This window comes from Flavobacterium sp. (genome assembly GCF_039932285.1).
Lineage (GTDB): Bacteria > Bacteroidota > Bacteroidia > Flavobacteriales > Flavobacteriaceae > Flavobacterium.
In genome coordinates this window covers 1-50,463 of sequence record NZ_JBDTQE010000011.1, presented here as the reverse complement: position 1 = coordinate 50,463, position 50,463 = coordinate 1, and the positions used below count along the sequence as shown (strand labels likewise).

At 29.4% G+C, this 50,463-nt stretch carries 52 protein-coding genes, 1 tRNA gene and 1 other RNA gene; 17 read left to right on the top strand and 37 right to left on the bottom strand.

Going from position 1 to position 50,463, the window contains the following annotated elements:
• The first annotated feature begins 86 nt into the window (after nt 1-86).
• Nucleotides 87-160 (top strand) — tRNA-Arg (locus tag ABI549_RS04065).
• A 70-nt stretch (nt 161-230) separates the two neighbouring features.
• Here ABI549_RS04065 and ABI549_RS04060 read toward each other — a convergent pair.
• The 5 genes from ABI549_RS04060 to ABI549_RS04040 form a co-directional block, all read right to left on the bottom strand.
• Nucleotides 231-797 (bottom strand): exonuclease domain-containing protein, encoded by a 567-nt coding sequence (locus ABI549_RS04060; RefSeq protein ID WP_348075175.1) that lies wholly within the window; start codon nt 795-797, stop codon nt 231-233.
• A 1-nt stretch (nt 798) separates the two neighbouring features.
• Nucleotides 799-2,709, bottom strand: a complete 1,911-nt coding sequence (locus ABI549_RS04055; protein WP_348075174.1) for a DUF294 nucleotidyltransferase-like domain-containing protein — start codon at nt 2,707-2,709, stop codon at nt 799-801.
• A gap of 135 nt (nt 2,710-2,844) precedes the next feature.
• On the bottom strand, nt 2,845-4,179 hold the full coding sequence (locus ABI549_RS04050) for a DEAD/DEAH box helicase (RefSeq protein WP_348075173.1): 1,335 nt from the start codon (nt 4,177-4,179) through the stop codon (nt 2,845-2,847).
• A 126-nt stretch (nt 4,180-4,305) separates the two neighbouring features.
• Complete coding sequence (locus tag ABI549_RS04045; RefSeq protein WP_348075172.1) at nt 4,306-5,844, bottom strand: DEAD/DEAH box helicase family protein; 1,539 nt, start codon at nt 5,842-5,844, stop codon at nt 4,306-4,308.
• Between the two features lie 77 nt (nt 5,845-5,921).
• Entirely contained in the window at nt 5,922-6,437 is a 516-nt protein-coding gene (locus tag ABI549_RS04040; RefSeq protein ID WP_348075171.1) for a DUF6155 family protein, read from the bottom strand.
• Nucleotides 6,438-6,541: 104 nt separating this feature from the next.
• On the opposite strand from ABI549_RS04040, the gene ABI549_RS04035 reads away from it, so the two are divergent.
• Nucleotides 6,542-6,820 (top strand): DUF3817 domain-containing protein, encoded by a 279-nt coding sequence (locus ABI549_RS04035; protein ID WP_348075170.1) that lies wholly within the window; start codon nt 6,542-6,544, stop codon nt 6,818-6,820.
• Complete coding sequence (locus tag ABI549_RS04030; protein ID WP_348075169.1) at nt 6,813-8,075, top strand: mechanosensitive ion channel domain-containing protein; 1,263 nt, start codon at nt 6,813-6,815, stop codon at nt 8,073-8,075. The genes ABI549_RS04035 and ABI549_RS04030 overlap by 8 nt, the downstream gene beginning before the upstream one ends.
• A gap of 47 nt (nt 8,076-8,122) precedes the next feature.
• On the opposite strand, the gene ABI549_RS04025 is transcribed toward ABI549_RS04030, so the two are convergent.
• Nucleotides 8,123-8,983: a helix-turn-helix transcriptional regulator gene (locus tag ABI549_RS04025; RefSeq protein WP_348075168.1), complete on the bottom strand. Its 861-nt coding sequence runs from the start codon at nt 8,981-8,983 to the stop codon at nt 8,123-8,125.
• 94 nt (nt 8,984-9,077) lie between these two features.
• On the opposite strand from ABI549_RS04025, the gene ABI549_RS04020 reads away from it, so the two are divergent.
• A complete protein-coding gene (locus ABI549_RS04020) occupies nt 9,078-9,440 on the top strand; it encodes a DUF983 domain-containing protein (RefSeq protein ID WP_348075167.1) in 363 nt (120 codons plus the stop codon).
• Between the two features lie 71 nt (nt 9,441-9,511).
• Here the strand turns inward: ABI549_RS04020 and ABI549_RS04015 are convergent, their stop codons facing one another.
• On the bottom strand, nt 9,512-9,898 hold the full coding sequence (locus ABI549_RS04015; RefSeq protein WP_348075166.1) for a hotdog domain-containing protein: 387 nt from the start codon (nt 9,896-9,898) through the stop codon (nt 9,512-9,514).
• The gene (locus ABI549_RS04010) at nt 9,895-10,311 is read right to left on the bottom strand and encodes an NUDIX hydrolase (RefSeq protein WP_348075165.1); all 417 of its coding nucleotides are present in this window, start codon (nt 10,309-10,311) and stop codon (nt 9,895-9,897) included. The genes ABI549_RS04015 and ABI549_RS04010 overlap by 4 nt, the downstream gene beginning before the upstream one ends.
• An 89-nt stretch (nt 10,312-10,400) precedes the next feature.
• Here ABI549_RS04010 and ABI549_RS04005 point away from each other — a divergent pair, with 89 nt between their 5' ends.
• The 3 genes from ABI549_RS04005 (at nt 10,401) to ABI549_RS03995 (ending at nt 12,214) form a co-directional block, all read left to right on the top strand.
• Nucleotides 10,401-10,793: a glyoxalase gene (locus ABI549_RS04005; protein WP_348075164.1), complete on the top strand. Its 393-nt coding sequence runs from the start codon at nt 10,401-10,403 to the stop codon at nt 10,791-10,793.
• A 58-nt stretch (nt 10,794-10,851) separates the two neighbouring features.
• Nucleotides 10,852-11,580 carry a hypothetical protein gene (locus ABI549_RS04000; protein WP_348075163.1) on the top strand — a complete coding sequence of 243 codons (729 nt, stop codon included), beginning with the start codon at nt 10,852-10,854 and terminating at the stop codon, nt 11,578-11,580.
• Between the two features lie 109 nt (nt 11,581-11,689).
• Nucleotides 11,690-12,214: a GNAT family N-acetyltransferase gene (locus ABI549_RS03995; protein ID WP_348075162.1), complete on the top strand. Its 525-nt coding sequence runs from the start codon at nt 11,690-11,692 to the stop codon at nt 12,212-12,214.
• A gap of 121 nt (nt 12,215-12,335) precedes the next feature.
• On the opposite strand, the gene hisIE is transcribed toward ABI549_RS03995, so the two are convergent.
• The 18 genes from hisIE to ABI549_RS03905 form a co-directional block, all read right to left on the bottom strand.
• Nucleotides 12,336-12,935, bottom strand: a complete 600-nt coding sequence (gene hisIE, locus ABI549_RS03990) for a bifunctional phosphoribosyl-AMP cyclohydrolase/phosphoribosyl-ATP diphosphatase HisIE (protein ID WP_348075161.1) — start codon at nt 12,933-12,935, stop codon at nt 12,336-12,338.
• A 36-nt stretch (nt 12,936-12,971) separates the two neighbouring features.
• Complete coding sequence (gene hisF, locus ABI549_RS03985; RefSeq protein WP_348075160.1) at nt 12,972-13,727, bottom strand: imidazole glycerol phosphate synthase subunit HisF; 756 nt, start codon at nt 13,725-13,727, stop codon at nt 12,972-12,974.
• Nucleotides 13,728-13,738: 11 nt separating this feature from the next.
• Nucleotides 13,739-14,476 carry a 1-(5-phosphoribosyl)-5-[(5-phosphoribosylamino)methylideneamino]imidazole-4-carboxamide isomerase gene (gene hisA, locus ABI549_RS03980; protein WP_348075159.1) on the bottom strand — a complete coding sequence of 246 codons (738 nt, stop codon included), beginning with the start codon at nt 14,474-14,476 and terminating at the stop codon, nt 13,739-13,741.
• A gap of 13 nt (nt 14,477-14,489) precedes the next feature.
• Nucleotides 14,490-15,083, bottom strand: coding sequence for an imidazole glycerol phosphate synthase subunit HisH (gene hisH / locus ABI549_RS03975; protein ID WP_348075158.1), 594 nt, complete (start codon nt 15,081-15,083; stop codon nt 14,490-14,492).
• A 70-nt stretch (nt 15,084-15,153) separates the two neighbouring features.
• Nucleotides 15,154-16,290, bottom strand: a complete 1,137-nt coding sequence (gene hisB, locus ABI549_RS03970; protein ID WP_348075157.1) for a bifunctional histidinol-phosphatase/imidazoleglycerol-phosphate dehydratase HisB — start codon at nt 16,288-16,290, stop codon at nt 15,154-15,156.
• Nucleotides 16,290-17,321 carry a histidinol-phosphate transaminase gene (hisC, locus tag ABI549_RS03965; RefSeq protein WP_348075156.1) on the bottom strand — a complete coding sequence of 344 codons (1,032 nt, stop codon included), beginning with the start codon at nt 17,319-17,321 and terminating at the stop codon, nt 16,290-16,292. Before hisC ends, hisB begins: the two co-directional genes overlap by 1 nt.
• A 73-nt stretch (nt 17,322-17,394) precedes the next feature.
• Entirely contained in the window at nt 17,395-18,675 is a 1,281-nt protein-coding gene (gene hisD / locus ABI549_RS03960; protein ID WP_348075155.1) for a histidinol dehydrogenase, read from the bottom strand.
• Nucleotides 18,676-18,686: 11 nt separating this feature from the next.
• Nucleotides 18,687-19,544 (bottom strand): ATP phosphoribosyltransferase, encoded by an 858-nt coding sequence (gene hisG / locus ABI549_RS03955; RefSeq protein ID WP_348075154.1) that lies wholly within the window; start codon nt 19,542-19,544, stop codon nt 18,687-18,689.
• A gap of 257 nt (nt 19,545-19,801) precedes the next feature.
• Nucleotides 19,802-20,293 (bottom strand): hypothetical protein, encoded by a 492-nt coding sequence (locus ABI549_RS03950; protein ID WP_348075153.1) that lies wholly within the window; start codon nt 20,291-20,293, stop codon nt 19,802-19,804.
• 99 nt (nt 20,294-20,392) lie between these two features.
• Nucleotides 20,393-21,511, bottom strand: coding sequence for a VIT1/CCC1 transporter family protein (locus ABI549_RS03945; protein WP_348075152.1), 1,119 nt, complete (start codon nt 21,509-21,511; stop codon nt 20,393-20,395).
• 12 nt (nt 21,512-21,523) lie between these two features.
• Nucleotides 21,524-22,639 (bottom strand): efflux RND transporter periplasmic adaptor subunit, encoded by a 1,116-nt coding sequence (locus ABI549_RS03940; protein WP_348075151.1) that lies wholly within the window; start codon nt 22,637-22,639, stop codon nt 21,524-21,526.
• 10 nt (nt 22,640-22,649) lie between these two features.
• Entirely contained in the window at nt 22,650-26,984 is a 4,335-nt protein-coding gene (locus tag ABI549_RS03935) for a CusA/CzcA family heavy metal efflux RND transporter (RefSeq protein WP_348075150.1), read from the bottom strand.
• A gap of 73 nt (nt 26,985-27,057) precedes the next feature.
• The gene (locus ABI549_RS03930) at nt 27,058-28,437 is read right to left on the bottom strand and encodes a HAMP domain-containing sensor histidine kinase (RefSeq protein WP_348075149.1); all 1,380 of its coding nucleotides are present in this window, start codon (nt 28,435-28,437) and stop codon (nt 27,058-27,060) included.
• Nucleotides 28,438-28,444: 7 nt separating this feature from the next.
• Nucleotides 28,445-29,107 (bottom strand): response regulator transcription factor, encoded by a 663-nt coding sequence (locus ABI549_RS03925; RefSeq protein ID WP_348075148.1) that lies wholly within the window; start codon nt 29,105-29,107, stop codon nt 28,445-28,447.
• A 3-nt stretch (nt 29,108-29,110) separates the two neighbouring features.
• Nucleotides 29,111-30,526: a DUF3570 domain-containing protein gene (locus ABI549_RS03920; RefSeq protein WP_348075147.1), complete on the bottom strand. Its 1,416-nt coding sequence runs from the start codon at nt 30,524-30,526 to the stop codon at nt 29,111-29,113.
• A 9-nt stretch (nt 30,527-30,535) separates the two neighbouring features.
• Complete coding sequence (locus tag ABI549_RS03915) at nt 30,536-30,745, bottom strand: DUF4266 domain-containing protein (protein ID WP_348075146.1); 210 nt, start codon at nt 30,743-30,745, stop codon at nt 30,536-30,538.
• Nucleotides 30,746-30,749: 4 nt separating this feature from the next.
• Nucleotides 30,750-31,727 carry an FAD:protein FMN transferase gene (locus tag ABI549_RS03910; RefSeq protein WP_348075145.1) on the bottom strand — a complete coding sequence of 326 codons (978 nt, stop codon included), beginning with the start codon at nt 31,725-31,727 and terminating at the stop codon, nt 30,750-30,752.
• Nucleotides 31,727-32,155, bottom strand: a complete 429-nt coding sequence (locus tag ABI549_RS03905) for a thioredoxin family protein (RefSeq protein WP_348075144.1) — start codon at nt 32,153-32,155, stop codon at nt 31,727-31,729. The genes ABI549_RS03910 and ABI549_RS03905 overlap by 1 nt, the downstream gene beginning before the upstream one ends.
• 165 nt (nt 32,156-32,320) lie before the next feature.
• Between ABI549_RS03905 and ABI549_RS03900 the strand changes: the two genes are divergently transcribed.
• Nucleotides 32,321-34,414 (top strand): sulfatase-like hydrolase/transferase, encoded by a 2,094-nt coding sequence (locus tag ABI549_RS03900; protein ID WP_348075143.1) that lies wholly within the window; start codon nt 32,321-32,323, stop codon nt 34,412-34,414.
• A 6-nt stretch (nt 34,415-34,420) separates the two neighbouring features.
• Nucleotides 34,421-35,152: a YoaK family protein gene (locus tag ABI549_RS03895; RefSeq protein ID WP_348075142.1), complete on the top strand. Its 732-nt coding sequence runs from the start codon at nt 34,421-34,423 to the stop codon at nt 35,150-35,152.
• 3 nt (nt 35,153-35,155) lie between these two features.
• Here ABI549_RS03895 and ABI549_RS03890 read toward each other — a convergent pair whose 3' ends face one another.
• The 3 genes from ABI549_RS03890 to ABI549_RS03880 all read right to left on the bottom strand — a co-directional run bounded on the left by ABI549_RS03890 (nt 35,156) and on the right by ABI549_RS03880 (nt 37,424).
• Nucleotides 35,156-35,671 (bottom strand): DinB family protein, encoded by a 516-nt coding sequence (locus ABI549_RS03890; RefSeq protein WP_348075141.1) that lies wholly within the window; start codon nt 35,669-35,671, stop codon nt 35,156-35,158.
• A 42-nt stretch (nt 35,672-35,713) separates the two neighbouring features.
• Entirely contained in the window at nt 35,714-36,193 is a 480-nt protein-coding gene (locus ABI549_RS03885) for a winged helix-turn-helix transcriptional regulator (RefSeq protein ID WP_091477442.1), read from the bottom strand.
• A 76-nt stretch (nt 36,194-36,269) separates the two neighbouring features.
• A complete protein-coding gene (locus tag ABI549_RS03880; protein WP_348075140.1) occupies nt 36,270-37,424 on the bottom strand; it encodes a M14 metallopeptidase family protein in 1,155 nt (384 codons plus the stop codon).
• 303 nt (nt 37,425-37,727) lie between these two features.
• Between ABI549_RS03880 and ABI549_RS03875 the strand changes: the two genes are divergently transcribed.
• Nucleotides 37,728-38,207, top strand: coding sequence for a helix-turn-helix transcriptional regulator (locus tag ABI549_RS03875; protein ID WP_348075139.1), 480 nt, complete (start codon nt 37,728-37,730; stop codon nt 38,205-38,207).
• A 1-nt stretch (nt 38,208) separates the two neighbouring features.
• Here the strand turns inward: ABI549_RS03875 and ABI549_RS03870 are convergent, their stop codons facing one another.
• A complete protein-coding gene (locus ABI549_RS03870) occupies nt 38,209-38,766 on the bottom strand; it encodes a 1-acyl-sn-glycerol-3-phosphate acyltransferase (protein WP_348075138.1) in 558 nt (185 codons plus the stop codon).
• 53 nt (nt 38,767-38,819) lie between these two features.
• Between ABI549_RS03870 and ABI549_RS03865 the strand changes: the two genes are divergently transcribed.
• Both ABI549_RS03865 and ABI549_RS03860 read left to right on the top strand, forming a co-directional pair.
• Entirely contained in the window at nt 38,820-39,479 is a 660-nt protein-coding gene (locus tag ABI549_RS03865; RefSeq protein ID WP_348075137.1) for a methyltransferase domain-containing protein, read from the top strand.
• 19 nt (nt 39,480-39,498) lie between these two features.
• The gene (locus ABI549_RS03860) at nt 39,499-40,209 is read left to right on the top strand and encodes an ion channel (RefSeq protein WP_348075136.1); all 711 of its coding nucleotides are present in this window, start codon (nt 39,499-39,501) and stop codon (nt 40,207-40,209) included.
• A gap of 1 nt (nt 40,210) precedes the next feature.
• Here the strand turns inward: ABI549_RS03860 and kdsB are convergent, their stop codons facing one another.
• Together kdsB and ABI549_RS03850 are read right to left on the bottom strand one after the other, a co-directional pair.
• A complete protein-coding gene (kdsB, locus tag ABI549_RS03855) occupies nt 40,211-40,936 on the bottom strand; it encodes a 3-deoxy-manno-octulosonate cytidylyltransferase (RefSeq protein WP_348075135.1) in 726 nt (241 codons plus the stop codon).
• Between the two features lie 194 nt (nt 40,937-41,130).
• On the bottom strand, nt 41,131-42,555 hold the full coding sequence (locus tag ABI549_RS03850; protein ID WP_348075134.1) for an ATP-binding domain-containing protein: 1,425 nt from the start codon (nt 42,553-42,555) through the stop codon (nt 41,131-41,133).
• Nucleotides 42,556-42,663: 108 nt separating this feature from the next.
• Here ABI549_RS03850 and ABI549_RS03845 point away from each other — a divergent pair, with 108 nt between their 5' ends.
• Together ABI549_RS03845 and rsmD are read left to right on the top strand one after the other, a co-directional pair.
• Nucleotides 42,664-43,488 (top strand): DUF3822 family protein, encoded by an 825-nt coding sequence (locus tag ABI549_RS03845; protein ID WP_348075133.1) that lies wholly within the window; start codon nt 42,664-42,666, stop codon nt 43,486-43,488.
• The gene (gene rsmD / locus ABI549_RS03840; protein ID WP_348075132.1) at nt 43,479-44,063 is read left to right on the top strand and encodes a 16S rRNA (guanine(966)-N(2))-methyltransferase RsmD; all 585 of its coding nucleotides are present in this window, start codon (nt 43,479-43,481) and stop codon (nt 44,061-44,063) included. The genes ABI549_RS03845 and rsmD overlap by 10 nt, the downstream gene beginning before the upstream one ends.
• 17 nt (nt 44,064-44,080) lie before the next feature.
• Here the strand turns inward: rsmD and ABI549_RS03835 are convergent, their stop codons facing one another.
• The 3 genes from ABI549_RS03835 to ABI549_RS03825 all read right to left on the bottom strand — a co-directional run bounded on the left by ABI549_RS03835 (nt 44,081) and on the right by ABI549_RS03825 (nt 46,326).
• Nucleotides 44,081-44,278 (bottom strand): hypothetical protein, encoded by a 198-nt coding sequence (locus tag ABI549_RS03835; protein WP_348075131.1) that lies wholly within the window; start codon nt 44,276-44,278, stop codon nt 44,081-44,083.
• 111 nt (nt 44,279-44,389) lie between these two features.
• Nucleotides 44,390-45,247, bottom strand: a complete 858-nt coding sequence (locus ABI549_RS03830) for a hypothetical protein (RefSeq protein WP_348075130.1) — start codon at nt 45,245-45,247, stop codon at nt 44,390-44,392.
• 101 nt (nt 45,248-45,348) lie between these two features.
• Nucleotides 45,349-46,326, bottom strand: coding sequence for a dienelactone hydrolase family protein (locus tag ABI549_RS03825; protein WP_348075129.1), 978 nt, complete (start codon nt 46,324-46,326; stop codon nt 45,349-45,351).
• 289 nt (nt 46,327-46,615) lie between these two features.
• On the opposite strand from ABI549_RS03825, the gene ABI549_RS03820 reads away from it, so the two are divergent.
• Nucleotides 46,616-47,974, top strand: coding sequence for a HAMP domain-containing sensor histidine kinase (locus ABI549_RS03820; RefSeq protein WP_348075128.1), 1,359 nt, complete (start codon nt 46,616-46,618; stop codon nt 47,972-47,974).
• Nucleotides 47,975-48,224: 250 nt separating this feature from the next.
• Nucleotides 48,225-48,914, top strand: a complete 690-nt coding sequence (locus ABI549_RS03815; RefSeq protein ID WP_348075127.1) for a response regulator transcription factor — start codon at nt 48,225-48,227, stop codon at nt 48,912-48,914.
• Here the strand turns inward: ABI549_RS03815 and rnpB are convergent.
• Nucleotides 48,913-49,230: RNase P RNA component class A (rnpB, locus tag ABI549_RS03810), an RNA gene on the bottom strand. The two genes, ABI549_RS03815 and rnpB, sit on opposite strands and share 2 nt — an antisense overlap.
• 195 nt (nt 49,231-49,425) lie before the next feature.
• Here rnpB and ABI549_RS03805 point away from each other — a divergent pair.
• Complete coding sequence (locus ABI549_RS03805) at nt 49,426-50,190, top strand: Eco47II family restriction endonuclease (protein ID WP_348075126.1); 765 nt, start codon at nt 49,426-49,428, stop codon at nt 50,188-50,190.
• Here the strand turns inward: ABI549_RS03805 and ABI549_RS03800 are convergent.
• The coding region (locus ABI549_RS03800; protein ID WP_348075125.1) for a DNA cytosine methyltransferase at nt 50,166-50,463 on the bottom strand (298 nt) is incomplete at its 5' end. The genes ABI549_RS03805 and ABI549_RS03800 overlap by 25 nt on opposite strands.

The following is a 50,463-nucleotide window of genomic DNA, read 5'->3' as shown; positions in this document are numbered from 1 at the left end:
TCGCGCCTGCTTTGGGAGCAGGAGGCCGCAGGTTCGAATCCTGCCACCCCGACAACTTTTAGTTGTCAACTGAATAATAATTTTAAGGTTGCGTAGCTCAGCTGGATAGAGCAACTCACTTCTAATGAGTAGGTCCCAGGTTCGAATCCTGGCGCGATCACAAAAAAGCCTCGACACACATCGAGGCTTTTTTTAGTATTATGTAGTTAAAATAAAATATAAAATAAATATTAATAACTCATTTTAAGTCTACTTTTTAACTTTAAAAATAATAAAGCAATTGAAAATGAAATATTTGCAGATGTTATAATTTGTGGGTAATCTATTTTATATATTGATAATAATTCTACTAATGAAAATTGCTTCGAGTTTTGATCGATAATTTTAGTATGCATTACTTCTACATCAAATAAATCATTTTTTAGACGACCACTTTGAATTTTAGATAAATATTCATTAATAATTTCAATATCATAATTTATGCGATGCCCTACAAGCGTTGCATTTCCTATAAAATTTATTAATGATTCTATAGCCTGAATATTTTCATAACCTAAATTTTTACTTTGTACTACTTCAGATTTATTTAATTCTATTTCTAGAGAATTTTCTAAACGAATTTGATTATTTTCTATAGCAATTGCCCCGATTGATATAATTTTGTCTTTGGCAGGATTTATACCTGTTGTCTCTAGATATAAAACTACTTTTCTTTCAGTTGGTGTTTCAAACTGAATGATGTAGTTCTTCCAGAATTCTGGATAATCTTTCCCTATGTTTTTAAACCAATCAAGCATATTATGAAAATTGTGTTAATTGAAAAGTATCTTTTACAATCTCTTCTAAATCTTTTAAAACGTGTAAAGATTCTTTTAGTTTTTCTTTGTCTGATTTAGATACTATTTCTAAATCGATATATTCTCCTGAATTATCATTTTTAATTCCTTCTAGGGTTCGATATCGTGATAAAAGTAAGAAAGTATCGGCAGCATTCAAGTAAATTTCAGCATTAGAAGTATCCTTAATTGCTAATTCCTTATATCTTGAAAAAGTATTATTAATTCCTTTTAATCCGTGGTGAATTGCCAATAAACGAGCAATATCTACCAACTGATTTATTCCTTTCGCTTTAATATTAAATTTATCCTTATGCAAACCATCTTCTTCTTCATTAAATTTTTTAAAAAAATTAAGTGGCGCTGGATTTTTTAAAGCATCATTACCTAAATAATCAAAAAATAAGGACTTATTTTTTACTTTAAATATGGTTTCTGTAATAATATTTTCTAAATTTTGATCTCCAAAAACAAATTCATAATCAAAAAATATAGAGCAATGTTCATTTGTAAATTCACCTGGAGTATTTATCCAGCTTTCATATTGTTTAGACCAATCTGTCAATGATTTAGACCAAATTTGATTGTTAGCATGGTGACCAAAATTACAATGTTTATATCCAATTTTTTCTAAAATTTCGTTTACTTTTTTAGTTAATTGATTAAAATAATCCTTCACATCACGAAGTTGTTGAATATCAACATCATTAAATATTAAAAAATTATCATGATCTGTTAATAATAATTGCTCTTTTCTTCCTTGACTTCCTATACTTAAGAAGGCAAATGGGACAGGAGGGGAGCCCAATTCTAAAATACTCATTTCGATGGCTCTTCGAATAATTGCCAATGTAATTTCCCCAGAAACATTGAAAATATGTTGCAAAGGAATATTTTTTGTAACTGCTTGATGTATAATATTTGCAAGAGAATTTCTTATCGCTTTTAATTCCGAAGAATCCGTAGAACGTTTTATCTCTTTTATTAGGACACCTGGAGAATTAGCTTGGGCCTGAACTAAGTCATTTTGAGTTATAACGCCTTTTACATCAGTATATATAGTACCATCAATAGTGACACACAAATGATGTACTTTATGTGAAAGCATAACCAATTGTGCTTCTGCTAATGAAATGTTTTCTGATACAGTAATAACAGCGTGTGTCATTATTTTGTCTATATGAGACTGAATGGCTTGTTTTCCTGTAGCCACTTTTTCTCTAAAATCTGCGTCGGTAACAATTCCTACTAATTTATTATTATTGTTCACAAAGGCTGAATCCAATAAATTATCTGCCATTAGTATTGCAACTTCTCGAATTGTTTGATCATAAGTTACAACTAGGGGCTTCTTATTATAATTTAATGTTTGAAAATAAGAAAAATCATTTTGAAATTCAGACAATTGTACAGAATCTGAAATTAATTTATTACTGTTTTTATCAGCTAGATTATTAGAATTTTGAGCAAAACTTTCTAATAAGAAGTTTAAAACATCAGTATTTTTAACTATAAATGGTTTAAAACTTTCAATAGGAATAGCGTATAAAATAGCTTCTTCATTTGTTTTTGCAGTCATTTGGTAATTATTTTTTGCAAAAAATGGACGTAAACCAAAAACATCGCCAGAATAGCATTTATTAAGTAAATTTTGTTCCGCATCCGAAGTAACGGATAAATGTATTACACCAGAATTCATGACATAAAATACATCATGTAAATTTTCATTGACTTGAAATAATATTTGATTTTTTTCTAAATGTATGACACGAATTGTTTCAGAAATACTTTTTAAATCTTCAAAACTTAAAAAACTAAATGGTTTAAAATTTTTTAGAAAATTGGCAACACTTTCTGCAATTGAATTCTTCATGACTAAGATAGATTACTATTTTGTAAATTTATAACATTTTTTAAGAGAAAGAAGTATTATTTGAAAAATTCTATTTTACATAATATAAATTATAGTTCAAATATATTATGTGCTTAAAATGACTGATTTTAGGTTTTATTTCATCTTTTGTCTTTTTACAACTGGTGTCGTATCAGGTTTATTTTGCAAAAAATAATTAGCCATAAGTTTTTCAATCAATTCATCTTTAGTTAGATGATGAAAAACAGTTTTTATTTTATCTTTCAAATCATTTGATAACTCATGATTTGGTTTGGTTTTGAAAATTTGCTTTGCCCATAGATATGCATTATTTTCTTCAATACTTTCTGCATTGGGTTTTTGAAACTTTTTGAATTTAATTCCTAAAGCTTTTTCAAAATCTGCAATTTCTGCGATTTCTTCTTGTTGCAAAATAGTTAATGAAAATCCTTCGGCTCCAGCTCTTGCTGTACGTCCGCTACGATGCACATAAGTTTCATGAACATCCGGTAAATGATAATTTACAACATACGAAATTTCCTTCACATCGATTCCACGAGCTGCTAAATCTGTGGCAACTAATATATTAATATGTCCTGCACGAAACTGATCCATGATTCTGTCACGAATTGGTTGCGTTAAACTTCCGTGGATTGCTCCAGATGAAAAACGATTGATCGCTAAATTCTTAGCTAATTTGTTAACTGCAGCTTTAGTTTTACAGAAAATAATACCTCTTTGTCCTTCTTTTGAAGTTAGAAAATGCATTAAAACTTCTAATTTTTCAATTGGATCTACTACAATATATTCGTGATTGATGCTAGAATTACCAACAATTTCCATACTAGCACTTACTTGTGTCACTTTTTTTGACATATAGTTTTGTACCAATTGTTTAATTGTTCCAGGCATTGTTGCCGAAAACAACCAAGTTTTTCTATTTTTAGGTAAATCGATTGCAATTTCGTCTAATCCTTCTTTGAGTGCAGTTGCCATTTCGTCGGCTTCATCAAGGATTAAATAGTTAATTTCTTTGATGTTTATAGCGCCTCTTTTTATTAAATCTATCAACCTTCCGGGTGTTGCAACAACAATATGAGTAGTTTTTTGCAAACGTTCTATTTGAGGTTTTATTGGGATTCCGCCGCAAACAGAAGCAATAGAAACTTCGGGTAAATATTTAGCAAAACTTTCTAAATTTGTGAATATTTGGTTCCCCAATTCTCTAGTTGGTACTAATATTACGGCTTGTATTTTAGCACTATTTACTTCGACCAATTGCAATAAAGGCAATCCGAAAGCAGCAGTCTTTCCTGTTCCTGTTTTAGCCAATCCTATAAAATCATCTGGACTAGAAAGTAAAACGGGTATCGATTTTTCTTGAATTTCTGTAGGGGCAGAAATTTTTAAATCGATTAAGGCTTTTATAATTGGTTCCGATATTCCTAAATTGGAGAATTGTTTTGACATGATAATGTTGTTTTATAAAAAATATTTCTTCCGAAGTTGAAACTTCTAGCCCAGATAGTAGTGTAAATCCTTTTCTTTTTTTCTTTAGAAAAAGAAAAGATTGCAACGAATAGCTGGAAATAGCTCTTAATCTTCTTGTGCAAATAATTTTTCTCTGTATTTTTTTCCTACTAAAAGTAATAATTTCACTTTATAATCTTCAACCAACCATTCTCGGTAGTTTTTGCTACATTGACTCAAACATTTGGTGTAACGTTTCATACGACATTCGATATCATCGTGTAATTCTTTCGATAAATTTTTCGCATCTATAAGTTCCTCAGTATTATCTACACACATAGCAGCATGCTGATCTAACGATTTTTCAAGTACTACTTTTGAGCGTAGATTTAACGATATAGCTAATTTATGCTCTGCATCAATATCAAAAGTTACGTTATTAGTTTTGCTAAATTTAGCACGTAATTCCGGAGGCATTTCATATTTAAAATGAAGTTCAATTTCAGCATCTTCACGAAGGTTATCTAGGTAATATTCAGGCGATTTGAATATGTGCTGCCAATCTACATTTTGACTCCAAAGCCCAAAACGAGCGGCATTGTTTCCTAAATCGATGATGGTAAATTCATTTTTATTAGGTAGTTTTCTTGATCCACGACCAATCATTTGGAAATATAATGTAAGTGATTTTGTAGCTCTGTTTATAATTATAGTTTCGACAGTTGGCTCATCAAAACCTGTAGTTAAAATCCCTACTGAAGTTAAAATAGCATCAGGAGTTTTTTTAAACCATAATAAAATATCTTTTCTGTCTTCTGGAGATGTTGTGTTATCTAGATGTCTTATGGGTAATCCTGCTTCTTTAAATGTTTCATAAACATATAAAGAGGTATTTATTCCGTTATTAAAGATTAAGGTTTTTTTTCCTTTAGATTTTTCTTCATAAGCATGCAATAATTTATTTTGCATGTCGAGTTGAGAATATAATTCGTCCGAAGATTTGACTGTATAATCGCCATTTATCCCTATTTTTAAGCTAGATAATCCTACATCATAACTATAAGTTATTCCTTTTGCTAAAAAGCCATTATTTATTAATTTACTAATAGGATCTCCTACAATAAGTTCTTTGTAATTTTCATACATAGGTAACTTAATGTTTGAGCTTAGTGGTGTAGCTGTTACACCGAGTATAAATGAATTATTAAAAGAACCTAATAACTTCCTAAAAGAGTTATAATGTGCTTCGTCTATAATAACTAAACCAACATTATCTATAATTAATTTGTCGTCGTTAAGTCTATTTTTTAGTGTTTCGACCATAGCCACAAAACAAGAGTATTCGTCTTGGTCTGGCAATTCTTTTACTTTAGAGTTGATAATTTTATTTTTAACATCAAATCCTTTAAGCATTTTTGAAGTCTGCTTACAAAGCTCTATTCGATGCGTTAGAACAACTACTTTTTTGTCATAGGTTTCTAAGTAACGACGAACTATTTCAGAAAAAATGACTGTTTTTCCTCCCCCTGTTGGTAATTGATATAATAAATGATAATTGTTTTGAACATTATTCATTTTATTAAAAATAGCATCAATATCACGAGATTGATAATCGTACAATACTTTTTTTTCTTCTACCTCAAGTTCCAGCTCTTTGTATGACATACTTTTTTTCTGATTTTGGCAAAAGTACGCTATAAAAAGGGTTTATCGGCTATTTTAATCGAAAAATTGTATAAAAATTAATATTCAAATCTTTCTACAATAGCATTAAACTCATAATGATTTTTCCAATTTTGAGCTAGCGTTTCGTTTTTGATGGCTACTACTCTACTTTCGAAATCATTTAAAATTCCTTTCTCTATAAGAAAGCTAATTGCTTGACTAAAAGAATTTAGCATACTTTTATAAAACAATTCAGATTTTATTTCTTTTTCTGATGATAGTGTTTGGGCAATTTCTATGTTATAAAGCATAATATCGGCAATAATAAAAGTATCTACACCTAGAGTGATAAAATGCTTTATAAATTTTTGAGCTACAGAACGTCTCATTTTTGCTTTTTTTCCTCTAATAGGGAAATATTCATTCGAAATTTTAAGTTTTGCTTCTTTGACCAAATTATTTTCATTTGGATTAAATACAAAATCATAATACGTTTTTACAGGAACAAACTTATCATACAACTCAACTATTTGCTCTTGAAGTTGCTCTTTATTTAGCTCCGAAAGGTACTTTTTTAAATCTCGTTTGCTCATTACTCGAATTTATTTTACAAATATAAATTACTTTAGGTTTGTTATACTTATATAATCGATGATAATTCCTAATTTTGCAATTAAATCAATTTATAAAACTTACAATGCTTAAATTTTTCAAATATCTTGCAATTACAGAAGGAATTTCTGCATTATTGTTATTCTTTTTTGCTATGCCAATGAAATATATTTTCGATAATTCTATTTATGTTAAACATATAGGAATGGCGCACGGAATATTATTTACGACTTATATTATTATTGCAACAATATTAAAATTTAAAGAAAGCTGGAATATAAAGAAATATGCTGAAATTTGTTTGGCTTCCATTCCTCCTTTTGGTACATTTTATATCGAAAAAAAATATTTGAAAGATGCTTAAATTCACTGAGAAATTATTTGGTTGGTGTGATAAACTTTTAATAAAATTTGGTGTTAATGAAACCATCGCTTCCTATTTAGGCTTAATTGTAAATTTAATCGTACTTTTTGTTATTTCGTATATTTTATATATGATATTCAGGTTTATTTTAGTTACAATTATGGCGATTGTGGCAAAAAGAACAAAAACTAAGTTTGATGATTTATTAGTTTCTAATCAAACAGCAAAATACATTTCACATCTTATTCCGCTTATTTATATTTATAAATCGGTTCCTATTATCCTTGAAGATTTTAATTCTTGGGAATTCATTTTTGGGAAATTAGTGGGAATTTATATCATTTTACTAGTTTTATGGATCATTAGAACGGTTTTTAATGCCCTTCGAGATCATCTAAAAACGATTCCAACTTATAGTGATAAACCCATAGATAGTTACATTCAAGTTATCATGATTATCCTTTGGATGATAGGTTTTACCGCCATATTATCTAAATTATTTGAAATACAAATTGGAGATCTTCTGACTACTTTTGGAGCTATTTCGGCTATTATTTTATTAATTTTTAGAGATACTATTTTAGGTTTTGTTGCCAGTATTCAGGTTTCGGTAAATGACATGGTTCGAATTGGAGATTGGATTACGATGGATAAATTTGGTGCCGATGGTGATGTTATCGAAATAAATCTAGCTACTGTAAAAGTTCGAAATTTTGATAATACAACCACTACAATTCCGACTTATAGCTTAATTTCTGATAGTTTCAGGAACTGGCGTGGTATGCTAAATGCCGATGGAAGACGTATAAAACGTCATATTTTGATAAAATCGAGTAGCATTCGTTTTATAAAAGACGAAGAATTAGAAGAATTAAAAAAAATACAACTAATAAAAACCTATATCGAAAAAAAGCAAGCCGATATAAACAAATACAATTCACAATATAATGTGGACAAATCGCTATCGGTAAATGGTAGAAATTTGACAAATTTTGGACTTTTTAGAAAATATTTGACTAATTATTTAGAAAATTATCCAAGTCTAAATAAAGATATGATATTGCTTTGCAGACATTTGCAACCAACTGCTCAGGGAATTCCGTTAGAAATTTATGCTTTTACAAGTGACAAACGTTTTGAAAATTACGAATACATCATGAGTGATATTTTCGATCATATATTGGCTTCTGTAGTCTATTTTGATTTGCAAATTTTTGAGATGCCTTCTAGTAAAAATGGTGTTACAGAGGCTTAAAGTATTAATATGTAAGCTATATTATGTCTAATCAAATAAGCATCTTCTTAAATATTTTTTTTAAAATTTTGCGGTGTTACTCCTGTATATTTTTTAAAAACTTTAGTAAAATAAGAATAATTTTCAAAACCAAATTCATTTGCAACTTCACTAATAGTTACTCCTTTTATTGATAATAATCGTTTACTTTCTAAAATAATTTTTCTATAAATAAATTCCGTTAATGTTATATTTAAAACATTTTTACAAATTCTATTTAAATGTTTCAAACTAATATTCATCATGTTAGCATAATAAGATGGGGATTTTTCTTCTTTATAATGACTATTTACAAGGTTTTTTAGTTCATTAATTTTAAAATTATAAGAATGAATAGAATGATTATCTATTGAGTTGTATATTCTATCTATTTCTATATGAATAACATCAAGAATATTTAATAGCTTATCAGATTTACTTAATTTATTATCTCTATTTTCATAAATCAATATATCAAAATATTGTTTAAATTCTAAAATCTGTAATTCCGTCAAAACTAATTCTGGGGTATTTATTAAAGTTCTATAAAAAGAATAATCTTCTAATTTTTTTTTCCCAAAATATAAATTATAAATCTCCTGAGAATAAAAAGCAATATAACCATCGATATCCTCTGAAAGTTGCCAACTATGAACTTGACCTGGTTTAAGAAAATAAAGACAACCAATTTTTATTTCAAATCTATCAAAATCAATTATATGTATTCCGTTTCCTTGGGTAAATAAAACTAATAAATAAAAGTTGTGGCTATGGGTGTTTTCAATAAAACTATTGTTAACCAAATGTGATTTAAAATCATTCACATACAAATCATTTTCACTCGACTCGCAATAAAATTTATTTATCTGATAAATAGGTTGTTTTTCCATAAACAAAATGTCTTAATTTTACCATTTTTAGCGAATATAAGAAAATTATTATTCATCCTTATATCATAAATTTGTATCATAAAAAAAGATTCTTATGATTAGTACAATAAAACACATTTTCAGTAATGAATGTCCAAAATGTAACAAAGGAAAAGTATTTAGAGACAAAAATTTTTTCTTTAGTATTGGTTTTCCAAAAATGAATGAATATTGTAGTGAATGTAATTTCAAATTTAAAAAAGAACCTGGTTATTTTTTTGGAGCTATGTTCGTAAGCTACGCATTAACAGTTATAGAAGGCTTAATAACTTATTTTATTGCCCATCAATTTTTTGATAAAACATTCGACTTAAGAATTATACCTATCATTTGTAGTGTGGTGGTGGTATTATGTTTTTTTAATATTCGATTATCAAGAATGATTTGGATTTATATGTTTAAAAACTATTCGGCATAAATAATAATTGTTTAAAATTCCAAAAAAATAACAAAATAAAAAAACATCTGCCAAAGATTATAAACTTTGTCCTATTTTATCCTATTTCTAACAAACTCTATTTCTGTTTTTCCATGGGCTTGTGGTTTGCCATTAGCGCCTAGACTTACCATTGTTACCGAATCTATTCTGATAATCGTTTCCCGAGTCATAATGTTTCTGGCTTCGCATTTTAGTGTCAATGATGAATTGCCAAACTTAACCACATCGATACCAATTTCGATAATATCTCCTTGTTTTGCAGAGCTTATAAAATTAATTTCCGACATGTGTTTGGTCACAATTCTAGGATTTTCGAGTTGCACAATCGAATATAAAGCCAATTCTTCATCTATCCAAGCCAATAACTGTCCGCCAAAAAGTGTATGATTTGGGTTTAAATCTTGTGGTTTTACCCATTTTCTAGTATGAAATCTCATGTTTTAACTATTTTTAAAGCTTTTTCTATAATTTCTTGATGATCGAAGGCTAAATTAGGTAATTCGTTTATAGAAAACCAAGCCACTTCCTTTGCATCATCTGAAGCGATTGCTATTGTATTTGCTGAAACTTCTCCAAAATAAGCCACCGAAATCATGTGTCCTCTAGGATCACGAAAAGGTTTCCCGAAAGTACCAATTTGTTGCAAAGAATCTATTTTTATTTGCGTTTCCTCTTCTAATTCTCGTTTTGCAGCTACTTCTAAATCTTCATTTTCATCAACAAAACCACCAGGTAAAGCCCACCAATTTTGAAAAGGTTCATTCTTTCTTTTTATTAAAAGCAATTGATTATCAGTCGTTTTTTTGACAATAACAGCATCTACAGTGACAAATATTTTTGAAGTTCTCATAATTATGTTTTCAACACTAAATTACTAATAACTTTTATATTTTAGCCACAAATAAACTGCTATATTTCTTAATTTTAAAAGAAAAACAAATGGAAAATCGTGATACAACAATTTTTGATTTAAGAGGTGGCGCTTTAGGTATAGTAACGCCACAATCATCGGAAGAAGAAGCTTTTCAGAATATTACTTTGCGACCTATTTTAAAATTGCAAAACGATTTGCTTATTCAAGTTTTTATTAATTATGCTCAGAAGCAAAAAAGCGTCTTTTTTTCATTAACACCCGAAAAAAAACAAAGTTATATTGAAAACGTGATTCAAAAAGACATCAAATTAAGAAACTCTCTAAAAGGAATGGTTATTGGTTTTTTTACCGTTCATGAATACCAAGATTATATAAAAAATTCATCAAACTTAAACAAAAGAATGATGAATTTATTAGTTGAAAGACTAAAAAGCCAATTGCAATTATTGGAAGAATAAATGCAATTTGTCTTGATAAAGTTATAAGTTCGCAAAGATAGAAATTGTAGATATTATTATGACGGCAATAGCTAATTGGATAAATAAAGAAAATGATTCAAATTCAATTTGGACTATTGGTGACACTAAAATCTCAGATATATCGACAAATACTAATTTAAGTCTAGAAAGTAGTAAAATTTTTGAATTACAAATAATTTGTAAAGACATTTCTAAACATCCTCAAAGAAGAGATGTATATTATAGTCATAGTATAGGATTTGCATTTGCAGGAAGTTCATTAGTTGGATTAAATTGTTATGCAACTTTAAATACAATACTCTCTAATTTAGCTGGTTCTGGAGATGAAATTCCTGATTTAGAAAGCATATCATCTATTGTTTCCAAAGTAGTAGATTATTACAGTAAATCCATTTGTTCAAATATGAATAATTTTGAAGCACTAACATATGGTTTTTGTCATAAAACAATGAAATTTAAAAGATTTTATATATCTAAAAAAAATATTCTAAATGACGTAATTTATTGTAAAGAGGAAATTAAAGATGAGAATTTAGTTTATTTAATTGGAGATATGAAAAATGAAATATTTGAAGAAATAAAAAATAAAATGATCTTAGATGAAAAAGATAAAAATTTGAAATATTGGAGAACCCCATTAATAGTTATGAGTGAAATTATTGCTTCAGGAAAATATCAAAGCATTGGAGGAGGAACCCAATTAAATATTGCGGATTTCTTTGGTTGTAAACCATATCAATCAGCAGGAGAAATCAATCAAGTATGAAATTCAGGAATATTGATATTCATTTTGATATCGGCTATAATGTTGGAGAATGTTTAATTTCAATTGACGGAATGAATTTTAAAATGAAATAAAAATATCTAAAAAAAGTATGTCAAATATTGAAATTAGAACAGTAATACCAAACGATATTGACCAATTACAAAAAATTGGCAGACAAACTTTTCAAGAAACATTTTCAGAATCAAACTCTGAAGAAAATATGAAAAGTTATTTGGATGAAGGATTTTCTAAAGAAAAACTAATTAAGGAACTTAACGACAAGAACTCCGAGTTTTATTTTGCAACGCTTGACGATGTAGTTATTGGTTACTTAAAAATTAACTTTGGAGAATCTCAAACAGAACTAAAAGATAGTAAAGCACTTGAAATTGAACGAATTTATGTTTCAAAAGAGTTTCACGGAAAAAGCGTTGGACAATTATTGTACGATAAAACAATCCAGATAGCAAAACAGAAAATTGTAGCCTATATTTGGTTAGGTGTATGGGAAGAAAACCTAAGAGCAATAAGCTTTTACAAGAAAAATGGTTTCATTGAGTTTGACAAACATATTTTCAAATTAGGAAATGACGAACAGACCGACATCATGATGAAACTCAAATTGAGCTATTAAATGTTTAATCTTTAAACATTAGCCTGATTTGAATTTTCTACATAAAAAACTAAAAGTAGCTTTCTACTTTTAGTTTTTAGTTCAAGTATACACAACTGTTCTAATTATAGCTCTTTACAAATTATTTATCTCTCGATTCTAAAATATTAACAATATCTTGTAATTTAAACCCTTTGGCTTGCAATAAAATGAGGTAATGAAAAAGCAAATCGGCACTTTCGCTCAAAAATAAGACATCATTATTGTCTTTGGCTTCAATGACCATTTCTATTGCCTCCTCTCCTACTTTTTGCGCAATTTTATTAATTCCTTTCTGAAACAAACTGGCTACATAACTTGTATCGGAATTGGCAGTTTCTTTTCTTTCTGAAATCGTATTTTCTAATTTTAATAAAAAATTAAAATTCTCATTTTTAGATTCTTGCCAGCAATTATATGAACCTGTATGACAAGTATTTCCTTCTGGATTTACTTGTACTAAAAAAGTGTCGTTATCGCAATCTAATTTAACATCGACAAGGTTCAAAAAATTACCACTCTCCTCGCCTTTTGTCCATAATCTATTTTTTGAACGGCTAAAAAAAGTAACTAATTTGGTTTCTAAAGTTTTATTATATGCTTCTTCGTTCATGTAACCGAGCATCAAAACTGTTTTAGAAATAGTATCTTGAATAATAGCTGGAATTAATCCGTCTGTATTTTTTTGAAAGTTTGGTTTCATATTATTTTGTTTACTAAACCTGTCAGGTATATATGATTAAATTCTAATTTTTATATTATTTCTATTTAATTCCTTTTTTAGCTCTAAAATTCCAATTTCTTGAAAGTGAAAAACACTGGCAGCCAAAGCAGCATCAGCATTTCCCAAAAGAAAAACATCGGAAAAATGCTGTATTGTTCCTGCACCACCAGAAGCAATAATTGGAATATTTACAGTTTGCGATAATTTGGCTAATGCCTCATTTGCAAAACCATTTTTTGTGCCATCATTGTCCATCGAGGTAAAAAGAATTTCTCCTGCTCCACGATTTTCAACTTCTTTTGCCCAATCGAATAAATCAATTTCTGTAGCAATTTTTCCTCCTACGAGATGTACTTTCCAATTTCCGTTAATTTGCTTGGCATCGATAGCCGCCACAATGCATTGGCTTCCAAAAGCCAAAGCCAAATCATTTATTAATTGCGGATTTTTAACTGCCGAAGAATTAATTGACACTTTATCGGCGCCATTTTTTAGCAATATTTCTACATCATTTACAGATGAAATTCCGCCGCCAACAGTAAACGGAATATTGATGGTTTCTCCTACTTTTCGAACCAAATCGATTAGCGTTTTTCTATCTTCTTCGGTAGCAGAAATGTCTAGAAAAACCAATTCGTCTGCTCCTTCGTCAGAGTACTTTTTGGCTAATTCTACTGGATCCCCTGCATCTTTTAAATCTAGAAAATTGACTCCTTTTACGGTTCTTCCGTTTTTAATGTCTAGACAAGGAATTATTCTTTTTGTGAGCATTTTTTTTGTTTTTAAAACCTGTCAGGTATAGATAGGATGAAATTTTCCAATTGTTTTAATGTAATTCTGTTTTCGTAAATTGCTTTTCCAATAATAGTTCCCTCGCAGCCTAATTCGGCTAGTTTTGGTAATTCATCAAAAGCGGAAATTCCACCAGAAGCTATGAGTTTAATTCCTTTAGCTTCCTGCAAAATTTTTGCATACAAATCGAAACTTGGGCCTTCTAACATACCGTCTTTTGCAATATCAGTACAAATTACATACTGAATTCCATTGTTTTGATAGTTTTGAATAAACGGAATTAATTCTTCTTTACTTTCTTCTAGCCAACCCGAAACAGCTACTTTTTCGTTGTTTGCATCGGCACCTAAAATTATTTTATCAGATCCATATTTTAAAATCCATTCTTTGAATAAATCAGGATTTTTGACCGCAATACTTCCGCCAGTTATTTGGTTAGCACCAGATTCGAAAGCAATTCGCAAATCGTTATCGGACTTTAATCCACCACCAAAATCAATTTTTAATGATGTTTGAGAAGCAATTTGTTCCAAAATTTTGTAGTTTACAATTTGGCTTGACTTAGCACCATCTAAATCGACCAAATGCAAATATTGAATCCCGTGGGCTTCAAATTCTTTGGCTACTTCGAGTGGATTTTCGTTATATATTATTTTAGTATTATAATCGCCTTTGGAAAGTCGGACACATTTCCCGTCGATGATGTCTATGGCTGGGATTATTCTCACGAGATTTTAGATTTTAGATTAACGATTTTAGATTTAAAAAATTAAAAAGAATTTGCTCTCCTATTTTTCCGCTTTTTTCTGGATGAAATTGTACTCCGTAAAAATTATCTTTTTTCAATGCTGACGAATATTCTTTTTCATAATTAGTAAACGCAATGGTTTCGGCACATTTTGGGGCATAATAACTGTGAACTAAATACATGTATTCGTTTTCAGAAATACCTGAGAACAAATTAGATTTCAAATTATAAATGATATTCCAACCCATTTGTGGCACTTTTACAGCAGTAGAAAATTTAATAACATCTACATCAAAAATTCCCAAACCGATAGTATTTCCCTCTTCTGATGAGTTACACATGAGTTGCATTCCTAGACAAATACCTAGAACTGGCTGTTTCAGATTGGGAATTAGTTTATCTAAACCGCTTTCTCGGAGTTTTTTCATTGCAGAACTTGCTTCTCCAACACCTGGAAAAATCACTTTGTCTGCCGATTGAATTTCGGCGATATTATTTGACAAAATACCTTCGTAACCCAATCTTTGTAGAGCAAACTGAATGCTTTGTATGTTTCCTGCTCCGTAATTTATAATGACTATTTTCATGTTATTTGTTTAAAGTTTAATGTTTTAAAGTTTAAAGCGCTGTTGATAACTTTAAACCTGAAACTATAAACTAGAGTAACCCTTTGGTACTTGGCAAAATCATTTTTTCTGAATCTCGTTTTACAGCTACTTTTATGGCTTTAGCAAAAGCTTTAAAAATAGCTTCAATTTTGTGATGTTCATTCGTACCTTGTGCTTTAATATTTATGTTGGCTTTTGCACCATCGGAAAAAGATTTGAAGAAGTGAAAAAACATTTCGGTTGGCATTTGTCCAATCATTTCACGTTTGAATTCGGCTTCCCAAACCAACCAATTTCGGCCACCAAAATCGATCGCTATTTGTGCCAAACAGTCGTCCATGGGCAAACAAAATCCGTAGCGTTCGATTCCTAATTTGTTTCCTAAAGCTTGTGCGAAAACTTCTCCTAAAGCAATGGCTGTGTCTTCAATTGTGTGGTGTTCGTCAACTTGTAAATCACCTTTTACAAGAATTTCTAAATCCATTTGTCCGTGGCGAGCAATTTGATCTAGCATGTGATCGAAAAAAGCGATTCCAGTATTTATTTTACTTTTGCCCGTTCCGTCAAGATTTAATTGGATAGAAATATCAGTTTCATTTGTTTTTCTAACGATAGAAACGGAACGATTTTCGAGTTTCAGGAACTCATAAATTTTTTGCCAATCATTAGTTTCTAAAGCAATATATTGGTTTAATTCTTCTTTTTTTACCGATATTTCTCCTGTTCCTAAATTGGTATAATCATTTATAAAAATAGCTTTCGAACCCAAATTTTTACCCAATTCGACATCCGTCAATCGATCGCCAATTACAAATGAGTTTTGTAAATCATACGCTTCCGAAAAATACTCGGTTAGCATTCCCGTTTTTGGTTTTCTAGTATTGGCATTTTCAGATGGAAACGTTCTGTCGATACAAACTTTATCAAAAATAACACCTTCATTTTCAAAGGTTTTCATTATAAAATTATGTACAGGCCAAAAAGTATTTTCAGGAAAACTAGACGTTCCCAATCCGTCTTGATTGGTAATCATAACCAGTTCGTAATCTAATTCTTTCGCAATTTTACTTAAAAAAGGAATACATTTCGGGTAAAAAATCATTTTATCGAAACCATCTATTTGCTCGTCGATCGTTTCTTTAATCATTGTTCCGTCACGGTCTATAAATAATACTTTTTTCTTCATTATAATGATTTTAAAACGGTGATTAATTGTTCATTTTCTTCTTTGGTACCAACAGTAATTCTTAAGCAATTTTCGCACAAAGCCTGATTACTTCTATTTCTAATTACGATTCCTTTTTCGATTAGTTGGTTGTATCTCTTGTTTGCATCGTCAACTTTTATTAAAATAAAATTGGCATCCGAAGGATATATTTTTTCTATAAATGACATAGATGATAATGATTGAACCATCTTTATTCTTTCATTTATAATTTTTTTTACTTGAAAATCTAATGTTGTTTGTTCTAATTTTTTTATTGCCGTTTCTTGTGATAGATTATTTATATTATATGGTGGTTTTATTTTATTTAATACTGCAATTATTTCTGAAGAAGCATACAAAATACCAACTCTTAAACCAGCCATTGCATACGCTTTTGACAGTGTTTGCGTAATAACAAGATTTGGATATTCGTTTATTTCTTGTAACCAACTTTCATTTTTAGAGAAATCGATATAAGCTTCATCAATAACCACAAGACCATTAAAATTTTTTAGTAATGATAAAACCGCTTGATCATCAAAAGAATTTCCTGTTGGATTGTTAGGAGAACAAAGAAAAATCATTTTAGTTTGTTCATTTACATTCTTTAATATGGAATCAATATTGGGCTGAAAATCATTAGACAATAAGACTTCTATATTTTCGATGGCATTAATATTGGCTAAAACACCATACATTCCGTAAGTTGGCGGAAGCGTAATTATATTGTCTTTATTGGGTTCGCAAAATGCTCTGAATAATAAATCTAGTACTTCGTCACTTCCGTTTCCTAACAGAATTTGATTTTCATTAATTTTTTTTTGTTTAGATAAAATACTTTTCAGAATTTTTTGTTGCGGATCTGGATAACGATTTATTCCATTAGAAAATGGATTTTCGTTAGCATCAAGAAAAACCATATTGTGACTAAAATCTTTAAATTCGTCTCGTGCAGAAGAATAAGATTGCATATTATTTATATTTTCTCGGATGAGATTGTTTATGTTCATTGTTTTGAATTTACAGATGAAAGAAGCAAGAATAAAGACTTATAAAATCTTGCTTCTTGTATCTTTTTTCTAATTATTTATAATTTAATCTTAAAGTCACAGCATTTTTGTGTGCTTGCAAACCTTCGGCATCCGCCATGATTTCTATCGCTTTACCAATGTTTTGAATACCTTTTTTAGATATTTTCTGGAAAGTCATCGATTTTAAAAAACTATCTAAATTTACACCCGAATAATTTTTAGCATAACCATTTGTTGGTAAAGTATGATTGGTTCCAGAAGCATAATCCCCAGCACTTTCAGGTGTATAATTCCCTATGAAAACAGAACCTGCATTTTGAATATTATCAATGTAAAAATCTTCGTCTTTAGTGCAAATAATAAAATGTTCTGGAGCATAGTCATTAATTAAATCCAAAGCAATTTTATCATTTTCAACGTAAATTAGTTTAGAATTTTCCATAGCTTTTTGTGCGATATTTTTTCTTGGTAAAACTTCTATTTGAGTATTGATTTCAATTTCAACAGCCTCAATTAATTCTTTTGAAGTTGAGACTAAAATAACTTGACTGTCAGTTCCATGTTCTGCTTGACTTAACAAATCCGAAGCAACAAAACTTGGAATGGCAGTTTCATCTGCAACAATAAGCAATTCGCTTGGCCCTGCAGGCATATCGATAGCAACCCCAAATCGAGTAGCATATTGTTTTGCAACAGTTACAAACTGGTTTCCTGGCCCAAAAATTTTATACACTTTTGGAATGGTTTCTGTGCCAAAAGTCATTCCCGCAATAGCTTGGATCCCTCCTACTTTCAGTATTTTTGTTACACCACATAAATTAGCAGCATATAAAATAGCTGGATTTATTTTCCCTGATTTGTCTGGTGGTGAACATAGAATAATTTCTTTGCAACCCCCGATTTGAGCAGGAACAGCTAACATTAAAACGGTTGAAAACAAAGGTGCAGTTCCGCCTGGAATATATAATCCTACTTTCTGAATTGGTCTTTTTTCTTGCCAACATTTTACACCCTCAATCGTTTCAACTTCAATTTTTGAAGTTTTTTGAGCGTTGTGGAATTTTTCAATATTAGATTTGGCCAAATTAATAGCCAGTTTCAATTCTTCTGAAACTAAATTAAAAGCTTCTTTTATTTCCTCATTAGAAACTTCAATGTTTTCAATTGAAATTCCATCAAATAAAGAAGTGTATTTTGCTACAGCAACATCTCCTTTTAGTTGGACTTCTTTAAAAATACCTTTTACAGTTTCTTCAATATCATTGAAAGTCTGCGTTGGTCTTTTTAGAATTTCTGACCAAGTTTCTGGTTTTGAGTTATATATTTTGATCATTTTATTTAAATTTAAATCACCATTTTTTCAATTGGACAAACAAGAATACCTTCGGCACCAGCAGCTTTCAATTTATCTATTACTTCCCAAAATTGATCTTCATCAATAACCGATTGTACACTACACCAACCTACTTCACTTAGGGGCACTACTGTTGGACTTTTTAGAACAGGTAAAATTTCGGTTATAGCCTGTATTTTATCATTTGGTACATTCATTAAGATATATTTTGCCTTTCTAGCTCTAAGTACTGATTGAATTCGGAATCTTAACTTGTCTAATATTTCTTGCTTTTCAATACTAATTAATGGAGAAACAGCGAGAACAGCTTCACTTTGCATAATGACAGCTACTTCTTTTAAATTATTTTTAAAGAGCGTACTTCCACTAGAAACAATATCGACAATCGCATCTGCAAGTCCAATATTTGGAGCAATTTCGACCGAACCTGATATTTCGTGTAATTCGACTTTTATATAGTTATTTTTAAAATAACTTAAGGTTGTATTGGGATAAGAGGTTGCAATTCTCATTTTTTTTAAATCATCTAAAGATTTGAAATTAAAAGATTTAGGAACCGCTACAGAAACTCGGCATTTTGAAAATCCTAATTTTTCGGCAATTTTGATATTTCCACCTTTTTCAACTAAAATATTATCCCCAACAATAGCAATATCTACAACACCATCTATTAAATATTGAGGAATGTCTGAGTTTCGAAGAAATAATACTTCGAGCGGAAAATTGGAGGCGGAAGCTTTAAGCTGGTCATTTCCATTGTCGATTGAAATGCCACAATCTTTTAAGATTTTTAAGCTATCCTCGTTGAGGCGACCTGATTTTTGAATTGCAATTTTTAAAGTACTCATTGTTTTATTTTGATTAAATATTAGGAATGAGTACAGCTTGGAGAAAATAAAAAACCCGTTTGATGTACTCAAACGGGTTTTAGAATATTGTGATTTACACGCATATCATTAACACTTCGCCTGAGAGCAAATATGAAAATGATGATGATGTAATTGATTTAGAAACATTTTTGTTTTTTTAGTACACTGCAAATATAGGTTCAAATAAAAATAGAAAACAAATTATTTTGTTATATTTTCAATAATTTATGATTTGTTTAATCTTTGTCTTCTTCTTCAGTTCCATTATTTACTGGTATTTCTATTGAATTTGTTCTAATTTCAGTATGACGTACTTCCCCTCCTGATGTACCTACTTGTTGCGCTAAAAAAACTCCTACAACAGAAATTACAACTGCTAAATAGGATATTAGATTTGCTTTCGCATGATTTTTAAGATTTAAATATAATCCGGCAAGAGATACTACTCCTAAAGCATATAAAACTATAGCAAATTTTTCTGCTAATTCTTCGTGTTCATGAATAATTTTTTTACCAACATTTGGCATATCTTCTACTAACTCTTCGGCTCCTTCTCCTGTTCCCATACTAAATGCTGCAAAAATAGCTGAAATTATAAATAAAAAATAAGCAATATTTTTTGCAGAATTATTCTTTAAAATTATTCCTGCAATCAAGATTCCTAATCCAAAAATTGTCCCAATAATTGGAAAATGGTTTACTACCATGTGTAAATGTGCATCGTTCATGATTTTTTTGATTTATTAAGTTAATATTGATTTAGCATAAAAATAGCCTTATTAATATCTTTATTTATTACATAATTCTTTTAATTAGTTGTAGAATTCTTATCCTGCTAATGAAACACCAATCAAAGCACCAATTCCATAAGTTACAGCAGCTGCAAGTAATCCAAAAATAACTTGTCTTGTTCCTGAAAATAAAACTGGTTTTCCAGTAAATAATGTTATCGCAGAACCAATTCCGAATAATCCAACAACACTACTTCCTATACTTAAAAATATTGCATTCTTTCCTTCTAAAAACATAAATGGATATAATGGAATTATAGCTCCAATTGCAAATAAAATAAATGATGTAATAGCTGCTTCCCAAGCAGAACCACTTAATTCTTCTTTATTTATTCCTAACTCTTCAGTTATTAAAGTTTCAATTGCAGATTCTTTAGTTAAAAATGCTTTTTTTGCTAATTTTTTAGCTTCTTCTAATGTCATTCCTTTAGCTTGGTACAACAATACTAATTCCATTTCTTCTTCTTCAGGCGAAGCTTCTAATTCGGCAGTTTCTAATGCTATTTGATTTTCGTACAATTCGCGTGAACTTTGAACAGATAGCCATTCTCCTAATGCCATCGAAATAGCACCTGCCAATAATCCTGCACAACCTGTAAGTAAAATTGTATTGTTGTTTACCGCTGCACCAGCGACACCCATGACCAAACTCATATTAGAAACCAATCCGTCATTTGCTCCTAAAACTGCAGCACGCAAGGCATTTCCACCAACAGATTTGTGTCGGCTTTCAAATTTAGAAAGAAATCCACCTGATACATTTAAAGCTGCATTACTATTAACTGCTTCAATAATTTTTAAATGATTATGTTCAAAACCTGATAATTTTTCGCCTGCTTCAATTTTATTTTTTACAGTATTAATAGCAAACTGCTTTTCAACACCTGATAAATTACTAATTATAGAGCTGTAGCCAAAAATCTTTCCTAATTTTAATTGTAATTTAGCTCTTGATGAAGGATTTGGTAAAACTGCATTAGGACTTTCCTTTTTAATTTCGATCAACATGTGTTGTGCATGGCCATCTTCTATTTTTGCTAAAGCCAACAATACCCTATTAAGATTTTCATCCTGTTGAATAGCTGCTATGCTTTTGTATAAAAAAGAAGTATCAACTTCAGTTTGCAACTGTCCTTTTAATTTGTTTAAATCCATAAATTATTTAAATTAATTGGTAATATCAAAAACTCCTTTTGTTAGAATTTTCGAGTTTGAATTAATAAGATTATTGGGGATTATCTCAATAAATTTCTCTGATTTTTCTCCTAAAGATACTGCAACTTTTTTAAATGAGTACTGATTTTTATCATTATCCAACACTAACACGAAATTCTTATTATTTTTTGTAATTAAAGCTTCTGTTGGGATTGCTAATCCTTTTTTAGAATTTGTAACGATTCCAGCCTCTACAAACATTCCTGTTAGTAATTTTTGTTTAATATTATCTTCTAAATGCCCATGAACATTAATGGTTCTATCATTTCCTTCAATAGACTTTCCAACTAAATGCACTTCTGCGTTAAAAACTTCTTTAGTAGCTTCTGGGACTGTAAAATTAATTTTTTGTCCAACTTTTACATTCAAAATGTCTTTTTCAAAAACAGCTAATTCTAAATGCAAATGATTAGTATCAACAATTTCTAGAATTACATCTGAAGGCGCAACGAACATTCCCACATTGGCATTCATAATCACAATGTCTCCAGAAATTGGAGCATAAATAGTTACAACAGAAGTTAATTTTCCTTTTTCTACATTACTAGGATTAATGTTTAAAAGTACTAGTTTAGCCTTTAAACTCTGATACATTCCTCTTGTTCTTTTATAATCACTTTCGGCTTTTAGATAATTTTTTTGAGAGGTTATCTTTTCGTCATACAATGTTTTTTGTCTCTCGAATTCAGATTTTAAATAGTTTATTTGTTCTGCAACTTCAAGATAATCTTTCTGAATATCCAGAAATTCAGTATTTTCCATTGTTAATAAAGCTTGCCCTTTTGTCACTTTATCTCCGACTAAAAGTTGGGTAGATTTTACATAACCATCTATAAAAGAAGTCACTTTTGCTCTATTTTGTGGCGGAACATCGATTTTTCCAGATGTTTTTATAGTGACATCAAAATCTTGCTCTTCTGGACTAGAAATTTTCATTCCTGAAGATTCAAATTGTTCCTTTGTAACTAAGATTATTCCATCATCTTTAGGACTAACTTCTTCAACTTTAGCATCTTTACAAGAAAATAATAAAGCGGCAATTGCAAATGTATATATTGTTTTTTTCATTGGTATCTAACTAAAAATTAAGGTATTGTAAATCTAATTGTATTTTATTATATTGTAAAACAGACTCTAAATATTCGACTTGAATCGTAGTGGCATTATCTAAACTTTGAATGTACTGAAAAAAATCAATTTCTCCGTGCTTATAACTCATCGTTGCAACTTTGATAATTTCTTCAGACAATTTTTTTCCAAATTGATTATAATAATTAATTGCTTCTTGGTATTTTGCTAATTCACTTGTTTTCTGAAGAATATAACTATCAATTTTTTGTTCTTCATTTTGTTTTTGTTGTTCCCAAGATTGCAATTCGAGTTGTGCCACTTTTGATTTGGCTTTATTTCCAAAATACAATAATGGTATGCCAACTCCGACTTGAAAACCATATAAGGATTGTGATAATCCATTATTTTTTCCTTGAAAATAATCTACATTCAAATCAGGTAACCAATGTTGCTTTTGTAACTTAATTTGACTTTTATAATTTTTTGTAATACTTTCTAAATAAGATAAATAAAATGACTTACTTGTTTCATTACTTAATATTTTTAAAGGTTCAATGTTATTATTTATAATTACAATTTTCTCATCTACTTGTACTAAAGACTGTAAGATTTCGTACTGTGCTTTTTTATCTTTTTCAATTTGAGAAAGCATGGTGCTAATTTTTCTAAATTTGGCCTGAGCTGTTATTTTTTCTAGATAATTGGTTTCACCTAATTCGAAACGTCTATCACTAGCCTTTGAAAAATTTTGATACAAGCTATCTAAATAATGATACAATTTTTCTTGGTGTTGTAAATAAACAATATGATTGTAAATAGTAGAAACCTCTAGATTTAATTTGTTTTTTTGAATTTCAAAATTTGCACTTTCTTTTTCATACTCCGCATTTAATACTTTCTTTTGAGCTCCATAAACTGTTGGGAAAGCAAATCGTTGTTGTACTCCAAAAACCTTCAAAGGCTGATTGTTTAAAGCTAAATTATTCTGATCGTAACTGTAATAAATAGTAGTTTTATCGAAAGTATATGCCGTTTTAATATTGGCTTTCATTTTATCTACTTGCAATTGAGATGCTTTAATACCTTTATTATTTTCAATAGCTTTTCCTAACAAAACATTTAGTTCAGGATTAGAATTTTGTGAAAATGCAACCGTTGATAGCATTAAAAACAAAATAATAATAGTTGTGTTATTGTGAATTTTAAATTTAGCTTTTTTAAATTCTTTACCATCAAAAACTTTATATAAAATAGGTAAAACTACCATTGTTAAAATCGTTGCTGTAAACAAACCTCCAATTACAACAGTTGCTAATGGACGTTGCACCTCTGCTCCTGCTGATGACGAAATTGCCATTGGCAAAAATCCAAGAGCTGCTGCCGCTGCTGTTAATAATACAGGGCGCAATCTATCTGTGGTTCCTTTTAAGATTAATTCGTCCATATCTTTCATTCCATTATGTTTTAGTTCTTTAAAATGTTCAATAAGTACAATTCCGTTCAATACTGCTATTCCGAAAAGGGCTATAAAACCAACACCTGCCGAGATACTAAAAGGCAAATCTCTCATCCATAAAAACAATACACCTCCTACTGCTGATAATGGAATAGCAGAATAGACCATTAAAGCTTCTTTTATTGTTCCAAAAGCAAAATACAATAAGATAAATATTAAAAACAAAGCAATTGGAACAGCAATAGCTAAACGCGCTTTTGCACTTTGTAGGTTTTCAAATTGTCCGCCATAACTTACTCTGTAGCCATCTGGTAATTTAATTTTTGCATCGATTATTTTTTGAATATCCGTTACAACGCTTTGTAAATCTCGGTTTCTCACATTAATTCCCACTACAATCCTGCGATTGGTGTTGTCTCTAGAAATTTTTGCTGGACCTTCAGTATATTCGATACTAGCTAATTCACTAAGTGGAATTTGTTGGCCGTTTGGTGTTGAAACATATAAATTTCGTACATCTTCAATATCCTGTCTGTTGGTTTTATCTAAACGAATCACCATGTCAAATCGTTTTTCGCCTTCAAATACATTTCCTACTGTTTTTCCTGCAAAACCAAGCGCAATGATTTCATTTAAATCGGCAATATTTAAACCATAACGTGCAATTTTTGAACGATCATATACCACAGCCATTTGAGGTAAACCTTCCGTTTTTTCGATAATTACATCCGAAGCTCCTTCAATATTTTCTATTGCTTTTTTTATTTCATTCGCTTTTTTTGCCAAAACATTCAAATCTTCACCAAAAACTTTGACAGCCACATCAGATCTAGTTCCAGAAATTAATTCGTTAAAACGCATTTCTATAGGCTGTGTAAACTCTATTTCCATATTTGGAATTTGCTTTTCGATTGCTTCTTTTATTTTGTCGGCCAATTCGTCTTTACTTGAAGCAGAAACCCATTCTGATTTTGGCTTCAATTTGACTATAATATCACTTTCTTCCATACTCATAGGATCGGTTGGAACTTCGGCAGCTCCAATTCGGCTCACAACTTGATCTACTTCAGGAAATTTTTTGAGGATTATTTTCTCTATTTTCGTAGTTGTTTCAATAGTTTTAGATAATGAAGTTCCAGTTTTTAAGACTGGCTGAATGACAAAATCTCCTTCATCGAGCGTAGGAATAAATTCTCCTCCCATTGTGGCAAACAAACCAATGGCTAAAAATAGTAAACCAACTGCTCCATATATTACTTTTTTAGTATTCGCTAGCGCCCAAATAATTACGGGTAAATAAAAGGAATTTAGCTTCTGAATTAATCTATTGGATAATGATTTTGGATTTTCTTCGGTAGGCTTTAAAAATAAGGAAGAGACTACAGGAACATACGTAAAGCAAAAAAGCATAGCGCCTACTAGAGCAAAACTAAAAGTCATGGCCATAGGTTTAAACATTTTGCCTTCAATACCAGATAAGGAAAGAATTGGAATAAAAACTATTAAAATAATTAATTGACCAAAAATGGCCGAATTCATCATTTTAGAAGCACTTTTATATGTAATTTGATCAATCTCTATCTGACGATCTTCTTTAGATAAGTGACCTAAATGTTTCGATTTATGTGCAATTTGGAAAGCTATAAATTCAACAATAATAACTGCTCCGTCAATAATAATTCCAAAATCAATAGCACCTAAACTCATTAAGTTAGCATCAATTTTAAAAATATTCATAAAGGAGATTGCAAATAGCAAACACAACGGAATAACCGAAGCTACTACCAAACCTGAACGCCAGTTTCCGAGCAATAAAACCACTACGAAAATTACAATTAAACAACCTAAGATTAAATTTTCAGCAACAGTAAAAGTAGTTTTACCTACTAATTCGCTACGTTCTAAAAAACCATTAATATAAACTCCTTGAGGTAATATTTTCTGAATTTCGGCTACTCTATTTTTTACATCAGTTATTACTTGTTTAGAGTTCCCTCCTTTTAGCATCATGACTTGGCCTAGCACTTTTTCGCCTTCACCATTGCCGGTAATTGCCCCAAAACGATTGGCGTTTCCGTAACGTACTTGTGCAACATTTTTGATATAAATTGGCAAACCATTTGCATTTTTTACCACTATATTTTCAATATCTTGAATCGATTTTACTTTTCCTTCGGCACGAATAAAATAACTTTGATTTACTTTTTCAATATAAGCACCACCAGCAATACTATTATTTTTTTCTAATGCATTAAAAACATCGGAAGTCGTAATATTCATCGCTTTTAAACTCGAAGGCACTATTGCAATCTCGTATTGTTTAAGATATCCTCCCCAAGTATTTATCTCTACAACTCCTTTTATACCAGATAATTGACGTTTTACAACCCAATCTTGTAATGTTCGTAAATCGGTTACTGAATATTGAGATTTAAATTCTGGCTTAACTTCTAATGTATATTGATAAATTTCACCTAAACCAGTAGTAATAGGTCCCATTTCTGGTGTTCCAAAACCTTGTGGGATTTTTTCTGAAGCTGATTTTATTTTTTCGGCAATCAATTGTCTTGGCAGATACGTTCCTAAGTCATCTTCAAAAACAATCGTTACTACCGAAAGTCCAAATTTTGAAATAGATCTAATTTCTTTAACACCTGGCAAATTTGCCATCTCAATTTCGACAGGATACGTGATAAATTGTTCAATATCTTGAGTAGAAAGATTACGTGAAGTAGTTATTACCTGGACTTGATTATTAGTCACATCAGGTACCGCTCCTATAGAAATTTGAGTTAGTGAAAAAAGTCCAAAACCTAATACCAGTAAGGTAAAAAGCAGTACAATAAGTTTGTTTTTTAAACTGAAGGCAATTATTTTCTCAAGCATTTTTTTTACTTTTATATTTCACAAAAATATAAAATTACGAATGTAAATTTCTTAAGAACCACTTAAGAAACGCTTATGAGAAACTTAAAACTACAGTAGTTCCAATATTTTGCTGACTCATAATCTTAACATCAATATTAAGCAAAGCACTTAATCTTTTTACGATAGATAATCCGAGTCCAGTACCTTTAATTTCAGTATTTTCGATGGATTTTGAACGATAAAACTGATTGAATATTTTTTCTAAATCTTCTTTTGGTATACCTATTCCAAAATCGGTAATTTGGCATTTTATTTTACCATTATTTTCAGAGATACAAACATTTATATTCGAATTATTATTTGAATATTTTAAAGCATTTGAGATTAAATTATTAATGATGATTGATAATAAATAATTATCGCTTGTTACATAATAATCTTTATCAAAATTAGATGAAATATGTATATTTTTAGTTTGAATAATACTTGAATATTGAGAAACTATATCTAAAATTATAGCATTTAAATACGTTTTTTCAATTTTGATACTTTGTTTTTGGTTTTCAAAACGGGCAAGTAAAAGTAATTGATCGACTAAGTAATTTAAGCGATTAACTTCCGAAATACAAAAATTAATTTTTTCTTTATATTCATCTTGATTTCTAGGTTTTCTAATTAAAACTTCGAGCGTTCCTTTTATTATAGTTAGAGGTGTTCTCAGCTCGTGAGAGGCATCTGATGTAAATTGTTTTTCTCTATCTATAGTATTTTCAATTCTATCTAATAAACTGTTTATTGTTTCTGAAAGCACGAAAAGTTCATCTTTATTTTGAGGCAACAAAATTCGCGATTTGAGATTATCTTTTGTGATTATATTAGCAGTCTCTATTATTGCACTTATTGGTTTTATACTTCTACCAGCAATTAATCTTGCTATCACAAAAAGTATTAATAAGATTAGCGGATATGCAATTATTAATATTTTTGATAAATTATTAAGAACCATTATTGAATCCTCTAATGACATAGCTACCAACAAATATCCTCTTTTAATTGAATTTTCGAATATTGGAACTTGAATTTGTCGGATTGATTTGTCAACTAACTTTGTATCAAATAATTCATAATCTTTAATTTTTGAATTAAAAACTAAAGATTGAATTTTGAGATTTGGAGATTTCTCTGCGATCATTCCATTTTTATCATAAAACTGAATAAAAACTGGATTTACTGCAACTGTATTGTGTTCACGTTCTCTCCATTCGTCATTATGAATTAGACCAATATGGTTACTTTTTATTTCAATTTCAGTTAGATGTTTTTCAACTTCAGCTTTAATGTCATTATTTATATGGGTATACACACTAAATTTTACAATAGAATAAATACCAAGAAACACTACAAAAATTAATAATCCTGTAGTAATAATATAATTTGATGCAATTCTATTTTTTAAAGAAAGTTGAAACATAATGTGTTTAATCGTTTGCGATATAACCTACTCCGCGAATGGTTTTTATATAATCTTCTTCAATTTTTAAGTTAAGTTTTTTTCTTATAGCATTCATAAAAACGTCTATTACTCCTGTATCGTAATCGAAATGAATATTCCAAACATCTTCGATTATTTGAGTTCTAGAGCAAACTTTTCCTTTATTTTTAACTAAATAAGATAGTAATTCGAATTCACGCTGGGTTAACGTAACTTCTAGATCATTAATAAGTACTCGATGTTGCAAAACATATATTTTGATAGTTCCAAGTTTTAAAATTTCTTCTTTTTTCTGATTTCTAAAATTAACCTTAATACGCTCTACTAATTCATCGAAACTAAACGGTTTTTTCATATAATCATTAGCACCAGCCTTTAAGCCTTCTATTGTTTCTTGTACTGTATCTTTTGCTGTCAGAAAAATGATTGGTGTGGTGGTATTTTTTATCCGGATTGCTTTGCATAATTCTAATCCGCTCATTTTTGGCAACATCCAATCTAATAAAATTAAATCAAACTTTTCTTTTTCGGATAATTCAAAACCTTGTAATCCATCGGAAGCAGTTTTAATTTTATAACCTTCTTCTTCAAGTCCTTGTTTTAGGAAATTAGAAATTCCTATTTCATCTTCAACTATTAAAATATACATTATTTATTGCATTATAAATTTAAAAGCAATAGAACCAATATTAGCAGATAAACCATCATTTCTGTTGTAATGATTGAATCTAAAATCTATATTTTTGATACCCAAACCAAAAATTTGTGTTGTGGTAAAAATATCTGTGTAATTTACACCAAAACCATATTGATTTGATTTAAAGGTTGATAAATCATAATCCGAAGTATAATATTGTTCTGTTGAAAGATGTTTTTCAAAGGGAGCAAAATATTTTGACGCATTTTGAACATAATACCTATATGTTGGATAAATGGTGAATTTATCTGATATTTTATAAGGAATTTCGATACTTGCTGTTTGTGAATTAATTCCCCAATCATCCCAATAATATCTATAATAAGTTCTTAAAGTAAATTTTTCGTTTATATAATAGTTCCAACGAAAACCTACTGGTAATTTGAAACGAGAATTTGGTAATCTTTCTACATCATCTGCTAATTGATAAACACCAATATTGTTTGAAGTTTCATAAATTGGAATATAGCTAGCAATTCCTATATAATAATTAGCTTTGTCAGCAAAATAAATTCTTTGATATGGTGTAGAAAGCATTCCTTCTTGCTTTAAAATATCAAAAAACAAAGAAAATTGCGTCTTTTTTGTTAATACTTGAGAAAAACTAACTGATGCTGAGTAAGAATTTCTACTTGTTGAAGTCCAATTTTTAAATTTATTAGGTAAATAAGCTGTTGTTGCATTTCCGCCTTGGTCTAAGATTGTTACACCTCTTAAAAAACCGTTGTATTGAAAATTTGAGCCATAGGTTCCGTACTCATGAAGTTCTGTCGGATAAATAGGTCTCCATTGGTCAAGATATGCATTTAATTTTAATGAAATTTCAGAATTTTTTTCGTTAAAAAGCTTAGTAACTCCTCCTCCAAAACCAATTGATGTGTAGTCAAATTCATTTGAAAAAGCAACATCTGCATTCCAAATAAAATTTCTATCATCACTACTATGGCTATAATTTGCAGTTAGTCCTATTAGTTGGTCACTTTTTGAAGCGCCTGATGATGCTTGCCACGGAGTACCTTTAGGAGGTGAAGTCGTTGTGTTTCCAGACGCTCCAGTAGTACTTGAATTAAAAGGATTTATATTACTTGATGATGCTGATGAATAAGCTGAAATACCAATATCAACTGTTAAAACATCATCATCATTTAGCGGCATAGCTACAGTTATATTTGATGCAAAGTCAGACAGTTTTTCTGAACCTATTCCTCCTCCTACTGCAGAATGATTTCCTTTTTGATTATAATAACTGTTTAAAAAATCAACTTCTGTACTTTCTAAAACTCTTTTTTTGAATACAATTGTAGTGTCTTTCTCTTGTGCAAGAGCAAATAGACTAATAAATAAAGTATAATAAATAATATATTTTTTCATTTTTATAAATTAATTGCATCCACAACCTCCGCCAGATTTTCCTCCATTTGCTCCTGCAGCAGCTTCTCTATATACTTGAAACGTTGTTTCATACTTTTCAACAGTTCTAGCAGCAAGTTTCATTTCTGGATCATTTATTTTTTCTTTTTCATACTCTTTTACAGCATTACATGATTGCAAAACCAAACAAAGTAATATTATTAATAAACCTTTTCTCATTTTTTTATTTATTTTCAATATTAATCCCTTTAGATGTATGAATCTTACCCTTATCATCTACTATAATACACTGAATTCCTTTAATTTGATTTACTAAATCTAGTCCAACATCTACACCTAAAACAAAAATTCCTGTTGCAAGTGCGTCTGCAATTTCAGTTTGTTTTGCAAATACAGAAACACTAACTACTCCTTGTGCAGGATATCCTGTTCTCGGATCTATAATATGTGAATACCTAATACCATTAAAAGTAACATACTTTTCATAACTACCAGAGGTTTCTACAGCACTGTCATTGAGAGGAAATGTAGCAAAAACTTTATTCTTATTTATTGGATTTATAATAGCAACAGTCCAAGGTTTCGCATCAGGTTGTTTTCCCCAAGTATTTATATCTCCCGAAACGTTTACAATCCCCGAAATAGACCCGTTAGTTTGTAATAATTCTTTTATTTTATCTGCAATATAACCTTGTCCAATACCTCCTAAACCCAACTTCATTCCTATATCTTTCAAAAATATGGTTTGATTTTTTTTATCTAATATAACTTTTTGATAACCAATTCGTTCAACCGATTTTTTAATAGCTTCTTCTGTAGGCATTTCAGTCATACTACCATCAAATTTCCAAATTTTATCCATTGAAGCATAAGAAATATCAAAAGCTCCGTTTGTTATTTTTGATATTTTTAAAGCTCTTTCAACTAAATCAAAAACTTCTTCATCTACTTTTACAGCTCTTATTCCAGCATATTTATTTACCTGAGAAATTTGAGTTGTTGGAATCCAATCGGAAATAAGATTTTCTATTCTTTTAACCTCTAAGACTGCTAAATTTGCATATTCATTACCTTGTATAGTGTCTTTTGCTACAACTGTAATTTCGAACGGACTACCAAGCATTGATAATTTTTTCTTATAGATCATTTGTCCATAAGATGCTATTGTAAGTAAAAAAAAAGGTATAAATATTAGTTTCATTATTTTTCGAAGTCTTTAATCATTTTGATATAATCTTCAGCAGAAATCTTTTTGTAACTTGACATTCCTAAAACTTTTCCTGATTTATTTAAAAGTAACACCAATGGAAAAATTCCTGTTTTGTTATACTTATCAGCTAATTTTTTATTGCTTGCTACTAGCTCGTCCGAAAGCTGATGTTCCTTTTTCTTTGGAAAATCGGCTTTATATAAAATCCAATTTGTTTCATTTTTAAAAGCCTCAGATTGCCAAACATTTTTATCCAGCTTAATACAAGGTGCACACCAATCTGAACCTGAAAACACTAAAAATATATTTTTATTTTCCTTTTCAGCTTGAACCTTCGCTTCTTCAAAATTTGATTTCCAATCTTGAGAATAACTAAATAAAGAAGTAAAAAATAATGAGTAGAATAGTAACTTTTTCATCGTAATTATTATTAAATAACTTTAGTAAAAATAGCATTATAATTTCTACTATTTCTTGTTTCTAAGATAATTAAGTAAATATTAAGTTAGAAATTGTCTTTTGGAGAAGTAATATCAAGACTCAAAACAATAATTTCACTATTTTTGTAAAAAAACAATCCTTTTATGAAATTATTAAAAAAATTATCTCCTTTTTACAATCTTACCATTCTTTATATAATTGTAAGTCTAATTTCAAGAATAATTTTATTATTTCACCCTATAACTCAATCTTCATTTGGATTTTTAGAAACTATCAAAATCTTTGGATTTGGCTTACTATCTGACTTTTTTGTTTTTATTGTTGCTAGTTTTTTTCTGTGGTTATATTTAATATTTTTATCTAATTCAAAATACTTAAAACCATATGGTTATGTAATTTTTGGATTGTTAGTTGCATTACTTATTTATGTTTCATTTTTTAATACCATTTTAAATGAATATGGTGGTGCTTTGCCAGAAATTGGCATTGCTTTTATCTTTATTAAAACATTATTATTTGGATTATTTTTATTTTTACCTAAGTATAGAAGCAAATTTAGATTTTGGATGTTCTCATTTGTCCTTTTTATATTTGTTGTTTGCATCATGCAAAATGCCATAAGTGAATACTTATTTTGGAACGAATTTGGAGTAAGATACAATTTTATTGCAGTCGATTATTTAGTTTATACCAATGAAGTAATTGGAAATATCATGCAATCTTATCCTGTTATTCCTATATTTTCAGGATTGTTTCTAATCGCCGGATTAATCACTTATGTAATTGTAAAAAGATCTAAAAATTATTTAAATGAAATTCCAACTTTCGTTGAAAAAATGAAAATTTCAGGAATTTATTTTGCCTTATTTGCACTTTCCTTGTTAGCAATCCCTTTTTTGTCAAATAAAGAAAATTCTCAAAATATATTTGCTAATGAATTACAAGCTAACGGATTGCATAAATTTTATTTAGCATTTACAAATAGTGAATTAGATTATTTTAAATTTTACAAAACATTACCTAATAATGAAGCATTTGCCATTTTAAAAAATCAAATTTCTACTATTTCTAACGAATCAACTTTAAGAAATATAAAAGCTGAAGCTGCCGAAAATCACAAAAATGTAGTGTTAATAACTATTGAAAGTTATAGTGCTGATTTCCTAAAAACTTATGGAAATGAACAAAATATCACTCCCTTTTTAGATAGTTTAGCTACAAAAAGTTTACTATTCACAAATTTATATGCTGTAGGAAATCGTACTGTTCGTGGTTTAGAATCCGTTACATTGTGCATTCCTCCTACTGCTGGAGAAAGTGTTGTAAAAAGAAAAGACAACAAGAATAAATTCTCGACTGGAAGTGTTTTTGCAAAAAAAGGTTATAATGTAAAATATATTTATGGTGGAGATGCATATTTCGATAACATGGAAGATTTCTTTTCTGGAAATGGTTACGGAATTGTAGATAAAAAAACTTTCAAACCTGAAGAAATTACTTTTTCTAATGTATGGGGAGTTTGTGATGAGGATTTATACAAAAAAGCGATAAAAACCATGAATGAAGAAGCAAAGGAAAACAAACCTTTTTTTAATCATATTATGACTGTGAGTAATCACCGACCTTTTACTTATCCTAACGGCAAAATTGATATTTCTGGGGATGCAAAATCTCGTGAAGGTGGTGTAAAATATACAGATTATGCCATGAAGCAATTTTTTATTATGGCTAAAAAGCAACCATGGTTTAAGAATACCATTTTTGTTATTCTTGCAGATCATTGCGCATCTAGTTCAGGAAAAACCGAGCTTCCCGTTGATAAATACCGAATTCCAGCAATGATTTATGCGCCAGATTTTGTACAACCAACACATTATAATAATATGATGTCACAAATAGACATTATGCCTACGTTATTTGGATTGTTAAATTTTAATTATCAAAGCAAATTCTTCGGTCAAGATGTTTTAAAAGAAGACTACAAACCAAGAGCATTAATTGCTACTTATCAAAATTTAGGTTTCATAAAAGATAATATTCTAACTATAATTTCTCCTAAACAACAAGTAAAACAATCGAGTCTTACTTTATTGCCAAATCCTAAAGTTGGAGCAGAATTTCAGTTAATGTATGAACAAAAGCCTTTAGAAAAAGAAAGAACAGATTTAGTAAATGAAACTATTTCTTATTACCAAACAGCTTCGGATATGTTGAAAAAGAAGAAATATCAGAAATAATAAATTATGTTTCGACATAAAGGAAAAAATAGAACTTTCTTACATAATTTGCGATTAGCGACTCTATTGTCTTTTGTTGCAGGATTAGTAAATATTACTGGAGTTTTAGCTATACAAACACTAACAACTAATGTAACTGGACATTTTGCGTTTTTTGCTGAAGAGATAATGAAGCATAATTATTCGACGGCGTTAACATTTTTTATGTTTATTATTTTCTTTTTAATTGGTTCATTTACTTCTAATTTTCTGACTGAATTAGTACATAACAAAAATCCAGAATTATCACACGTTATTCCTATTTCTCTAGAAATATTAGTTTTATTTTTAATTGGACTTTTTGGAAATTATTATGAATTAAGATTTTTAGAAGGAAAAATAATTGCTTTTGCTATGTTATTTGCTATGGGAATACAAAATTCATTAGTAACTAAAATTTCACAATCTACAGTAAGAACAACCCATTTAACAGGTCTTTTTACCGATTTAGGAATAGAATTATCACAACTTTTTTTCTATAAAAAAATTGAAGAAATAAAACGTCTAAAAACTAATATTTTTTTAAGAATATCTATTATTACATTCTTTTTTCTTGGTTGCCTTTTAGGAGGGTTTATATACCAAGAATTAAAGTTACAGACACTATTTGTAGCTGCTTTTTTTCTTCTTGTTGCACTTTTATATGATTATATTCGTTTACAATTTTTTGTTATAAAAAGAAAAACTTTAAATCATTAATATTTAATTTGATAAATATCTTTCTTTTATTACATTTTGATGATGAATAACATGTCCAGAAACAATAAACCCAACTGCTAATACTGACATCTCATTTCCTGATGCAATTCCTTTTGCAAATAACATTACTTCGGAAAAACTTTCAAATAACTTTATTGTCGATTTTCTAACCAATATAAATTCCTGAAGTAAATCAGTCATTTCAATTTTCGCTGTATCTACATTTGCTGCATAATCATTTTCTTCAAATCCTGGAATTGGTGTTCTATCAAATCTTGAAAAACGCAAAGCCCTATATGCAAAAATTCTTTCTGTGTCGATAATATGACGAACTATGTCTTTAATAGTCCATTTATTCTCTTGATATTTATAATTATATTTTTCTAGCGGAATATTTTCAATAAAAACTATAAAATCGTTTAAGTTTTCCTCCATTGCAAGAATACAATCATCATTTTGAACATGATTTATATAGGTTTCAAAATAGGCTGGATAATCTGAATTTAGTATATTTTTCATAAAATAAAGATATAAAAAAAGTCCGCCGAAGCGAACTTTATATTACATATTTTTGAATATTGTATGCATTAATCTTTTCTTATCGTTGATGCTTTCATCAAGGGAAATCATTGTTTCTGTTCTATAAACACCTTCTATGTCATCTATCATATAAATAACATCTTTAGCATGTTTTGTATCTCGTGCTCTAATTTTACAAAATATATTAAATTTTCCTGTAGTAACATGAGCTACAGTAACATAAGGAATCTCACTAATTCTTTCCAATACAAATTTTGTTTGCGAAGTGTTGTTAAGAAATACACCTACATAAGCAATAAAAGAATATCCTAATTTCTCATAATCAAGGGTTAATGAAGAACCTTGAATAATTCCAGCATCTTCTAATTTTTTAACACGAACATGAACTGTTCCAGCAGAAATTAACAATTTTTTTGCAATGTCTGTAAATGGTATTCTTGTGTTATCAATTAACATATCAAGAATTTGGTGATCAACTTCATCTAAGCGAAACTTACTCATAACTATTTATTTATATTATATAATCGTAAAAATATTCTTTATTTTTTAAACTTTAATTAAATTTAAAACAAATTTATTACATTTTTATCAAACCATTAACAAATTTTATGTTTTTATTTAAATAAAAATTTGCTTTTTTACCAATTTCCGGAACATTATTAGAATCATCACTATAATCTCCTTCTTCTCCATCATATTCTTGATGTCCAAAAAATGCTAATCCATCTTTAATTTCAGTAAAATAAGCTTCAAAAACAATTTTGTTGTCTATAAGAATTTCTTTATACTGGGCCGCAAAGGTAGTAATTATATTTAATGAATTACAATTAACATTAAAGTTTCTGTAAGCAAAATCGACAAACAACACTCTATTTTGAGGAATATTTACATAATTTGTAGTTTTATCTTCTATTGTATCGTTATTGTAAATAAATTGTAAACTAGACATTAATGCAACGAAGATATACTTTCGAGTTTCTTCCCGCTCGTAATCACCTTGATAATGACCCGCTTCAAAAAGTATAGTCGGCACATTTAGAGACTGAAACATATCTCCAATACAATTTATATTAAACGAATCATCAAATCGTCCCACCTGATTAGGAATATATTTTTGTAATTCATCATTCATTGCAACAATAACACTTATAGCTTTACGGCGAACATCATTATAATCTCTAGATTCATCATATGCAGGCGCTAAGAAAGAAACTGTTGCAGGGTTTCTAGTATTTCCTGCTGAAAAAATAGTACGCTGATCATGAAGATTAAAACAATAATCTGGTTTAAAATCATCAAACATTTTTCTCAGCAACAGGCTTTCCGGCTGCGATAAATTTACAGAATCACGATTTAGATCTATTTCATTAGCATTTACACGAGTATAAGCTTCCGCTCCATCTGGATTTAAAATTGGGATACATAATAAGGTAAACTCTTTTTTTATATTTTCAGCTTCTACAGAATCTTGTTTTAAGAAATTAAACAAGTCAAAAAGTGATTTTGTGGTTGTCGATTCGTTTCCATGCATTTGCGACCACATTAATATTTTATTAGAGCCAGTTCCAATTTTTACAGCATATATTGGTTTTTTATTTACAGAACAACCTATAGTAGAAACTCCAAAATCATTTGATAAACTTTCTAAAATTGGCTCTATATGTTTATTTGTAATGTATCTGCCAAAGAGTTTTTGTTGTTTTATTTCGGAGTATATTTCAATTAAATTCATAGTATTAATTTATAGTTTACAAAAGTAAACATCTTATTATTTACAATTGTAAACAAATAAAATCGTCATCTAATTGTGATTTGTAAACAGTTATAATTGATTATACAGCTAGTATCTTATGTATTGATATTGTTAAATTTACATTTATATAATTAAATAATAAGTTATTGATTATCAATATTTTAAATGTATTAAGTTAAAGTGTTTTATTAATTACATTTAATGTTTTACAATTGTAAAATAGGATATATGAATACTATTGTTTACATTTGTAACCTATTATTTATTTAACATGAATTTACAATGGTAAACATAGATGATTTTATAAAAAGGCTCGAAATAATACTTGATTATTACAGCTTATCGGCTTCAGGATTTGCTGATAAAGTTGGTGTGCAACGTTCTAGTTTGTCTCACCTTCTCTCAGGCAGAAACAAACCAAGTTTAGATTTGATCCTTAAAATTATTGAGAATTTTCCCGAAGTAGATTTATATTGGATTTTGAATGGAAAAGGAAATTTTCCGAAGTCAGAAATTAAAATTGAAACAAATTTTCAAACTACTCCTCCTATTTTAAAAAATAATACGGAAGATTATAAAACCGAAGATTTACCTAATTTATTTTCTGATGAAAATCAAGCGCAAAAAAATCCCGTATTTGAAAATATAAAAAATAATTTTTCAAATACGGGAAATATGCTAAGTACAAAAAATGTGTCAGAAATTGAACGAATTGTTATTTTTTACAAAAACGGTAGTTTCAAAAATTATTTGCCTGAATAAATTATTTTTTTGGAACAAAACTATTTTCCGAAATTTTTCCTAAAACACCAACATAATTTTGTTCTAATATTTTAAGATCTACTTCAATATTACCAGTTGGATAAAATGGTTCGCATAGCTTTACTTCTTTTTTTCCAAAATTGAAAATTACAGGAATAATGGGTACATTGGCTTTTTGAGCAATATAATAAAAACCTGTTTTCCATTCGGTAACTTTTTTACGAGTTCCTTCTGGCGCAATGGCAAGACGAAAAATTTCTCTTTTAGTAAAAATATTTGCAATAGCATCTACTTTATTTAGTCCTCCTTTTCTGTCTAGCGGCTCTCCTCCCATCCAACGAAAATAAGCTCCAAAAGGAAATCTAAATAATTCCTTCTTAGCAACAAAATTCATTTCTAAATCTAAAATTCCTCTTGTAAAAATTCCCAAATAAAAATCATGTGCACTAGTATGTGGCACAACAATCATGATGCATTTTTTTATGTCGGGAGAAATGGTTCCGTTAATTTCCCAACCCATGAATTTAAAGAAAATTAACTTATATATCCGTTTTTTCATTTCTAATATTTTACCAAAAATAGCATTATATTTACTATTTGAAAAGGCAAATTATGAATTTCAAACGACTTTTAAGTTATTTAATCCCAATAAAGATATACGAGACAAAATCTGATATTAACAAAAATCTCGAAATAACTTGGAACAATGGGCAATTAGTCTTAGATTCTAAAAACACTAATTTTTCTTATGGGAATTTACAAAAGGTATTGCGTTTTGGTCTGAAAGAAATTGGTTTTGAAAAAATTAAATCATTAGATAGTACTCTGATACTAGGTGTTGCAGGCGGAAGTGTTATTAAAACTTTGGTAAACGAAATAGGTTATATAGGAAAAATAGCTGGTATCGAAATAGATGCTGAAACTATAAATCTTGCAAACAAATATTTTGGATTAGATAAAATAGATAACCTCCAAATCATTATTACTGATGCTGAAAAATTTATAGCAGAAACTAAAGAAACATACGATCTTATAATTATTGACATTTTTGAAGATAATATTATGCCTGATTTTCTTTTTGAAAATACATTTATTTCTAATGTGCTAAATATTTTAAATACTAATGGTTTTGTGATTTTTAATACCATTGTAAGTGACAATTCAGCTCAAATTCGAAATGAAAAATTTGTAAAGCTTATAAAATCAAAAAATAGAACACTGCAAAGAATACCTAATCTTGAAGGAGACAACGAATTGTTAATTCTGAATTAATTGAAAATTTTATCTAGATATGAAAAATAATATCAAAAAACTTCTGTTAGGTAATGTTTTACCAAAAGACAAACCAAAATACAATCCTATTCAGAAGCGTATAGAAAATATAAAATCGATTTGGAATAATGATCATCAAGATGATAACGGAATAGAAAAAATAATACGATTGTTTCTATCCTCTTCTCAAATGCTTTTTCCTGGAATATATATTAAATATTTTGCCAACAAAAAAGGTTATGAATATCAAGATTTAGCTTTAGATATTTACGTATTAGCAAAAGTTATGTTTCCGCTTATAATATTAATAAATGAATGGCAACATAATATATATATAATAATAGTGATGGTTTATGTCTTACTAGAAACAGTGTTGTATATACCAACTTTGATTTTTGCTTCCGATTTATTTTCTCGCCCACGCTCTTATAAACGTTCGATGCTTTTACTTTTTTTTAATTATATGGAAATTGTCTTAGCTTTTGCTGTTTTATATTCTTTCGGGAATTATTTAAACAAAGAATTTACGCACTGGTTTGATGCTGTTTATTTTAGCATTATTACCTCTTCCTCTATAGGTTATGGAGATTTTTACCCTGTAACCATTTTTGGAAAATTTTTAGTGAGTATGCAAGCGTTACTTTTCTTGTTTTTTGTAGTCCTATTTCTTAATTTCTTTTCTACAAAGATTAAGAGTAAGGGTTATTTTGATCATGATAATGAAGATTAATTTATACTATTTCCCTCGCCTTTTCTAGATCTTCAATCGTATCAATTCCTATTCCTACATGAGTGGTTTCGACCATTTTGATGCGTTTTCCATATTCTAAATAGCGAAGTTGTTCTAGTTTTTCGGAAGCTTCGAGCGATAACATGGGTAAATGATAAAAATCTAATAACGCTTGTTTTCTAAAAGCATAAATACCAATATGTTGCATATATCTAACACCCACATTTTCTTCTCTTGGATACGGAATTACTGCCCTAGAAAAATACACAGCAAATCCTTGTTGGTCGACAATTACTTTGACATTATTTGGATTTTGAATATCATTTTTATCAGTGATATTTCTCATTAAGGAAGCCAAATCTACTTTCTTATCAACATCATTTCTAAAAACTTCAATCACTTTTTCGAGTGGTTCTTTATTTATAAAAGGTTCATCTCCTTGTACATTGACCACAATTTCAACATCAAGATTTTCGATGGCTTCTGCTATTCGGTCACTACCCGATTCGTGTTCTTTGATGCTCATAATGGCTTTTCCACCATTGGAAACAATTTCATTATATATCAAATCAGAATCTGTTACTACAAAAACATCATCAAACAAATTGGTTTCAACTGCTGCTTGATACGTTCTTAGAATAACTGTTTTTCCGCCCAAATCTTGCATAAGTTTGGCTGGAAATCTTGTTGAGGCGTAGCGCGCTGGAATTACTGCGATTATTTTCATTTTTTTTAGGTTCTAAGGTTCTGAGGAATATAAGGTTTTTAGGTTTTTTATTTTGTCAGAGATTAAAAAGATTTTTTTATTGGATCTATTAGCGTTAGGGATTGAGGCGGTATCCTTTTTCTGGTTTTTCTCCAGAAAAAGATATAGCCGAAAGCCCGACCCGACTTTTTCGGGAGGGTAACGCCCAAATTATTTTATTCTGTGAAATTTTCATCTTTAAAACCTATCAAATATAACTTATCTTTTGCTCTTGTCATAGCGGTATATAACCAGCGAATATAATCTTTGTCGATTCCGTTTGGTAAATAGGGTTGCTCTATGAAAACGGTATTCCATTGTCCGCCTTGTGATTTGTGACAGGTTATAGCGTAAGAGAATTTGACTTGCAAGGCATTAAAATATTCATTCTCTTTTACTTTCTGAAATTTCTTATATTTAGTCGTTTCATTTTCATAATCTTTTATCACTTCTTCGTACAATCTATTCGATTCTTCGTAGGATAATGACGGCGATTCGCTCGAAATGGTATCTAATAACAGAACGGTTTCGTACGGTTTTTGATCAGGATAATCGACCATTCGTATCTTGACATTGGCAAATTTGAATCCGTATAATTCTTTTATATTTCGAATGTCCAAGACTTCTATAATATCTCCATTGGCAATAAAACCAGCTTCGTCAGAATCTTTTAACCAAAAGTAATTATTTTTTACAACCATTAGAAAATCTCCTGTGGAAAGTTCGCTTTCTTTATCTAGAATTTTGGTTCTAATTTGCTGATTGTATTGATTGGCGCGTTTATTTGAACGAACTATAAATGCGGTGTCTTCGATACTATAATTGCTATATGCAGAATTTATGGCATCTTGAATATCATAACCATCAGACAATCTAACAATATCTTTGAATCCTTTGAGATTAAATTTGAAACTATCGAAAAATACATCTTTTAGTAACTCTCGAAGTTCGGTAGCATTATACAAAATTCCTGAGTTTTCTTCTTGACGCATGACTTCATCAAATTCGATAGAATAGACGTCTTTATTGTAATGCAAACTCAAAGTATCTGTATCTAATGCTGGAGATATATCTAATTGAACTGGTGGCAATTGAGCTGTGTCACCTAACAGAATCATTTTGCAATTATCGCCTGAATATACATAGGAAATTAAGTCATCTAAAAGCGATCCGTTTTCATATAATTTCGATTCGGTATTTACATCAGAAATCATCGATGATTCGTCTATAAAAAAGATGGTGTTCTTATGTTTGTTGGGTTGCAATGTGAATGAAACACCTCCGCCAGATGTTTTTTTAGGAAAATATATTTTTTTATGAATGGTAAATGCTGGTTTGTTAGAATAATTAGCAATTACCTTTGCTGCACGACCAGTTGGCGCGAGTAAAACATACTTTTTATTAATCTCGATTAGGTTATTTACAATGGTCGAAATTACGGTTGTTTTACCTGTTCCAGCATAACCTTTAAGTACAAAAATCTCGTCTTTATTACTGTTTGTAATAAATTCTGCAATTTGCTGAAAGAAAATATCTTGTTTTACGGTCGGTTTAAACGGGAATTTTTTTTGTAAAATACTGTAAAACAAGGAAGCATTCATTTATTTTTTATAAAATATTATATTTCAAATATACACATCAAAATTAACTTGTTTGTTTATTAAAGTAAAAAAAATTGTAGATTTGCTTTTCAATGATTTAAAACCATTATGTCTTCAGCTAACGCTACAATTCTGGAAAAAAAATATAAAAATTTAGTACTTCAAGTTTCATTAACTGAAGCTTCTTTTTGTATAAAAGATACGTTGAAAGATAGCATTGAAACAATTCATCATTATTATTTCGATAAAATTTCTAATCCAACAGAAATTGAACAATCATTAATCAAATTTTTTAATGAAACCCCGGAATTAAATGCAAGTTTCGACGAAATCACTGTTTTACACAACAATAACTTGCTCACTTTTGTGCCGTCAGTTTTATTTGATGCACAATATTTAGGTAGCTATTTACAATACAATACAAAGGTTTTTGAGTCCGATTTTTTTGCTTATGATTTGGTTACTAATAACGACATGGTTACTGTTTACATTCCGTATGTGAATATTAATAATTTCCTGATAGATCGTTTTGGAAGTTTCAATTACAAACATTCCTTTACTATTTTAGTCAAAAAAGTATTAGAATTTTCCAAAAATATCGATGAAACTCAGTTGTATGTTCATATTCAATCTGATAATTTTCAGATTATAGCCGCTAAAAATCAGAAGCTTTTACTTTTTAATACATTTGATTATAAAACCGAAGAAGATTTTATTTATTACTTACTTTTTGTAGCCGAACAGCTTAATTTGAACCCAGAAACAGTACAATTAAAACTTTTTGGAACGGTTTCTAAAGAAAGTAATTTATACCAAGTTTCTTATAAATACATACGAAATGTGTCTTTATTTTTTAATCATAACAGCATAGAGAATACCATTTCTCAAGAAGAATATTTACAAAATTTTATACCCTTACACACGTGCGAATAATTTCAGGAAAATACAAAGGACGACGAATTAGTCCACCCAAAAACTTGCCAGTTCGACCTACGACTGATATGTGTAAAGAAGCATTGTTTAATATTTTAAATAATAATTTCAATTTTACAGAACTTCGTGTTCTGGATTTATTTGCAGGAACCGGAAGTATTAGTTATGAATTTGCATCTAGAGGTTGTAAGCCAATTACTAGTGTAGATGGCGATATGGGCTGCGTAAATTTTATTAGAAAAACTACTAAAGAATTCGATTTTGATATTACACCGATAAAAAGTGATGTTTTCGCTTTCTTAGAGAAAAATAAAGCCAGTTACGACATTATTTTTGCCGATCCGCCATACGGAATGGATCAAAAAGATTTTGAAAAAATAATTACATTGGTTTTTGAAAACGAATTGTTAGAAGACGATGGTATGATGGTTATCGAACATTCTAAATACACCAAACTCGACCATATGGAAAATTTTTCTTATGATAAAGGTTATGGTGGCTCAGTTTTTACTTTCTTCGAACTAGAACAAAGCGATGAGGAAACTGATGATCAAGACGACGAATTTGAAAGCTAGTGTGATCATTTTTAAATTTATTTAAACTCTCCAACCATTCTTATAATGGTTTCTATACCTTTTTCAGTTTCTTCATTATAATCTGAAGAAATATTAAATATAAGATCATTCTCAAACTCATCATTTATAAAATCGTTGATTTTTTCAATAATCTCTATATTATCTATATTCAATATTCTTTTTAATAATGCTATTTTTAATTCTTGAATATCCATAAATTTATTTTTTATCAAATTTAAAGAATTTTACAATCAAATAATTAATAATCAATAATTTAACTTATAAATAACATTTTTAAAACAATTAGTTATTAAATATAATAGTTATTATTTTTCAAGCAATTCTAAAATCCAGTTTAGACAAACTTTAGAATCCATAATAGACCAAGAATGAGGATTTTTTGTTCCATCTAAACGAACTCCTTTTCCTTGACTAAGAATTACTTTTGATTTTTCATTCCCCATTATTGTTAATTGATTAATCATTGAAATTATATCAATTCCATTCCAGTCATTCAAATCTCGATGTCTTTGATTAATTAGCCAATTGGTATCCAAATCGGTAAACATAAGAAGCGGCATATTTTTTAAATATTTTGTGTTTCCACCATCTTTAGCCCCAAAAGAATAAATAGAATGTTCTAGGTATTTTTCAGGGAATTTATCGGGAGAACCACCGTAAATACTATCACAATTATTCTTAATCCGTTTTGCCTCATCTACTGCTGGTTGATAAATATTTCTTTCAATTTCTCTTTCGCAATATTTATAAAATCGTGCGTTGTCTAACGGCGCATCTAATGCAAAAATACCTTTAGGAATTAAAAAATGTTTTTCTGTATTCTTAACTGTTTTTTCTGCGTAAGTCAAAGAAATCATTGCACCATTCGAAAGTCCGCCGATTATAAATTTGTCTTTTGAGACTTTATGTTTATCAATAATTTCATTAAAAATTTTATCAAGAATAGTAAATTCTGCATCTCGATTATCCGTCCCCCAATTTATTGAAGGAACAATTACCATAATTCCTTTCTCGACTGCTAATTTATGAAGCGTTATTTGTTTCAATGTATTTTCAATAAGTTCTCCACCTGAAGGCAAAATGACTAATACGCCTTTTATATTTTTCTTTGGAAGAAATTTATAATAGAAAAGTTCTGTTGCTTCTTCGTCATTTACATACAATTCAGAAGTGTCCGTTTTAGAAATAATAATTTTTTCAAATTTTTGCGCCTTACAATACAAAAGATTACAAAATAAGGCAATAAATTATATTTTTTTCATTTTTAATTCCCTTTACTATTTATCCATTCTAGCCAATTATTTGCTACTTTATCCCAATTTTCTTTCTCATAAATGGGTTCTGATTTTTCGTTTACAGCAAAAAAATTATGTTCTAAACCAGGATAATTTATAAATCTAAAATTTTGTTTTCGATCTCGAATAGTTTCTATTTGAAATAAATCATTATAATTTGCTGCCACATCTTTTGAACCATAAGTCACTAAAATTGGAATTTTGAGTTGCATTAAATTTTCTCTTTGTGGTAACGAAAAACTATAGGTCGCTTTATATGTATCCCCTCCATTGTAATTGATAATAGTACTGTTTTCGACCACCGTTTTCCAGTAATTTATTGTATTTTCTTTATCTTCTGCATCTGCCAAAATATTGACAATTCGACCAAAAGGATTTCCTCCGGAATAAATAAGATGTGTTATTTTAGGACATAGAAATGCCATTTTTGAAGCAATTGTACTTCCTTCAGAATGTCCAGCAACTACGAGCTTTTTCTTGTCAACCCATCGTTCTCTAACCAATTGTTTAAGAATAAAATTGTTTCTAAAAACATAATAATCTAAATAATTTCTATCAGTATAACCTTTGGGTTGAATTTTATTTTCTTTGTCCTTTAAGTACATGAAATTTTCACATAAACTGTTGGCGTTGGCAATAATTGGAATAGTTGGTTTGGCAATAATTATGATATGGAAATCATCTAAAAAAGGAGTTTCATTAAAAGGTAAAGTTCCATATAATCCTTTTTCATCATAAATAACAACGGGTCTTGGCAAACTTCCTTGGCAAAAAAAGAACAATGGTTTGGCTATTTTCTCTTCTCCTTTTTTAGAAATAACAATCAAATCTACTTTATCATCTTGAAATTTGAATGAAATTTGTCTGTAACCAAAATCCTCTGGTATTTTTTGAGCAACAGCGTGATTTTTTGAAATTAAGAGCATAATTAGCAATATTTTTTTCATTTATTATTCAATTATCAGGACAAACACTTTTAAAAAATTATCACATAAAGATTTAGAAAATAAATTTTCAAAACATAGCTATTGTGCTCTAGTATATAACGAAGTGTTTTTTTAAGTTTCAATTTCTATGATTCTATGTGGTAATAATTTCATATTAGTTCTAAAAGCGTTTGCTCCTATTCAATTATCAATGCAAAATTGGTTTCAAAATTTGAATCTGAAAGTTAATTGAAGGTTAATGCTAGGTTAATGTCTTTTTTATTCCATAAAATCAATTATTTTTGGAGTGATGAAGAAGAAAATCAACTTATTAATTCTGTTTTCGGTTGTGGTGCTTATGGCACTTTCTGCCATGCAATTTTATTTGGTAAAAACTACTTATGATTATAAAGTAGCACAATTTAGAGACGAAGTAAAAACCAAAATTGCTGATATCACGAACGATTATAGTGATATCGATTCTACTATTTTTAACAAAAAAGATTTGTTGTATCGCGAATTGGCAATGAATTATATTTTAGATCCTAAAACCCGAAACAGAATTAAGAATACCATTCTACAAAACCAATTTAAAAAAGAATTAACGCATAAATTACAACTTAAATTCGAACAAGAAATCCCAGATTTACAGCTTGATTTTGCCATTATACTCAACAAATTTGTATTGTATAACAATGCCAAAGCAGCAGATACCATTTTTGCAGAAAAACCAATTATTGGAAATAAATTATATGGTGATTTAGCTTCCCTAGACGATGCTTTTCTGGTCCGAAATTACGTAGGTACCACAAGCGGAAATGCCTTGAATTCTGATTTCAAATTACTTACCGAAGATGCTTTGTATGTTTCGGTAGCCAATTGGGAAACTATAATCCTGAGACGAATGGCAATGATTTTATGCTTTGCAATTTTGTCAATTCTCACACTAATTACACTTTTTGTTATTGCCATAAAATCATTAATAAAGCAAAAAAAAGTGAGCGATATCAAGACCGATTTTATTAATAACATTACCCACGAATTAAAAACACCATTAGCAACTTTAGCCATTTCTACTAAAATATTAGAAAGAAAAGACATTCGAGATAACGAAAAACATTTTGATAATTTAGTAGCAACAATATCGCGTCAAAACAATCGTTTGCAACAATTAATCGATCAGGTTTTAAATAATTCATTGGAAGACAGCGAAATCGAATTGCAAAAGGAAAAGATAAATTCTGAAGTTTTTTTAAATTCAATTATCAATGATTTTAAGATTTCTAATCCATCAATTGTCATTGCAACCGAATTTAAAACCGCTCAAACTTCCTTATTTCTTGACAAATTTCATCTTACAACAGCCATTCAGAATGTATTAGAAAATGCTGTAAAATATGGTTGTAATCATATTAATATTAGAACTTCATTAGTCAATAACCAATTCAATATTAGCATTCAAGACGACGGAATTGGGATTTCAAGAAGCAAACATTCCTTACTTTTTGATAAATTTTATCGAGTAGAACAAGGAAATCTACACAATACTAAAGGATTGGGTTTGGGTTTATTTTATGTAAATCAGATTATAAAAGCACACCAAGGAACCATTGCTGTGATTAGCGATTTAGGTAAAGGAGCCGTTTTTAATATTAGTATTCCATCATAAATTAAAAAATATTATTTCAAAAAGACACATGAAGAAAAACACAAAGACTCACAAAGTTTAAATTCTTTTTATTTCTTTGAGTATCTCCGTGAAACCTTTGTGAATCTTAGTGAAACAGCTATTTCACAAAGACACACGAAGAAAAACACAAAGACTCACAAAGTTTAAATTCTTTTTATTTCTTTGAGTATCTCCGTGAAACCTTTGTGAATTTTTGTGAAACAGCTTATTTTTAAGGAAAATTTAAAAAATGAAAAAAGTACTACTTGCCGAAGACGATTTCGATTTTGCCGATGTTCTCAAACAATATCTCGAATTATATAATTATCAAATTACTTGGGCAAAAGACGGAGAAGAAGCCTTGCTCCTATTTCAAAAAGAAACTTTCGACATTTGTGTATTTGATGTCATGATGCCTAAAATGGCCGGATTTACACTAGCCGAAAAAATAATCGATATCAATCCTGAAACACCATTTGTTTTCTTAACTGCCAGAAAACTAAAAGAAGACAAGTTAAAAGGATTGCAATTGGGTGCCGATGATTATATCGTAAAACCTTTTGAAGCAGATGAATTGGTCTTGCGATTAAACAACATTTTAAAAAGAGGCAAGCAAAAAAATCAAACAACCATTTCGGTCGATGAAATAACAATAGGCAATTACATTTTTGATCCGAATAGGTTAGAATTAAAGTTAGGTAATCACACGCAAAGACTTACAGAAAAGGAAGTTGCTATAATTTTATTTTTTCTAAAAAATAAAAACCAACTCATCAAACGAAATGATATTTTGCAAAGTATTTGGGGAAATGACGATTTCTTTTCAGGAAGAAGTATGGATGTTTTTATAAGCCGAATTAGAAAATATTTCTCAAACGATAATCGAATTACAATCGAAAGTATTCGCAATGTAGGCTTAGAATTTAAGATTCAAAACTAAAAAAAGCAGACCTATAAGCCGGATTCTGTTCTCGTTATCACTAACGATACCTTATCATTTATCTAGGCTTGCAATTACTCACAAGCTCCATCTTTCTACCCTTCAGCAACGGACGAGAAGCCCTTAACTACCGATATACTTGAAATTTCACCGCATAGAGTTTACCTGGTTTCACTACAGCATTACCTGTACATACTTTCTGTTGCACTTGTCCTTGATCGATTGCTCAACCCGACGGGCGTTACCCGCTATGCTTCTCTCTGGTGTCCGGACTTTCCTCCCCCAATAAATTGGCGACGATAAGGCGGTCTGCACTGCAAAAATAGTTTTTTTAGGAGCCAATTCCGCTATTCGTTACAATCTTTTTTTATACCTGACAGGTTTTTGAAACCTGTCAGGTATAAAAAAAGGATTTCCACTGCTATCGGGGCTAGGGCATTTTGGTAATTAATAATGTTTTAGTAATAAAAAGTATTATTTTAGCCTTTAAATTATAATAAATCAGAATTAGATGAAAAATAAATATGTTGACTTTATTTCGGACGAACATTTGCTGAATTGCATTGCAAATCTTCACAAAGCGTATTTAAAAGCGAAGAACAATATCACAAAAAAGAATTTTTACAGCAACAAAGTTGATACAATTAAATTAACTTTTGACGCTCAATTCAACGACATTAATCAAGAAAGTTTAATTCAAGCCGAAATATTACGTCAAATTGATAAATCTATAAATAATTCTATTGGAACTTTTCACGAACAAATATTAGGAGGAATTAAAGGCTTTCAAGTTGGAAATTTAAGTGGCTTTGATATAAAAGCAAACGATGATACTTTGTTTGCAGACATTAAAAACAAACACAATACAATGAACAGCAGCTCGGCAGAAAGTTTATTTCAAAAACTAAAAACTTATGCAGATAATTATAAACAAGCCAAATGTTATTGGGTTCAAATTCTTGCAAAAGGAAGTTTTAACGATTTATGGAAAGGCGAAATAAACGGAAAAGAATATAGTCATAGTAGAGTTTACAAAATTTCTGGCGACCAATTTTACGCTTTACTTTCGGGAAAAGAAAATGCACTTTTTCAACTATATAAATTATTACCTACGGCAATAAACGATTATTTAAATTCTATTGAAAAAAGTGATGCCATTAAAGAAAATTCTGCATTGGACGAAATAAAAATAGAAACTGAAACTTCTCAAAGAACAATTTTAAATCAAATTACTTTCGAAAACTATAGCTATTATTTAGGTTTTGACAAGTTATAATAGGTATTTAAAAATTTTACAATCGAATAACCAACTTCTTTTCCAAGATTTACAGGAACTGCATTTCCAATTTGTTTGTATTGTTGTGCAATAGAACCCTCAAATTTCCAAGTATCAGGAAAAGTTTGAATTCTCGCATATTCTCGAACCGTAAACGGCCTGGTTTCTTCTGGATGACATCTTTCTGTTTGTTTTTGCGCTGGACTACAAGTCAAAGTTAAACAAGGTTCGTCCCAACCTATTCTCCTTGCAATTCCAGTTTTTCCACCGCCA

Coding starts and splice junctions, on each gene's coding strand:
- ABI549_RS04060 (WP_348075175.1), bottom strand. CDS start 797: ATGCTTGATTGGTTTAAAAACATAGGGAAAGATTATCCAGAATTCTGG.
- ABI549_RS04055 (WP_348075174.1), bottom strand. CDS start 2,709: ATGAAGAATTCAATTGCAGAAAGTGTTGCCAATTTTCTAAAAAATTTT.
- ABI549_RS04050 (WP_348075173.1), bottom strand. CDS start 4,179: ATGTCAAAACAATTCTCCAATTTAGGAATATCGGAACCAATTATAAAA.
- ABI549_RS04045 (WP_348075172.1), bottom strand. CDS start 5,844: ATGTCATACAAAGAGCTGGAACTTGAGGTAGAAGAAAAAAAAGTATTG.
- ABI549_RS04040 (WP_348075171.1), bottom strand. CDS start 6,437: ATGAGCAAACGAGATTTAAAAAAGTACCTTTCGGAGCTAAATAAAGAG.
- ABI549_RS04035 (WP_348075170.1), top strand. CDS start 6,542: ATGCTTAAATTTTTCAAATATCTTGCAATTACAGAAGGAATTTCTGCA.
- ABI549_RS04030 (WP_348075169.1), top strand. CDS start 6,813: ATGCTTAAATTCACTGAGAAATTATTTGGTTGGTGTGATAAACTTTTA.
- ABI549_RS04025 (WP_348075168.1), bottom strand. CDS start 8,983: ATGGAAAAACAACCTATTTATCAGATAAATAAATTTTATTGCGAGTCG.
- ABI549_RS04020 (WP_348075167.1), top strand. CDS start 9,078: ATGATTAGTACAATAAAACACATTTTCAGTAATGAATGTCCAAAATGT.
- ABI549_RS04015 (WP_348075166.1), bottom strand. CDS start 9,898: ATGAGATTTCATACTAGAAAATGGGTAAAACCACAAGATTTAAACCCA.
- ABI549_RS04010 (WP_348075165.1), bottom strand. CDS start 10,311: ATGAGAACTTCAAAAATATTTGTCACTGTAGATGCTGTTATTGTCAAA.
- ABI549_RS04005 (WP_348075164.1), top strand. CDS start 10,401: ATGGAAAATCGTGATACAACAATTTTTGATTTAAGAGGTGGCGCTTTA.
- ABI549_RS04000 (WP_348075163.1), top strand. CDS start 10,852: ATGACGGCAATAGCTAATTGGATAAATAAAGAAAATGATTCAAATTCA.
- ABI549_RS03995 (WP_348075162.1), top strand. CDS start 11,690: ATGTCAAATATTGAAATTAGAACAGTAATACCAAACGATATTGACCAA.
- hisIE (WP_348075161.1), bottom strand. CDS start 12,935: ATGAAACCAAACTTTCAAAAAAATACAGACGGATTAATTCCAGCTATT.
- hisF (WP_348075160.1), bottom strand. CDS start 13,727: ATGCTCACAAAAAGAATAATTCCTTGTCTAGACATTAAAAACGGAAGA.
- hisH (WP_348075158.1), bottom strand. CDS start 15,083: ATGAAAATAGTCATTATAAATTACGGAGCAGGAAACATACAAAGCATT.
- hisB (WP_348075157.1), bottom strand. CDS start 16,290: ATGAAGAAAAAAGTATTATTTATAGACCGTGACGGAACAATGATTAAA.
- hisC (WP_348075156.1), bottom strand. CDS start 17,321: ATGAACATAAACAATCTCATCCGAGAAAATATAAATAATATGCAATCT.
- hisD (WP_348075155.1), bottom strand. CDS start 18,675: ATGATCAAAATATATAACTCAAAACCAGAAACTTGGTCAGAAATTCTA.
- hisG (WP_348075154.1), bottom strand. CDS start 19,544: ATGAGTACTTTAAAAATTGCAATTCAAAAATCAGGTCGCCTCAACGAG.
- ABI549_RS03950 (WP_348075153.1), bottom strand. CDS start 20,293: ATGAACGATGCACATTTACACATGGTAGTAAACCATTTTCCAATTATT.
- ABI549_RS03945 (WP_348075152.1), bottom strand. CDS start 21,511: ATGGATTTAAACAAATTAAAAGGACAGTTGCAAACTGAAGTTGATACT.
- ABI549_RS03940 (WP_348075151.1), bottom strand. CDS start 22,639: ATGAAAAAAACAATATATACATTTGCAATTGCCGCTTTATTATTTTCT.
- ABI549_RS03935 (WP_348075150.1), bottom strand. CDS start 26,984: ATGCTTGAGAAAATAATTGCCTTCAGTTTAAAAAACAAACTTATTGTA.
- ABI549_RS03930 (WP_348075149.1), bottom strand. CDS start 28,437: ATGTTTCAACTTTCTTTAAAAAATAGAATTGCATCAAATTATATTATT.
- ABI549_RS03925 (WP_348075148.1), bottom strand. CDS start 29,107: ATGTATATTTTAATAGTTGAAGATGAAATAGGAATTTCTAATTTCCTA.
- ABI549_RS03920 (WP_348075147.1), bottom strand. CDS start 30,526: ATGAAAAAATATATTATTTATTATACTTTATTTATTAGTCTATTTGCT.
- ABI549_RS03915 (WP_348075146.1), bottom strand. CDS start 30,745: ATGAGAAAAGGTTTATTAATAATATTACTTTGTTTGGTTTTGCAATCA.
- ABI549_RS03910 (WP_348075145.1), bottom strand. CDS start 31,727: ATGAAACTAATATTTATACCTTTTTTTTTACTTACAATAGCATCTTAT.
- ABI549_RS03905 (WP_348075144.1), bottom strand. CDS start 32,155: ATGAAAAAGTTACTATTCTACTCATTATTTTTTACTTCTTTATTTAGT.
- ABI549_RS03900 (WP_348075143.1), top strand. CDS start 32,321: ATGAAATTATTAAAAAAATTATCTCCTTTTTACAATCTTACCATTCTT.
- ABI549_RS03895 (WP_348075142.1), top strand. CDS start 34,421: ATGTTTCGACATAAAGGAAAAAATAGAACTTTCTTACATAATTTGCGA.
- ABI549_RS03890 (WP_348075141.1), bottom strand. CDS start 35,671: ATGAAAAATATACTAAATTCAGATTATCCAGCCTATTTTGAAACCTAT.
- ABI549_RS03885 (WP_091477442.1), bottom strand. CDS start 36,193: ATGAGTAAGTTTCGCTTAGATGAAGTTGATCACCAAATTCTTGATATG.
- ABI549_RS03880 (WP_348075140.1), bottom strand. CDS start 37,424: ATGAATTTAATTGAAATATACTCCGAAATAAAACAACAAAAACTCTTT.
- ABI549_RS03875 (WP_348075139.1), top strand. CDS start 37,728: ATGGTAAACATAGATGATTTTATAAAAAGGCTCGAAATAATACTTGAT.
- ABI549_RS03870 (WP_348075138.1), bottom strand. CDS start 38,766: ATGAAAAAACGGATATATAAGTTAATTTTCTTTAAATTCATGGGTTGG.
- ABI549_RS03865 (WP_348075137.1), top strand. CDS start 38,820: ATGAATTTCAAACGACTTTTAAGTTATTTAATCCCAATAAAGATATAC.
- ABI549_RS03860 (WP_348075136.1), top strand. CDS start 39,499: ATGAAAAATAATATCAAAAAACTTCTGTTAGGTAATGTTTTACCAAAA.
- kdsB (WP_348075135.1), bottom strand. CDS start 40,936: ATGAAAATAATCGCAGTAATTCCAGCGCGCTACGCCTCAACAAGATTT.
- ABI549_RS03850 (WP_348075134.1), bottom strand. CDS start 42,555: ATGAATGCTTCCTTGTTTTACAGTATTTTACAAAAAAAATTCCCGTTT.
- ABI549_RS03845 (WP_348075133.1), top strand. CDS start 42,664: ATGTCTTCAGCTAACGCTACAATTCTGGAAAAAAAATATAAAAATTTA.
- ABI549_RS03835 (WP_348075131.1), bottom strand. CDS start 44,278: ATGGATATTCAAGAATTAAAAATAGCATTATTAAAAAGAATATTGAAT.
- ABI549_RS03825 (WP_348075129.1), bottom strand. CDS start 46,326: ATGAAAAAAATATTGCTAATTATGCTCTTAATTTCAAAAAATCACGCT.
- ABI549_RS03820 (WP_348075128.1), top strand. CDS start 46,616: ATGAAGAAGAAAATCAACTTATTAATTCTGTTTTCGGTTGTGGTGCTT.
- ABI549_RS03815 (WP_348075127.1), top strand. CDS start 48,225: ATGAAAAAAGTACTACTTGCCGAAGACGATTTCGATTTTGCCGATGTT.
- ABI549_RS03805 (WP_348075126.1), top strand. CDS start 49,426: ATGAAAAATAAATATGTTGACTTTATTTCGGACGAACATTTGCTGAAT.